Genomic DNA, 56,852 nt, shown 5'->3' with positions numbered 1-56,852 from the left:
CTGTACTCAGCCGTCCCACGCCGCGACGGTGCTTGGCGACGCGTGCTCGGATCTGGTCGGATCTGCAGTATGGGCCTCTACTCCGACCTGCAGCCGCGCCGCACCCGACAACTGCTCGGCGACGCCGCCGTCGTGCTCTGGATCTGCTTCTGGCTCTGGCAGGGCTGGAGCGTGCACCAGTCGATCGGCAGCGCGACGAAGGCGACGGAGCTCGCCGGCTCCGCGGCGGTCGCGCTCGACGACTACCTGGCCCTGGCTGCCGCTGCGTTCGGCAGCATCCCACTCCTCGGCGATGCGGCGGCGGAGCCGTTCCTGCGCGCTGCGGAGGCAGCAGGGCGCATGTCGACGGCGAGCGAGCTGGGCACTGACACCGTGAACGAGCTCGCGTGGAAGCTGGGCGTCGGCACGGCACTCGTCCCGACGATCCTGTTGCTGGCGGCCTGGCTGCCGCGTCGCCTCGACCAGGTCCGCCGGGGTGCCGCGCACTGGGCTGAAGAGCCGGAGCTGCTGGCACTGCGAGCGCTGAGCACGCAGTCGCCGGAAGTGCTCCGAGCCCTCACCCCGGATCCGGTCGGTGACTGGCGACGACGGGATCCCGCGGCGATCGCCGCGCTCGCCGGCTACCAGCGGGCTTACGACGGCGTGCCCTCCTCAAACGACCCGAGTGGCTCCCTCGTTGCCACGGCCCGCAGCGAGGGGAGTGGGCGCCCGCCAGCCCCGCCGACCGAAGGCACCGGCGAGCGCTGACCCCACCTGGCGCGCCGATCCAGTCGGCAGCAGCGCCACAGCCGATCCTCCGAAGCCGCCGCCGACCATGCGGGCGCCTACCGCACCGGAGCCCAGCAGCACCTCGACGGCCACGTCCAGCTCCGCGCAGCTGACCGCGAAGTCGTCGCGCAGGGAGCGATGCGAACGGGTGAGCAGGGTGCCGATCGTTGCCGCGTCACGAGCATCCAGCGCGGCCGTCATGGCTCGCACCCGGGCGTTCTCGGTGAGCACATGGCGTGCCCGGGCGGCAAGGGTCGCTTCACGGAGGGACAGCTCGGCGACCGCCGCTGGCGACGCCAGGGTGAGCGTCGGCACGCCCAGCGCCTCCGCGGCTGCGGTGCACTCGCGACGGCGGGCGGCGTACCCACCGTCGGCGAGGTCGTGGGCGACGTGGGTGTCGAAGATCCACCACTCGTGACCCGGCACGGCGGTCGGCGCCGTCCGCACCACGCGCTCGGACTCGGGACGGGAGAAGTCCAGGAGCAGCGCCGTACCTGCCCGGGCTCCCAGGACGACGGACTGGTCGAGGCCCCCGGTCGGCGCGCCGACATAGTCGTTCTCCGCGGTGATGGTGGCACGCAGCAGGGTCGTCAGGTCGGCCTCCGGGCTGCTGGCGACGGCGACCGCGCAGGTGAGGGCAGCCGAGCTGGAGAGGCCGGCGCCGACTGGCACGTCGGAGTGCACCAGGATGTCGAAACCCGTGCGGTGACCGAGTGCGGCCAGCGTCCCCACGACGTACGCCGCCCAGCCACGACAGGCTCTCGCTTCGCGAAGGTCCCACTCCAGGCTCTGGTCGCGGTGGGTGCTGTGCATGCGGACGATCTGGTCGGCACGGGGGCGCAAGGCCGCGAACGTGCGCTGCGGCAGCGCGAAGGGCAGGCAGAGCCCGCCGTTGTGGTCGGTGTGCTCGCCGATCAGGTTGACGCGTCCCGGTGCTCCCGCCAGCCGGGTCGGCGTACCACCGAAGTGCCGGGCGAAGGCGGCGAGGGCCTCGTCGACGCGTGGATCGTGGGGGCGCACAGCGACGAGGGTAGACGCCGGAACGCAGAGCGTGGGGCGCGTAGGGTGACGTCTCGTGCGATTCCTGAACGATGCGGTTGCGCCGCACGACCTGACCTATGACGACGTCTTCATGGTGCCGCGGCACTCGACCGTGTCGAGCCGGTACGACGTCGACCTGAGCACGGACGACGGAACGGGAGCGACGCTGCCACTGGTCGTGGCGAACATGACCGCGGTGGCGGGTCGCCGGATGGCGGAGACGATCGCGCGGCGGGGCGGCCTGACCGTCCTGCCCCAGGACATCCCGACGGATGTGGTCCGCGAGGTGACGGCCTGGGTGAAGGGGCGCGACCTCGTCGTCGACACCCCCATCACGCTGGCGCCGACCCAGACAGTGGCCGAGGCCCTCTCGCTGATGCCCAAGCGCGCGCACCGGGCAGCGATCGTGGTCGACGCCGAGGGGCGTCCCGTGGGCCTGCTCACCGAGAAGGGCTGCGCCGACGTCGACCGTTTCGCACAGGTGCGCGACGTGATGGTGCAGGATCCGGTCAGCGTGCCGGCGGAGATCGACCCACGCACCGGGTTCGACCTGCTCGACAGGGCGCGAGTCCCTCTGGCTCCCGCCGTCGATGCCGAGGGACGGTTGGTGGGCGTGCTGACCCGGCTGGGCGCTCTGCGCGCCACGGTCTATCGGCCCGCTGTCGATGTCCAGGGACGGCTCGCGGTAGCCGCCGCAGTAGGTGTCAACGGCGATGTCGCAGGCAAGGCGGCCGCGCTGTTGGAGGCGGGGGTCGACACGCTGGTGATCGACACCGCCCACGGTCACCAGGACCGGATGATCCAGGCGCTCCGGGCGGTCCGTGCCCTCGACCCGCGGGTGCCGGTCGTCGCCGGCAACATCGTCTCCGCCGAGGGGACCCGCGAGCTCATCGAGGCGGGTGCCGATGTGGTGAAGGTCGGGGTCGGCCCGGGCGCCATGTGCACCACCCGGATGATGACCGGGGTCGGCCGGCCGCAGTTCTCTGCGGTCCTGGAGTGCTCGCTCGCGGCTCGGGAGCTGGGGAAGACGGTCTGGGCGGACGGAGGCGTCCGGCACCCGCGTGACGTGGCGCTCGCCCTCGCTGCCGGCGCTTCGTCGGTGATGGTCGGCTCCTGGTTCGCCGGGACGCACGAGTCGCCCGGCGACCTGCTGCACGACAGTGAGGGGCGTGCCTACAAGTCCTCCTTCGGCATGGCGTCTGCGCGCGCGGTCGCGAATCGCACGTCCGGTGAGTCAGCCTTCGATCGGGCCCGCAAGGGCCTCTACGAGGAGGGGATCTCCTCGTCGCGGATGTATCTGGATCCGCAGCGCCCCGGCGTGGAGGACCTGATCGACCAGATCGCCGCTGGTGTGCGGTCGAGCTGCACGTACGCCGGAGCCGCCAACTTGACCGAGTTCCGGGAGCGTGCGGTCATCGGGATCCAGTCGGCCGCCGGCTACCACGAGGGCCGGCCCCTCTCCAGCTCGTGGTGAGCTACCTGGTGGTGGCTGCGGCCGCCAGCGAGGCGGCCTATGTGCCGGACGGCGTACCGGTCCTGGTGGCGGGCATCGGGAAGACCGCGGCGGCCGTCTCCGTCGCGCGGGCCCTGGCGCAGATGCCGGACCTCAGCGACCTGGTGCTGGTGAACATCGGGACCGCAGGTGCGCTGCGTCCGGGGTTGTCGGGGTTGCACGAGCCGGTCGCCGTGCTCAACCACGACATCAGCGCGGACGCGATCCGCGCACTCGGCCACGACCCGCGGGAGCGGTTGGAGCTGCGGTCCGGCGCTGGCCCGGTGCTGGCCACCGGCGACCTCTTCGTCGCAGACCCGGAGCTCCGCGACGCGCTGGCCCTACGCGCCGACCTCGTCGACATGGAGGGCTATGCGATCGCCTATGCCGCCGCGGAGTTCGGGGTGCCGGTCCGTCTTCTGAAGCACGTGTCGGACAACGCCGACGAAGGCGCACTCGAGTGGGTCAGCCTGGTCGATGCCAGTGCACGCGTTCTCGGCGAGGCGGTCACCCAACTCCTCGCTGGCAGGGAACCGGCGCTGACTGTGTGACGTTATTGCTCTCTTGTGTGCTGTAGCTACGCACACCAAGTACCAGTTTCCCCGCCCGGGCGGGGAAACTGGCGCAGCGGGGCCACCAGGTCAGCTGCGGGAGCTGCGGGCGGTGCGCCCGCGTACGACGCCGACGAGGCGCTGGGTCCAGTCGTCGTCGCGGTCGCGTAGCCAGACGAGGGCGACGGAGGAGACAGGGCCGTCGGTGACGGGGACGTAGGCGACGTCCTTGCGATGGTGCAGCCGAGCCAGCGACATGGGCACGATGACGATGCCGGTGCCCGAGGCCACCACCTCGATCGCCTCGGCGGTCGTCATGGGGGGCCAGGCGAGGCGGTCGGCCGTCGCGAGCTCGCTCCAGCCGGGAACGTCGGCAGGATCCTGCACCAGCTGTTCGTCGGCGAGGTCGGCGAGGGTGATCTCGTCGTAGGCCGTGGCGGGGTGCTCGCGAGGCACTACGACGACCGGCACCTCGTCGTAGAGGGCGATCACGTGGTGGCGGTCGCGGTCGACCGGCAGCCGCGCGACGCACATGTCGATCTCGCCCGCGGCGAGCGCCTGCTCCTGCGCATCGACGGGGATCGGCACCAGTTGCAGCGGTACTCGGGGGAACTGCTCCCGCCACCGGGCCGCCCATTTGTCGGGAGTGGCGCCGGGCACGAAACCGAGGCGCAGACCAGGATGAGGAGTGTTCACCTGTGCAAGGCTACGGGTACTGGTGATCACCAGCTGGGACCGCCGGGCACCCCCGGCCGGAGAGGGGCGCACGGTGCGGTGGAGGAGAGTCGTCGTACTGACGACGGCGATGGCGATCGGTGTGGCGGGAGCGTCCACGGCGACCTCCGGGTATGCCGCCCCCAGCGAGCGGTCCGCGGCCGCCCCCGCAGGGCTGGGCACCTGGCAGGTACGGACGCAGGGCGGTGACGAGCAGGTGATGCGCTGGACCTCGGAGCGCAGGTTGCCCGTGCGCTCGTCGCGACCCGAGATCGTCGATGCGGCGGGACGCCCGCTCGGCGTCACGAGCATCGTGGCGGACGGCCGAGCCGTCGAGGTGCGGATCACCGGACCGGTGCCGGACGTCGAGGAGCTGGATGTGCTTCTGGCGGGTGATCGGCTCGACGAGCCGGGCGTCGACCGGCCGGCGGCGGCTCGGCCCGGTACCAGCCCTTCCGCACCCCGGGCCCGCCTCGCCGACGACCCGGGAGCGGCTGGCGACGCGCCGGTGATCAGCTCGGACTACCAGCTCGATGCGCTTCCGCTGCGGGGGATGCCGGCGCCGATCGAGATGGTCGGTCATGTCGTCGAGCCCGCCCCCGGTGCCGTCAGCGGCGACAAGCCGCTCGTCCTGTTCCTGCACGGACGTCACGACTGGTGCTACACGCCCAAGGCCGAGGAGGACTTCTCCGACACGTGGCCGTGCGCGGGTGCGTCGCGCGAGGTTCCGAGTGAGCGTGGCTACGACTATCTCCAGCGTCTGCTCGCCAGTCAGGGCTACGTGACCGTCTCGATCCGCGCCAACGGGATCAACGCCCAGGACTGGCGCCTCCCCGACGGAGGCGCCGGTGCCCGCGCGGATCTGATCGCGGCCCATCTGCGGCACTGGGCGAGCCTGGCCGGCACCCACGAGGTGGATCTCTCCCGGGTGGTCCTGGTCGGCCACAGCCGTGGCGGTGAAGGAGTCGACCGGTTCTCCCTACGCCCGCCGGACGAGACGAACGTCGTCGGTCAGGTGCTCCTGGCGCCGACCAACTTCGGCGACCAGCGGAGCAGCTACGTGCCCACGGTGACGGTGCTGCCCTACTGCGACGGCGACGTGTCCGACCTGCAAGGCCAGCGGTACGTCGATGCAGCCCGCGAGCTCGAGCCGGACGACCCGGCACTGCGCAGCTCCGTGCTCCTGATGGGCGCGAACCACAACTACTTCAACACCGAGTGGACGCCGGGGATCTCCGCTGCGCCGTCCATGGACGATTGGGGTGGACGGGCGAAGCAGTACTGCGGCGCCAAGCACCCGCAGCGTCTGAGCGCGGCTCAGCAACGCGACGCGGCCGCGGTGCTGGTGGGTGGCGCCGTACGTCTGTTCGCGGAACGCGACGAGGCGAGCCTCCCGCTCTTCGACGGGTCGCCGGTCACCACGTCGACCCTGGCGCCGGCTCTCACCTGGTCCGCGGCGCTGGCCGGCGACCGCGACACCCGCTACCCGGGGCCGGCGCTGCGCGCCACCGCGGGCGAGGCGGGCACGGTGCGCACCTGCCGCGCAGTCATGGAGTCTGCGAAGACCGCCTGTGGCCGTGGGGCTCCCGAGTCCACGCCGAGCTGGCCTGCAGCAGAGCAGCTGCTTCCCGAGGTGGACGACCTCGAGATCGCCTGGCAGCACCCCGGCACCGCCGCCACCCTCGCGCTGGCCGAGCCCCTGGATCTCCGAGACCGGCGCCTGCAGCTCAGGGTGATCCAGGACCCACGCCGAGAGACGGCCCGCTTCTCGGTCCGCGCCACCGACGGGGCGGGGCGCACCGCCGACCTGGTCGGTGCTCCGGCTTCCCTCGCCACGCTGCCGGGCAGCCCGGAGAACGCCCGACGGTGGGCGCGCACCGTGACCTTCACGGCTCCGTCCGAGCTCGGCGACCTCGACCTGGCCGACGTCCGCTCGCTCGAGCTGGTGACCGGCAGCGGTAAGGCCCGGATCTGGCTGCGTGACGTCTCCTCGGTGGGTACGACGCTGCCTGCCGTTCCGACGCATCGCCCCGCGACGATCCAGGTGGGCAGCGTGCGGGTCCCCGAGGGTGATGGGCCTTCTCCCGGAGTGGCGCTGGTGCCCTGGACCGTGACGGGGGACGTCGGCGCCGGGGCGCGGTTCAGGGCCGTTGTGCAAGGCCCACGGCGCGCCACCAAGATCGACATCGACGTGCCACCGGGCACGACGTCGGGGACCATCCCGGTGCGCTTCCCCCGCAACACCACGCACGAGGACTACCGCGTCGCCTACGAGGTCGCCGCGCACACGATCAGCGGCGCCAACGTCGAGGCCTACCTGGGCCGCGCGATCATCATCGACGACGACCCGGCTCCCCGGGTCCGGGCACGGGTGAAGAAGGCCAGGGTGCGCGAGGGCGGATCGATCAAGGTCGTGCTGCGGCTCTCGACGCCGGTGACCGAGGCCCGCTACTACCAGTTCTCCTTCGTGAAGGCCCCCGGCCGCGGTGCCCAGGTGGGTGATCTGGGTGCAGCCTGGCGCAAGCGGGTCTATCTGAGCGGGCCGGAGACGGGGCTGCTCAGTGACGCGGAGTTCGTCGGGACGCTGAAGGTGCGCCGAGGCGCTGGCGTCGCTCGGTTGCGGATCCCCGTCGCTCGCGACGGTCGCCCGGAAGGCACAGAGAGCGTACGCATCCGAGTGCGTGGCAAGGGAGTGAAGAAGACACTGACGGTCCGCCTGTTGGATCGCTGAGGAGACGGGCACCCATGCGGCTCGAGATGGTGGTGGAGGCTCGCAAGGCGTTGCGCGCGACTCGATCGCGTGTCGCGAAGCGGGAGATCCTCGCTGACGTCCTGCGCGCAGCCGGGGAGGAGACCGGGTTGGTCGCTGCCTACCTTGCGGGTGAGCTGCCGCAGCGTCGTACCGGTGTCGGCTGGTCGAGCCTGAAGGAGCTGCCGCAAGCCGCGGTGACGCCGAGCTTGACGGTCGTCGAGACCGACCAGGCGCTGGAGGAGATCTCGGAGCTCTCGGGCGCCGGCAGTGCCACCCGTCGGCGCGAGCAGCTGCGCGCCCTCTTCTCCAGGGCGACCGGCGACGAGCAGCAGTTCCTGCGCGACCTGATCCTGGGCGAGCTGAGGCAGGGTGCCTCGGACGCTGCGGTCCTCGACGCGATCGCCGAGGCCCACCGGATCGACCCGAGACTGGTGCGCAGGGCCGCCATGCTGGGCGGGAGCACTCCCGAAGTCGCGGTCGCTGCCGTGCACGGTGGGGCGGCGGCCTTGGAGGCGTTCGATCTGGAGGTGCTCCGCGGCGTACGGCCGATGCTGGCGAGCTCCGCGCCCGACGTGGCTGCCGCGCTGGCCACGTTCGGCACAGAGCCGGTGCTGGTCGATGCGAAGCTGGACGGGATCCGAGCCCAGGTGCATCGCCGGGACACGGAGGTGCGGATCCTCACTCGCAGCCTCGACGACATCACCGCGCGCCTTCCGGAGGTCGCCGAGAGGGTCCTGCGCCTGCCGGGCCGTGAGTTCGTGCTCGACGCCGAGGTGCTCCTGATCGCCGAGGACGGCCGACCTCGTCCGTTCCAGGAGACGTCGGCGCGGACCGCGTCGGCCACGGATCAGGCCCGACTGCGACTCTTCGCGTTCGACCTCCTGGCCCACGATGGCGAGGTTCTTCTCGACGAGCCGCTCGCACGACGCCGAGCCGCGTTGGAGGGGCTGTTGCCGGCGGAGGAGCGGGTCCGGAGCCTCACCACCGACGACGCGTCCGAGGCCCAGCGCTTCTTCGACGAGGTCGTGGGCGCGGGCCTGGAGGGGGTCGTCGTCAAGGACCCTGCCGCGCCGTACGCCGCCGGCCGGCGAGGCGCAGCCTGGGTGAAGGTGAAACCCCGGCACACCTTCGATCTCGTGGTCGTAGCCGTCGAATGGGGGAGTGGGCGACGTCGAGGCCTGCTCTCCAACATCCACCTGGCCGCCCGGGGCGAGGGCGGAGACCTGGTGATGGTCGGCAAGACGTTCAAGGGAATGACCGACGAGATGCTGGCCTGGCAGACCGAGCGGTTCCTCGCGCTGGAGACTCATCGTGAGGGGCATGTGGTGTGGGTGCGCCCGGAGCAGGTGGTCGAGATCGCGATCGACGGGGTCCAACGCTCGACCCGCTATCCGGGTGGACTCGCCCTGCGCTTCGCTCGCGTGATCCGCTACCGAGACGACAAGAGACCGGACGAGGCCGACACGATCGCGGCGCTCCGGCACCTCGGATCCAGCTGATCGCGCGTGCCTCTATTGTCGGCTGCATGGAGGAGAAGAAGGTTCTCATCGTCATCGGCGCCGGTCCCGGATCTGGCCTGGCCGTCGCCCGCCGCTTCGCGAGCGAGGGGTTTCGGCCCGCGTTGCTCGGTCGTAGCCAGGAGTCGATGGACGAGCTGTGCGAGGCGCTTGCCGGCGAGGGTGTCGAGGCGTACGCCGCCCCGATCGACCTGCTCGATGCCGACGACGTGCGTCACTCGGTCGCCGCGGTCGGGGAGAGGTTCGGTCGCATCGACGTGCTGCACTTCAATCCGAGCGTGTGGCGCGACCGCGGGGTCCTTGAGCTGACGGTGCCCGAGCTCCTCGAGGACGTGACCTTCGGAGCAGGCGCACTGCTGCCCGCTGTCCAGGCTGCTCATCCCTTCCTGCGGCGGGGTAGCCGGATCCTGGTGACCGGCAGCATGGCCGCTGATGCGCCGGCCGTCGCCGCTCCCAGCCTCGGTATCCAAAAAGCGGCAGTGCGGACGCTCGCGACGGCGCTCGACAAGACGTTGGAGCCGGAGGGCATCCGGGCCGTCACCATGCAGGTGAACGGCGCCTTGGCGAAGGAGGGCCCGTTTGCGCCTGTCGCGGTTGCCGACGCGCTGTGGGCGGCCTCGGACCGCCCAGACGAGGAGTGGAGCTCCTACGTGCCCCTGAACGGCTGACGCGCGCTGCGTCGGCGGACGACAACGGCGCCGGACCGCTGGGGGTGGCCGGCGCCGTTGAGGCGATCTCTTCCGCTCAGCGCTTGCCGAGCAGGCCTCCGAGGAGGTTGTTGAGCAGGTCGAGCAGGCCGTCGAGGAGTCCGCCGGTCGAGCCGCCGTTACCGCCGAGCGAGCCGAGCAGGCCGTCGACGAGGTCGATGACCGGACCCAGCAGGCCGTCGCCGACCTTGAGGCCGAGCAGGTCGTCGAGCAGGCCCTCGAGCAGACCGGCGTCGCCCTGGGCGGCTGCCTCCGTGGCACGCTGGGCGATCACCACGAGCTTCTTCACATCGCCAGGACGCTGAGCCCGGATCTTGCCCCGCACGACCTTGGCGCGCTTGACGGTCTTGGCCTTGCTTGCCTTGATCGTGAGCTTGTCGAGGCGCTTCTCGCCGGTCCGGATCTGCTTGGACGCCGTGGCCAGGATCGGTGCCGGGATGCGCGCGGCGTTCTTGGTGAGGTGCGTCCGCACCTTGCGGTAGGCCTTGTGCTTCTTGACGGCGAGCCTGGTGGTGGAGCGCTTGACCTGGTGCAGCTTGCCGGGCGCCTTGCGGGCCGCGACCTGGACCGTCTGCTCCTCTGCGGCGACCGGAGCCGCCTGGACTGCGCTGGTGGCGCCGAGGACGAGGGCCGAAGAGACGACCGCCCCGGCCACTGCCTTGCGGGCACGCGAGAACAGCATGAGATTCCTCCCAGATGAAGAAAAGGCGGGCGCCTCCCTGACACCCGCTGGCAACGGCTCCTCCCAAGGGCCGATGCCTGACCGAACGTACAGACATTTGCGGGACCTAGGTCCTGATCCACGCTGACGATGTGAACTGGATCACACGCCTGGTCTGGACAGATTTGCTTGTATGCAACAGGTGTGGGAAGGGTGCCGGGAGGGTGATCCGGGAACGAAGAAGCCCCATGGTCATCGTCTACCGACGATCTCCATGGGGCTGTCTGTCTTGGTGTCCGAGGGGGGACTTGAACCCCCACGCCCGATAAAGGGCACTAGCACCTCAAGCTAGCGCGTCTGCCTATTCCGCCACCCGGACGAGTGCTGGGAAACCATAACAACATCGAGCCCCGATACGCACATCGGGGCTCGGTGACAGGATGGAGACATGGCGACATCGGGTGAGCCGGCCTATCAGCCGGAGGCAGAGGTCGTGGAGCTGTGCCGGGAGTTGATCCGGATCGACACCTCCAACTACGGCGACGAGGAGGGACCTGGCGAGCGGATCGCGGCCGAGCGCGTCGCGGGCTGGCTCGATGAAGTGGGGATCGAGAGCACGCTGATCGAGTCCGAGCCGCGACGTACCTCACTGGTCGCCAGGTGGGGTGACGGTCCGGGTGAGCCGCTGCTGATCCACGGTCACCTCGACGTCGTGCCGGCCGCGGCCGGCGACTGGCAAGTGGATCCGTTCGCCGGCGAGATCGTGGACGGCCACCTGTGGGGCCGGGGCACCGTCGACATGAAGGACTTCGACGCGATGGTCCTCTCCGTCGTCCGCGCGCGTGCCAAGGCAGGTGCCCTCCCGAATCGGCCGATGGTGCTCTGCTTCACGGCCGACGAGGAGGCCGGCGGCCGCAAGGGAGCGGAGTACCTGATCGAGCGGCACCCCGACCTGATCGCGGACTGCGGCGTCGCGATCGGCGAGGTCGGCGGCTTCAGCACGACGGTCCGCGGCCAGCGCCTCTACCTGATCGAGGCCGCTGAGAAGGGCATGGCATGGCTCCGGCTGAGGGCCAGCGGCCGGGCGGGCCACGGCTCGATGATCAACCACGAGAACGCGGTGACGGCGCTGGCGGGCGCGGTGGCACGGATCGGCACCCACGACTGGCCGGTGCGGCTCACCCCCACGATGCAGGTGCTTCTGGCGTCGGTGGCCGAGCTTGCTGGGACGACGGCGACTCCGGAGAACGCCGAGACGCTGGTCGAGGAGTTCGGAGACGCGGCACGAATGCTCGGGGCCGTGTTGCGCAACACCGTCAACCCGACCATGCTCGAGGCCGGCTACAAGGTCAACGTCATCCCCACAGAAGCGATCGCGCACGTCGACGGGCGCTTCCTCCCCGGCTACGAGGACGAGTTCTTCGACACCCTGGCCCAGCTGTGCGGACCTGAGATCCAGATCGAGCCGGTCTCGCACCAGCAACCCTGGAGCTCTCCGTTCGAGGGCGACACGGTCGACGCCATGACCCGCTCCCTGCTCGCCCACGACCCGCAGGCACGCGTGGCGCCCTACTTGATGAGCGGCGGCACCGACGCCAAGCACTTCCGCAAGCTCGGCATGGAGAGCTACGGGTTCGCACCGCTGAGGCTCCCTGAGGAGCTGGACTTCACCGCGCTCTTCCACGGCGTCGACGAGCGGGTGCCTGTCGACGCACTCGAGTTCGGGGCGCGGGTCTTCGACACCTTCCTCGACCTGGCCTGAGCGGGGATCGTGCTCCCGCCAGGCTGGTCGTCACGCCTGGCGGTGGCTCGACCTGCGCAACCCTAGGGAAGCGCTGATCAACCTCGCCTGCTGCGCGCCACCGATATTGATCATCACATCCCTAGAAGGGCATCGTGATGTAGGTGGGTCGCACCTGCCGGATGATCTTGCGGCGCAGGACCACGCGGCGTACGCCGTCATGACCGATCCGGACCCGGGCGAGCTCCCAGCCTCCTTGCTCGGCATGCTCGACGAGGATGCGGGTGACCGCGTTGCGACTGAAGTCGCGCGGCAGCGTCAAGTTCTGGAACTCCCACTCGACACCAGGGCGGTGTGCCGGCCGGACCCGTGCCATCTGCTCAGTCCGCTCCGGAGACGTCGTCGAGGGCGTCCACGATCTCGCGTGGCAGGGTGAGCTCCTCTGTCGCGAGGGATGCCTTGAGCTGGGCTGCGGTGCGGGCGCCGACGACAGGCGCCGTGACGCCGGGCCGGTCGCGGATCCAGGTCAGCGCGACCTCGATCGGCGTCCAGCCGAGGCCGTCGGCCGCCGCGACGGTCGCCTCGACGATCCGCTGGCTGCGCGGATTCAGGTAGCTCCCGACGAAGCCGGCGAAGTGCGGAGAGGCCGCCCTCGAGTCGGCCGGCGTCCCGGAGCGGTACTTGCCGGTCAGCACCCCGCGTCCCAACGGCGACCAGGGCAGCACTCCCATCCCCATCGCCTCCGCCGCGGGAAGCACTTCGTGCTCCACGTGCCGGGAGAGCAACGAGTACTCGACCTGGGTGGAGACGAGCGTCGTACGGCCCGGCACCGCACGCTGCCAGGTGGCCGCCTGCGCGGTCTGCCAGCCGTTGTAGTTGGAGACCCCGACGTGAGCGACACGGCCACTGCTGACGGCGATGTCGACCGCGCTCAGCGTCTCCTCGAGCGGTACGTGATCGACCCACGTATGCACCTGCCACAGGTCGATGTGGTCGACGCCGAGCCGGCGCAGCGACTGGTCGAGGGAGCGAAGCAGGAAGCCGCGCGACGTGTTGGACTCGCGGACCCCGCGCCGGCGGGAGATGCCGGCCTTCGTGGCGAGGACGACGTCGTCTCGCTGCACGACGTCGCCCACCAGCGAGCCGATCAACGTCTCGGAGGCGCCGTCGCCGTAACCGGCGGCCGTGTCGAGCAGGGTGCCGCCCGCCTCGACGAAGGCGATGAGCTGGTCTCGGGCCTCGTGCTCGTCGGTGTCACGGCCCCAGGTCAGGGTGCCGAGTCCCAGCCGGGAGACGGTCAGTCCGCTGGCGCCCAGCGCGCGTTGCTGCATGGTGAGAACGTTAGGCCACGGTCCCTGCGGCCGGCGCGACGGCTCGCCGGGCCGTTGCGGCCCCGCCCGCCCCGCCCTGGGTAGCCTTCTCGTTCGTGACGGACCTCCTGAAGGCGGTCGTCCTGGGCGTGCTCCAGGGCGTGACCGAGTTCCTGCCCATCTCCAGCAGCGCCCACCTGCGGATCTTCCCCGAGCTCTTCGGCTGGGGAGACCCGGGAGCGGCGTTCACCGCCGTGGTCCAGATCGGCACCGAGCTCGCCGTGCTCCTCTACTTCCGCAAGGACATCTGGCGGATCGCCACCGCTTGGCTGCGCTCACTGGCGAAGCCGGAGTATCGCGGTGACGCCGATGCCCGGATGGGTTGGTACGTCATCATCGGGTCACTGCCGATCGTCGTCCTCGGCGTCCTGCTCAAGGACGTGATCGAGAAGGACTTCCGCAACCTCTGGGTGATCGCCACGACGCTCGTCGTCCTCGGCGTCGTCCTTGGGATCGCCGATCGCGTGGGAGCCAGCTCGCGGACCATGAAGGATGTCGGCATCCGCGAGGCGGTTCTTCTCGGCCTCGCCCAGGCTGCCGCACTCATCCCGGGCGTCTCCCGCTCCGGCGCGACCATCTCCATGGGCCGCTTCCTCGGCTTCGACCGGGAGGCAGCGACTCGCTTCGCCTTCCTGCTCGCCATCCCGGCGGTGGTGGGCGCGGGGCTCTTCGAGCTCAAGGAGATCCCGCACGGTCACAACGACTTCGGCTGGGGGCCGACGCTCGTCGGCACCGTCGTCTCGTTCGTCGTCGGGTACGCCGCGATCGCCTGGCTACTCCGCTACGTCACGACGAAGTCGTACACGCCGTTCGTGCTCTACCGGATCGGGCTGGGCATCGCCGTCTTCGCGCTCCTCGGCGACGGCGTGCTCAACGCCTGAGCATCCGTCGAGCTAGAGCCAGCCGGAGCGCTTGAAGTACGCCCACAGCGCGCACGAGGAGAGGATCATGAGGCCGACCGCCATCGGATAGCCCAGGGTCCAGTGCAGCTCCGGCATCACGCGGAAGTTCATGCCGTAGATGCCGGCGATCAGCGTCGGTACGGCGACCAGCGCGACTCCGGCCGAGATCTTGCGCATGTCGTCGTTCTGCTGGGCGGCGATGCGCGTCTGCTGCGCGCTGAAGGCGCTGGAGAGCAGCCCGTCGAGCTCGTCCACAGTCTCGGCGACCCGATGGAGGTGGTCGGCGACATCGCGGAAGAAGGGGGCGGCGTCGGGCGACATCCCGGGCACCGAACCCAGGGCTGCGCGCTGCATAGGGTCGCGCAGTGGCAGGACGGCGCGGCGTACCTCGGCGATCTCCCGCTTGAGCACGTAGATGCGAGGTGAGTCGTCGGTGCGCTCGGAGGAGAAGACCGAGGTCTCGACCTCGTCGACGTCCTCCTGCAGCGCAGCACTGACGCGCTGATAGGCATCGACCGCCTGGTCGCAGATGGCCTAGGCGACCGCGGTCGGCCCGTGCACCAGCAGCTCGGGATGCTGCTCGAGTCGGCTCCGTGTCTGCGAGAGCGAACCGCCCTGCCCGTGCCGCACGGTGATCACGAAGTCCGGCCCAGCGAAGATGTTGATCTCGCCGGTCTCCACAGCATCTTGCTCGTCGACGTACCAGAGCGTCTTCAACACCAGGAAGAGGGAGTCGCCGTACCGCTCGAGCTTGGGGCGCTGGTGGGCGTTGACGGCGTCTTCGACCGCCAGGCGATGCAGGTGGAAGACCTCGGCGCAGGCCTCCAGCTCTTCGCTCGTCGGCTCGTAGAGCCCGACCCAGACGAAGCTCCCCGGTGTGTCGCACCGCTCGCGCAGCTCGGCCAGATCGGTCAGGTCCGGAGACAGGGGCACCCGCACCCCGCCCCGATAGAGCGCGCTGTCCACGATCACGCGAGGAGCCTACGACGTAGTCTCCTCCGCATGGCGACGTTGATCCTCGTCCGGCACGGCCGGAGCACGGCGAACACCTCCGGGCTCCTGGCCGGCCGCACCCCGGGTGTGCACCTCGACGAGGTCGGGCGCGCGCAGGCGCAGACGGTCGCGGACCGGCTGGCGGGGATCACCGTGAGCCGGATGGTCAGCAGTCCGCTCGAGCGCTGTCTGGAGACCGCGGAGCCGCTGGCGGCGAGGACGGGCCTTCCGGTGCAGCCGGAAGCGGGTCTTGCCGAGTGTGACTACGGCGCCTGGTCGGGCCGAGCGATCAAGGAGCTGCTGAAGGAGCCGCTGTGGCGCGTGGTGCAGCGCAACCCCAGCGCTGCCCACTTCCCGGAGGGGGAGTCGCTCCAGCAGATGAGTGCTCGCGCGGCGGCCGCCGTACGCCGCCACGACCGCGAGGTCGGCGAGCAGCAGGCAGACGCCGTCTGGGTCGCCTTCAGCCATGGCGACCTGATCAAGAGCATCGTGGCCGACGCACTGGGTCTCCACCTGGACCTCTTCCAACGGGTGCACGTCGATCCAGGGTCGATCAGCGTGGTCCGCTACGGCGAGCACCGGCCGACCGTGCTCACGGTCAACTCTCACGAGGGGGCGCTGGACTGGGTCGCGCCCCGGCCCGAGACGGCGGAGGCGCCGGCAGGCGACGCCGTGGTCGGCGGCGGCAGTGGTCCCACCGCATAGGCTGACCACATGGCCCCGATCGTGCACTCCTTCGACCCGCCGGACCGGTTCGTCGCCGGCACCGTAGGCCAGCCCGGGCAGCGGGAGTTCTTCCTGCAGGCACGAGAGGGGCGGCGCGTGGCCAGCGTCTCGCTGGAGAAGCAGCAGGTCGCCGTGCTCGCATCCCGGATCGACGACCTGCTCGACGACCTGATGGGCTCCGCCGAGACGGCTACCGTCATCCCGGCGCTCGCACCCCGGGACCTGCTCGACAGCGACCCGCTGGAGCAGCCGATCGCCGCGGAGTTCCGCGGTGGCACGATGACCCTCTCCTGGGACGCTGCGGACGAGCGGATCGTCATCGAGGTCTTCCCGTTCGACGAGGCGGAGCTTGAGGGTCTGGAGGAGCAGGAGCCTGCCGAGGTCTTCCTGGTGCGGATGAGTGCCGGCATGGCTCGCGCATTCGTGAAGCGGGCCGAGACCGTGGTCAGCTCCGGGCGGCCTCCGTGTCCGTTCTGTGGTGGTCCGATCGACCCCGACGGCCACCTGTGCGTGCGCGCCAACGGCTTCCGGCGCAGGAACCCGTGACCCTCCCGGTCGATGCCACGGAGATCTCCGTCGGCGAGTTGGAGCTCCACGGGCGCGTGATGCCCGCCTCGAACGCGACCTTCCTCGCCACCGTCGGACCGACCAGGGTGGTCTACAAACCGGTCCGAGGCGAGCGGCCGCTGTGGGACTTCCCCAACGGCACCCTCGCCGAGCGTGAGCGCGCGGCGTACCTGGTCTCCGAGGCACTCGGGTGGTCGGTCGTGCCCACCACGATCCTGCGCGAGGGCCCGCACGGCTCCGGCATGGTGCAGCGCTGGCAGGAGCCCGACGAGGAGCAGCGACCCGTCGACGTCGTCGCCCGGGGCGCGACGCGGCCGGGGCAGCTTCACGTGTTGGACGCCTGGGATGAGGAGGATCGCGAGGTCGCACTCGTCCATGAGGACTCCGCCCCTCTGCGCCGGATGGCGGTCTTCGACGTCCTGATCAACAACGGCGACCGGAAGGGCGGTCACGTCCTCGCGATGCCCTCCGGCCATCGCTACGGCGTCGATCACGGGGTGAGCTTCCATGTCGACCACAAGCTGCGCACGGTCCTGTGGGGCTGGGCGGGTGAGCCGCTCGGCAGCGACGAGTTGGCCGGCGTACGCGCCGTCCAGTCCGACGAGGGCCTCCATGACGCCCTGACGGAGCTCCTCACGCTCGACGAGGTCGAGGCGTTCCGGGAGCGCGCGGCCCGCCTCGCGGCTCACGGCACGTTCCCGTACCCGAGCCGGGAGTGGCCGGCGATCCCGTGGCCCGCCTTCTGACACAGGCGGTGAGGGTGCCGGACGACGGGCGGTTGCAACAGATCCTCTAGGCTTCCCGACATGCGTACCTGGTCTGCCCCGGATGTCCCGTCACTGTCGGTTCGCGGACCCCAGGTGCGGCTCCACGACACGGCCACGGGGGAGAAGCAGGCGACGCAGCCCGAAGGGCCTGCGCGGCTCTACGTCTGCGGCATCACTCCGTACGACGCCACGCACATGGGACACGCAGCGACCTATCTGGCGTTCGACCTGCTCAACCGCGCCTGGCGCAACGCCGGGCACGAGGTGGTCTACGTGCAGAACGTGACCGACGTGGACGACCCGCTGCTTGAGCGGGCCGACAAGGTCAACATCGATTGGCAGGCGCTCGCAGAGCGGGAGACCCAGCTCTTCCGCGAAGACATGGAGGCCCTGCGGGTGCTGCCTCCGCAGCACTACATCGGTGCGGTCGAGTCGATCCCGCTGGTGATCGACCTGATCCAGCGGCTGCAGGAGCAGGGCCAGATCTACACCGTCGAGACCGACCTCTACTTCCGGGTGCGCAGCGACAAGCGGTTCGGATCGGTCTCCGGGCTGGACACGGCCACGATGACCGCGCTCTTCGGTGCGCGGGGAGGCGACCCCGACCGGCCCGGCAAGGAGGACCCGCTCGACTGCGTCGTCTGGCGCGGCGAGCGCCCCGGCGAGCCGAGCTGGCCGAGCCCGTTCGGCCCGGGGCGTCCCGGATGGCACATCGAGTGCGCCGGCATCGCCCAGCAGCACCTGGGACTCGCCTTCGACGTCCAGGGGGGTGGCAGCGACCTGGTCTTCCCGCACCACGAGATGTCGGCAGGCGAGGTACAGGTCGCCTGGCCCGGTGAGACCTTCGCGAAGCTCTACGCCCACGCCGGCATGGTCGCCTACGACGGCGAGAAGATGTCGAAGTCCCTCGGAAACCTGGTGTTCGTCTCGGCCCTGCGACTCAGTGACGTGGACCCGATGGGCATCCGGCTCGCGCTGCTCCAGCACCACTATCGCGACGACTGGGAGTGGACCGATCAAGGTCTGTGGGATGCCGTCGACCGTGCCGACCGCTGGCGCCTCGGCCTCGCCCGGGCGGGCGGCGCGCCCGCTGCGCCCGTGGTGGAGGGCGTGCTCGCTGCCTTGGCCGACGATCTCGATGCACCTCGAGCGGTGGAGCTGGTCGACGCCTGGGTGGAGGCCACCCTCGCGGGGGACCTCGCGGAGGAGAGTGCGCCCGGTGCGGTGCGACGACTCCTCGACGCGGCTCTCGGCCTCGCGCTCTGACGGGTACGCCGCGGGCTTCTGGTCGAACCGTCAGCCGTCGCCGTCGCGCCGCTTCAGGTAGCGCATGAACTCCCGGGCGATCGCCTCCCCGGAGGCCTCGGGCAGGTCGCTGGTGTCGCGAGCCTCCTCGAGGGCCCGCACGTACGCGCCGATCTCCTCCTCCTCGGAGGCGAGCTCGTCGACGCCGCGCTCCCAGGCCCGGGCCTCGTCCGGCAGCTCGCCGAGCGGGATGCTCACGTCGAGCAGCTCCTCCATCGGGCCGACGAGCGCCAGCGTCGCCTTCGGGCACGGTGGCTGCGCCACGTAGTGGGGGACCGTCGCCCACAGCGAGGCGACGGGGATGTCGAGCAGCCCGCAGGCGTGCGTGAGGACGCCGACGATTCCGGTCGGCCCCTCGTAGGCGGACTCCTCCAGGTCGATCCGATCGCGCAGCTCGGGCTCACTGACCATCCCGGTGACGGGCAACGGGCGGCTGTGAGGCGCATCGGCCAGCATCGCACCCAGGGTGACGACGAGCTGCGCGCCGAGGTCGTCGCACATCGCGAGGAGCTCGGCGCAGAACTGACGCCAGCGCAGGTTGGGCTCGAGACCGCGCACCAGGATGACGTCGTGGTCGAGGCCCGGTGGCGAGGCGATGGCGATCCGGGTCCCGGGCCAGGTGATCTGGCTGTGGCCGGCGTCGTCGGTGGCGACGATCGGGCGGTTGACCTGGAAGTCGTAGTAGTCGTCGGGGTCGACGCCGCCGACGAAACGCGCGTCCCACACGGAGATCAGGTGGTCGACCAGCCCCGAGGCGGCGTCCGCGGCGTCGTTCCAGCCCTCGAAGGAGGCGATGACCACCGGCGCGGTCAGCTCGGGAACGTCCTCGATCTCGATCACCCCTCCAACAGTAGACGGTGGACCAGCCTCGCTCCGCGCCCCCACGCCCGCACCGCGGGCGCTCGACCGTCCGGCGTGTCACCCTGCGGATCGTCACTAGGAGAACCGGTCGGGAACCGTAGGATGGAGCGCAACCGAGAGGCGTTGCAACGGACGACGAGTCCGCCACGCTCGGTCGAGCAACAAGGACGCCTTCCATCAGGGAAGGTAGCTGTATGTCTGTGAGCTCTGAAGCCAATCTGCGTCCCGACGCGACCGAGGCGCTCACCGCCCAGTTGCGGGAGCGCATCCTCGTCATCGACGGCGCGATGGGGACCGCGATCCAGCGCGACCGGCCCGATGAGGCCGGCTACCGTGGCGAACGCTTCAAGGACTGGCCGCAGGATGTCCAGGGCAACAACGACCTGCTCACGCTGACCCAGCCGCAGATCATCGAGTCGATCCACCGCGAGTACCTGGAGGCAGGCGCGGACATCCTCGAGACCAATACCTTCAATGCCAATGCGATCTCCCTGGCCGACTACGGCATGCAGGAGCTCGCCTACGAGCTCAACCGGGCCTCGGCCGAGCTCGCACGCCGGGCCTGCGACCAGGTCGCGACGCCCGAGAAGCCGCGGTACGTCGCCGGTGCGTTCGGGCCGACGACCCGGACGGCCTCGATCTCGCCGGACGTCAACGATCCCGCCGCGCGCAACGTCAGCTACGACCAGCTGGTCGCCGCCTACCTCGATGCCGGCCGCGGTCTCCTCGACGGCGGCGCCGACATCCTCCTGATCGAGACGATCTTCGACACCCTCAACGCCAAGGCGGCGATCTTCGCGGTCGAGACCCTCTTCGAGGAGTACGGCCGTCGGTGGCCGGTGATGATCTCGGGCACGATCACCGACGCCTCCGGTCGCACGCTCTCGGGCCAGACCACCGAGGCGTTCTGGCATTCGGTGCGGCACGCACGCCCGCTGGCCGTGGGCCTCAACTGTGCGCTGGGCGCCAAGGAGATGCGGCCCTACCTCGCGGAGCTGTCGCGGTTGGCGGACACCCATGTGTCGGCGTACCCGAACGCCGGGTTGCCGAACGCCTTCGGTGAGTACGACGAGGCTGCCGCGGAGACGGCGGAGGTCGTGGGCGAGTTCGCCCGGAGCGGCCTGGTCAACATCGTCGGCGGTTGCTGTGGCACGACGCCTGCCCACATCGCCGCGATCGCCGCCGCGGTTGCGGGGGAGGAGCGCCGCGCTGTGCCGACGGTGCGACCGGCGATGCGTCTCTCCGGCCTCGAGCCGGTCACGATCGATGACGACTCGCTCTTCGTCAACGTCGGCGAGCGGACCAACATCACCGGCTCCGCCCGGTTCCGCAACCTGATCAAGGACGGCGACTACGCGACCGCGCTGAGTGTGGCCGCCCAGCAGGTGGAGAACGGCGCGCAGGTCATCGACGTCAACATGGACGAAGGCATGATCGACGGGGTCGCGGCGATGGACCGCTTCCTCAAGCTGGTCGCCAGCGAGCCAGACATCTCGCGGGTGCCGATCATGGTCGACTCCTCGAAGTGGCAGGTCATCGAAGCCGGCCTGAAGTGCATCCAGGGCAAGCCGATCGTCAACTCGATCTCGTTGAAGGCGGGCGTCGAGGAGTTCGTCGAGCAGGCTCAGCTCTGTCGCAAGTACGGCGCCGCAGCCGTCGTGATGGCGTTCGACGAGGAGGGGCAGGCCGACAACCTCCAGCGCCGGATCGAGATCTGCCAGCGTGCCTACCGGATCCTGGTCGACGAGGTCGGCTTCCCGGCCGAGGACATCATCTTCGACCCGAACTGCTTCGCGCTCGCGACCGGAATCGAGGAGCACGCCAACTATGGCGTCGACTTCATCGAGGCGGCGCGGTGGATCAAGCAGAACCTGCCGGGCGCTCAGATCTCGGGTGGCATCTCGAACGTCTCCTTCTCCTTCCGCGGCAACAACCCGGTGCGTGAGGCGATCCACGCCGTCTTCCTCTTCCACGCGATCAAGGCGGGCCTCACGATGGGCATCGTCAATGCGGGTGCGCTGGTCGTCTATGACGAGATCGACGCCGAGCTTCGCGAGCGGATCGAGGACGTCGTCCTCAACCGGCGCCCGGACGCTGGCGAGCGGCTGCTGGAGGTCGCCGAGGCGCACCGAGGCGGTGGCGAGCAGGCCGAGGCGAAGACCGAGGAGTGGCGCGGCCTGCCGGTGGAGGAGCGGATCACACACGCCCTGGTGAAGGGACTCGACGCGCATGTCGAGTCGGACACCGAGGAGCTGAGGCAGCTGATCTCCGAGCGGGGTGGTCGGCCCATCGAGGTGATCGAGGGCCCGCTGATGGCGGGGATGAATGTTGTCGGAGACCTCTTCGGCGCCGGCAAGATGTTCCTGCCCCAGGTGGTCAAGAGCGCGCGCGTCATGAAGAAGGCGGTCGCCTACCTGATTCCCTTCATCGAGGCGGAGAAGCAGCCCGGCGACGAAGACCGGACGAACGGCACCATCGTGATGGCGACCGTGAAGGGCGACGTCCACGACATCGGCAAGAACATCGTCGGCGTCGTGCTGCAGTGCAACAACTACGAGGTCATCGACCTCGGCGTGATGGTGCCTGCCCAGAAGATCCTGGACACGGCCCGCGAGGTCGGTGCCGACATGATCGGCCTCTCCGGCCTGATCACCCCGTCCCTTGACGAGATGGTGAACGTCGCCGCCGAGATGCAGCGCCAGGAGTTCGACATCCCGCTGCTCATCGGCGGTGCCACCACCTCGCGCGCCCACACCGCGGTCAAGGTCGACAAGCAGTACGGCGGCCCGGTCGTCTGGGTCAAGGACGCCTCGCGGTCGGTGCCCACCGCTGCAGCCCTGCTGAGCGCCGAGCAGCGTCCAGCGCTGTTGGCAGACCTCAAGGAGGACTACGACGCACTGCGAGCGCGGCACGCGCAGAAGCACGAGCGCCCGATGATCACCCTGGAGAAGGCACGCGCCAATCGCTTCCCGATCGAGTGGGAGGGCTATGTCCCGCCGCTGCCGGCACAGCCCGGTGTCCACCTGCTCTCCGACTACGACATCGGCGAGCTCCGGGAGTTCATCGACTGGCAGCCGTTCTTCAACGCCTGGGAGATGAAGGGCAAGTTCCCCGACATCCTCAACAACCCCACGACCGGCGAAGAGGCGCGCAAGCTCTTCAAGGACGCTCAGGAGATGCTCGACCGTGTGATCGCGGAGAAGTGGCTGACCGCCAACGCGGTCTTCGGCCTCTTCCCGGCGAACGCGGTCGGCGACGACATCGAGGTCTACGCCGATGACTCCCGCACCGAGGTACGTGCGGTGCTGTGCAACCTGCGCCAGCAGGGCGAGCACCGTGCCGGCGTACCCAACAAGTCGCTGGGCGACTTCGTGGCTCCGAAGGAGACCGGGCTTGCGGACCACGTCGGTGCCTTCGCGGTCACCGCGGGGCTGGGCGCCACCGAGAGGATCATGAAGTTCAAGGAGGAGCTCGACGACTACTCCGCGATCATGCTGGAGGCGGTCGCCGACCGACTCGCGGAGGCGTTCGCGGAGCGGCTTCATCAGCGGGTGCGCACGGAGTTCTGGGGCTATGAGCCCGAGGAGCAGTGGACGAACGACGACCTCATCGCGGAGCGCTACCGGGGGATCCGCCCTGCACCCGGCTACCCGGCGTGCCCCGAGCACACCGAGAAGCGGACGCTGTGGGAGCTGCTCGACGTCACCCGGAACACCGGGATCGAGCTGACCGAGGGGATGGCGATGTGGCCGGGGGCCGCGGTGTCGGGCTGGTACTTCTCCCACCCTGACTCCCAGTACTTCGTGGTCGGCCGGATGCAGCGCGACCAGGTCGCCGACTATGCACGTCGCAAGGGGTGGACCCAGGCCGAGGCCGAGCGCTGGCTCTCCTCCAACCTCGCCTACGAGCCGGAGGACTGAGTGGTCGCACGCGAGCTGCCTCGCGCCGTCCTCTGGGACATGGACGGCACCCTGGTCGACACCGAGCCCTACTGGATCGAGGCCGAGTACGAGCTGGCCGAGCGCTGGGGCGGTACGTGGTCGGAGGCGGACGCCCTCGCGCTGGTCGGCAACGACCTGCTCGAGTCGGGACGCTACATCCGGGAGCGGATGGGGATCGATCGGACGCCGGAGCAGATCGTCGATGCCCTGTTGGACGGTGTGGTGGCTCGGGTCAGCGAGCGGGTGCCGTGGCGGCCCGGGGCGCGCCGCCTCCTGGCGGAGCTCCGTGTCGCCGGCGTCGCCAATGCCCTGGTGACGATGAGCTACCAGCGGTTCGTCACGCCGATCCTCGCCGAGCTGCCGGCCGGCTCCTTCGACCTGGTCATCACCGGCGACCAGGTCGTGAACGGCAAGCCGCATCCGGAGCCCTACCTCACCGCGGTGGCCAAGCTCGGGCTCGACCCGTCGGAGGTGCTGGTGATCGAGGACTCGAACACGGGCGCCCGCAGCGCGGTCGCCGCAGGCTGCCCGTTGCTGGTCGTTCCCTGCCATGTGCAGGTGCCTGCTGGCCCCGGACGGAACTTCCGGGACAGCCTCGAGGAGTTCGGTCCTGCCGAGCTGCGCGAGCTGTGGGCACAGATTGCCTCGGCCACTCAGGACAGGGTCGGCTGATCCGTCCCGGCGGGCGCAGCGGCCGCCGACTGGAGCGTGAGCTCGGGTGGGAGCGGGAGGATCTCGCCGCCGAACTCGGGGCAGTGCGCCTGGTAGCTGCACCAGGCGCAGAGCCTGCTGCGGCTGGGACGCCAGTCACCGGAGAGCTGGGCCTGGCGGATGGCGCGCCAGACGGCTTCGACCTTGCGCTCGGTGGCTCGCAGGTCTGCCTCGTCGGGCGCGTATCGGAGGATCTCACCGCTGCCGAGATAGATGAGCTGCAGCATCGCCGGTACGACTCCACGCGCCCGCCACAGCACCAGGGCGTAGAACTTCATCTGGAAGAGAGCCTTGGCCTCGAACATCTCGCCCGGCGCCTTCCCGCTCTTGTAGTCCACCACCCGGACCATGCCGTTGGGGGCGATGTCGAGGCGGTCGATGAAGCCACGCAGCAGCAGTTTGGAGTCGAGCAGGGTCTCGACATACAGCTCACGCTCGGCCGGCTCCAGTCGCGTCGGGTCCTCCAGGTCGAAGTAGCGCTCCAGCACGGCGTGGCAGCTCGCCAACCAGGTCGCGAACTCCTCGCCGTCGTCGTCGAACAGTGCCGCGAGCTCTTCGTCGGCCTCCCGCATCATCGCCCAGCGCGGTGCCAGCATCTCCCGGGCGGCGGTTACGGTGCGCTCGACCGCAGGCAGGTCGAAGATGTCCTCCAGCACCTTGTGCACCAGGGTGCCGCGCAGGGCGTCGGCCGACGGCTCCTCCGGCAGACGGTCGATGGTGCGATAGCGATAGAGCAGCGGACAGGTCATGAAGTCGCCGGCGCGGCTGGGGGAGAGGGCACCGACCACCTCGACCCCGTCGACCGGGGTGGAGTGCGCATCGGCGGGCGAGTTGCTCATCGGTGCCAGCCTATCCAGTGCCGGAGCCCGTTCCAGGGGGTGGATCCGGTAGATTCCGGGTGTGCCAGCCGATCCCGCCACCGAGACCGGACCGCGCCGTCCGCGCCCACCCGGGACGTTCCGGATCGGCCAGTTCGCCGGTGTCGACGTGCTCGTCACCTCCTCCTGGTTCCTGATCGCCGCACTGATCGCGTTCGTGCTGGCGCCCGTGGTCGAGGAGACGCAGCCCGGCCTCGGCGCTTGGAAGTACCTCGCCGGCGTGGCGTTCGCAGTGCTGCTCTACCTCTCGGTCCTCTTGCACGAGGCCTCGCACGCGATCGCCGCGCAGCGCTATGGCCATGTCGTGGACTCGATCACCCTGCACTTCCTGGGGGGCGCCACCGCCATCGAGGGCGAGGCCCGCTCGGCGCGGGAGGAGTTCTGGATCTCGGTCGTCGGACCGCTCACCTCGCTCCTGGTCGGCCTGGTGGTTCTTCCCCTCTGGTGGATCACGCCTGACGGGCTCCTCGCGCTGGCCCTGCAGGGCCTCATCTGGGCCAACGTGGTCGTCGGCGTGCTCAACCTCATCCCCGGCCTTCCGCTCGACGGCGGCCGAGTGCTGAAGTCCGCCGTCTGGGGACTGACCGGCAACCCCCATCGAGGCACCATCGCCGCGGGCTGGGGCGGCCGCCTCGCCGCTCTCGCCGTCGTCGGCTGGCCCTGGGTGATGGACCCGGTGATCGGCGTACGGCCGACCGTCTTCGACACCATGCTCGCTGTCGTCATCGCCCTCTTCCTCTGGACCGGTGCCACCGCCGCGATGCGCGGTGCCCGGATCCGCCGGCGCCTCGTCTCGATCGTCGCCAAGGACCTCGCCCGGCGCACCCTCACGGTCCGGATGGACCTGCCGGTGGCTGAAGCGGTGCGTCGGGCGCAGGAGGCGGATGCCGGCGGGATCGTCACCACCGACGCCGAGGGGCGTCCGATCGGCATCGTCAACGAGGCGGCACTCGTCGCCGTACCCGACGAGCGCCGGCCGTGGCTTCCGGTCTCGGACGTGACCCGGACCCTGGAGGACGGCCTCTCCCTTCCTGTTGAGATCGCGGGGGAGGAGCTCATCAAGGCCATCACCCGCCATCCCGCCCACGAGTATCTCCTGTTGGAGCCGGACGGCCGGATCTACGGCGTACTCGCGACCTCCGACGTCGACGCCGCGTTCAGCGCCTGAGCCGCGTCCACCCCAGCCCGCCCGACCGAGCGAAAGAGAACCATGAGCGACCCCGTGAACCCCGTGCCCGACGTACCTGAGGAGGCCTGGTCCGGGGTCCACCGCGGGCCGCTGCGCGAGGGTGAGTGGATCCGGCTCACCGACCAGAAGGGCCGTCGTCACAACTTCGAGCTCGTCGCTGGCAAGCGGTTCTTCAGCAACCGTGGCCACATCGAGCACGACGAGCTGATCGGACGCGAGGAGGGCTTCACCATCGCCTCCTCGGCCGGTGGGGAGTACCTGGTGTTCCGCCCGCTGCTCTCGGAGTTCGTGGTCTCGATGCCGCGCGGTGCCGCGGTCGTCTATCCCAAGGACGCAGCCCAGATCGTGGCCATGGCCGACATCTTCCCCGGCGCGCGCGTCGTCGAGGCGGGCGTCGGCTCCGGCGCCCTCACCTGCTCGCTGCTGCGTGCGGTCGGCCCGCACGGCACCGTGATGTCCTGGGAACGGCGCGAGGAGTTCGCCGACGTCGCACGGCGCAACGTCACGCAGTTCTTCGGCGGCGAGCACCCCGCCTGGCGGCTGGCGCTCGGCGACCTCCAGGAGGCTCTGCCGGCGTCGGGCGAGCGCGTGGATCGCGTCATCCTCGACATGCTCGCACCGTGGGAGTGCGTCGACGCCGTTGCCGACGCCCTGCTTCCCGGCGGCATCGTGGTGGCCTACGTCGCGACGACGACCCAGCTCTCGCGCTATGTCGAGACTGTCCGCGCCCACGGCGGCTTCACCGAGCCGCAGCCCTGGGAGTCGCTGGTCCGCGACTGGCACGTCGAGGGCCTGGCGGTCCGCCCCGGCCACAAGATGATCGGTCACACCGCCTTCCTCGTCACCTCACGGCGGATGGCTCCGGGGGAGGCCGCTCCGCGCAAGAAGCGACGTCCCGCTCCGGGTGCCTACGGCAAGGACTACACCGGCCCGCGTCCCGCGGACCTCCCGGCAGCCGTCGCCGAGGAGCTGTTCGACGACTAGCGCCACCGTCGCAACCACCACGTCGCCGGCGGACGGCATCTCCCCACGGCGTACGGCGCGAGCTCTGCCAGTCCCACCCGTCACACCGTGTCGCGAAATTGATCGCTTGGTGTGCGTAGCTACGGCCGACAGGTACCAGTTTCCCCGCCCGGGCGGGGAAACTGGCAGAAGCCGGGCGACTCGCGGGGGCGAATAGCGCGAAGTGCTTCCATTCGTGGAGCGCGTGGGTAAGGTCGCGAGTACGAGGAGGTGGCGCACATGTCGGCATCGGAAAGCCAGCGGAGCCCCGAGGAGCTCGTCCAGCAGGTCAGGTTCCTCGAAGCGGAGGTGGCGGACCTGCGCCAACGGCTCTCTGAGTCACCAGCGCGCGGGACCCTCCTGGAGCAGCGACTGGCGGAGACCCAGCGCAATCTTGCCGGGGTCACGGCGCAGAACGAGCGGCTCGCGCAGACACTGCGGGAGGCGCGCGACCAGTTGGTGAGCCTCAAGGAGGAGATCGACCGGTTGGCTCAGCCGCCGGCCGGGTTCGGCACCTTCTTGAACCGCAATGACGACGACTCGATCGACGTCATCGCCAGTGGCCGCAAGCTGCGGGTGACCGTGAGCCCGGAGGTCGACCGCGACACTCTGGTGCGCGGGCAGGAGGTCCTCCTCAACGAGGCGATGAACGTGGTCGCCGCACTCGCCTTCGAGAAGGTCGGCGAGGTCGTGATGCTCAAGGAGATCCTTGAGGACCGGGAGCGAGTGCTCGTGATCGCCGGGGGCGCCGACGAGGAGCGCGTCGTGACGCTGGCGGAGCCGCTGCGCAACGAGAAGCTGCGGGTCGGCGACTCGCTGCTGCTCGACAGTCGCACCGGCCATGTCTACGAGAAGGTGCCGAAGTCCGAGGTCGAGGAGCTCGTCCTCGAAGAGGTGCCCGACATCGACTACGAGAGCATCGGCGGCCTCATCGCCCAGATCGACCAGATCCGCGACGCCGTCGAGCTGCCCTACCTGCATCCCGACCTCTTCAAGCAGCACCAGCTCAAGCCGCCGAAGGGCGTGCTGCTCTACGGGCCTCCGGGCTGCGGCAAGACGCTGATCGCGAAGGCGGTTGCCAACTCGCTGGCGAAGAAGGTCGCCGCCAAGACCGGGCACGAGGGCAAGTCCTACTTCCTCAACATCAAGGGCCCCGAGCTGCTCAACAAGTACGTCGGCGAGACCGAGCGGCACATCCGGCTCGTCTTCCAGCGGGCCCGGGAGAAGGCCAGCGAAGGCACCCCGGTCATCGTCTTCTTCGACGAGATGGACTCGTTGTTCCGCACTCGCGGCTCGGGGGTCTCCTCCGACGTGGAGAACACGATCGTGCCGCAGCTGCTCAGCGAGATCGACGGCGTGGAGCTGCTGGAGAACGTGCTGGTCATCGGTGCCTCCAACCGCGAGGACATGATCGACCCCGCGATCCTGCGTCCGGGACGGCTGGACGTGAAGATCAAGATCGAGCGCCCGGATGCGGAGTCGGCGCGTGACATCTTCAGCAAGTACCTGACCCCCGACCTTCCCCTCCACGCCGACGACCTGGCGGAGTTCGGCAACGACCGCAAGGCCTGCGCCGACGGCATGATCCGGGCCGCGGTGGAGCGGATGTACTCCGAGACCGACGAGAACCGCTTCCTGGAGGTCACCTACGCCAACGGTGACAAGGAGGTCCTCTACTTCAAGGACTTCAACTCGGGAGCGATGATCCAGAACATCGTCGACCGGGCCAAGAAGATGGCGATCAAGGACTACCTCGACCACGACCAGCTCGGGCTGCGCGTGCAGCACCTGTTGCAGGCGTGCGTCGACGAATTCAAGGAGAACGAGGACCTGCCCAACACCACCAACCCCGACGACTGGGCGCGGATCTCGGGCAAGAAGGGCGAGCGGATCGTCTTCATCCGCACGCTCGTCACCGGCAAGCAGGGCACCGAGCCGGGGCGCTCGATCGACACCGTGCCCAACACCGGGCAGTACCTCTGAGAAGGCAGCGTCAGGGGCGGGTGGCGGTCGCCAGGTAGCCGTAGGTCAACGGCGCCGCCACCTTGCCGCGGAGCAGGTACGCAGTGCGCGCAGACGTCACCTCGAGGCCGCTCGCCTGCGCGAGCGCCACCGGGTCGCGCGTCAGGTGGCATCCCCCCGCGACCCGCCGCTGCACCGGCTCGAGTCGCTGCTGCCAGCGCCGGACGCCGGGGTCGGCGGCACGACCGTGCTCGAGGATGTGCACGGTGCCGCCCGGACGCACGGCGCGCCGCATCTCGGCGAGCGCAAGCGCGGGATCCGGGATCGTGCACAGGCTGAACGTGCAGAGCACGGCGTCGTAGGCTCCGTCCGCTACGTCGATCCGCTGGCCGTCGAGTCCGACCCGTTCGATCGGCACCGCGGTGCGGGACCGGCGGCGTTCGGAGAGAGCCCAGCCCCGGTCGGAGGGCTCCACCGCGTGCACCTCGCTGACCTCCGGCGGGTAGAAGCGGATGTTGAGGCCACCGCCGAAGCCGATCTCCAGGACCCTGCCGGAGAGCCCGGCGCAGCACTCCTCGCGCCAGGCGCCGATCTCACGACCCTTCAACGCCCGGTCGACGATGTGCGGAACCACGCGTTCTTCCCACCAGCCCATGACACCAGTCAATCGGTTGGGTGGGTAGGGTCGCAAGCATGAGCGTGCGACGGGTGATGGGCACGGAGGTGGAGTACGGCATCTCCGTGCAGGGCCAGCCCCAGGCGAACCCGATGACGGCATCGAGCCAGGTCGTCAACGCCTACGCGAACGCCGCCGTGCGGGCGCGGCGGGCACGCTGGGACTTCGAGGAGGAGGCGCCGCTGCGGGACGCGCGCGGCTTCGACCTCTCCCGCGACCAGGCTGACCCGACGCAGCTCACGGACGAGGACCTGGGTCTCGCCAACGTCATCCTCACGAACGGCGCCAGGCTCTACGTCGACCATGCGCACCCGGAGTACTCGACGCCCGAGTGCACGAACCCGCTCGACATCGTCCGCTGGGACAAGGCGGGGGAGAAGGTGATGCTGGAGGCGTCCCGGCAGGCGGCGCAGGTCCCCGGCGCCGCGCCGATCCTGCTCTACAAGAACAACACCGACAACAAGGGCGTCTCCTACGGCGCCCATGAGAACTACCTGATGCGCCGCTCGACCCCGTTCGCCGACATCGTGCGGCATCTGACGCCGTTCTTCGTCTCGCGCCAGGTCGTCTGCGGCGCTGGACGACTCGGCGTCGGCCAGGACGGCCGGGTACACGCCTACCAGATCAGCCAGCGTGCCGACTTCTTCGAGGTCGAGGTCGGCTTGGAGACCACCCTCAAGCGGCCCATCATCAACACCCGGGACGAACCACACGCCGACCCTGAGAAGTACCGGCGACTGCATGTCATCATCGGCGACGCGAACCTCTCCGAGGTCTCCACCTACCTCAAGGTCGGCACGACGTCGCTGGTCCTCGCCATGATCGAGGACGGCTTCATCACCCGGGAGCTCGCTGTGGCGACCCCCGTGGCCTCACTGCGCGCGCTCTCCCACGACCCGACCTGTCGCCGTACGATCCGGCTGGCCAACGGCCGCGAGCTGACCGGCGTGCAGCTGCAGTGGGAGTACCTGGAGCTCGCGCAGAAGTACGTGCAGGAGAAGTGGGGCAACGACATCGATCGACAGACCGTCGACGTGCTGGCGCGGTGGGAGTCCGTGCTGACCCGGCTGGAGCGGGATCCGATGGAGTGCGCGCGCGAGCTGGACTGGGTGGCGAAGCTGGGCCTGCTGGAACAGTACCGCGACCGGGACGGTCTGGAGTGGAGCGATCCGAAGCTGCACCTGATCGACCTGCAGTACGCCGACATCCGACCTGAGCGCGGCCTCTACCAGCGTCTGGTCCAGCGCGGCCGGATGGAGCGACTGATCCCCGAGGAGCAGGTCGATGCGGCGGTCGACACGCCCCCTGAGGACACGCGTGCCTACTTCCGGGGCCGAGTCTTGGAGAAGTTCGCCGACAGCGTCGCCGCCGCGTCGTGGGACTCGGTGATCTTCGACCTGCCCGGCAAGGAGGCGCTGCAGCGTGTGCCGACGATGGATCCGCTCCGCGGCAGCCGCGCGCATGTCGGCGCGTTGATCGACCGATGCGACACGGCGGAGCAGCTGTTCCGCGCCCTGACGCAACGCACCAGTGGATAGGGTGGAGACATGGCCCAGGAGCACAAGCAACCGAAGCGATCCTCGGAGGAGACGACCACCGAGGAGGTCGAGGAGAGCGCAACCCTCGCCGAGCGCAAGGAGCAGCTCGACGAGGACATCGACGCGCTGCTCGACGAGATCGACGACGTCCTCGAGACCAACGCCGAGGACTTCGTGAAGTCGTTCATCCAGAAGGGTGGCGAATGAGCGGGCCGCAGGCCGGTGCCGGGCGGCTTCCTGACGCCTACCTGGCTGCCGGTTCGTCCTCCTTCGCCGACTTCCTGGGCACCACCGCGCCCGAGCTGCTTCCCGCGCATCGGTCGCTGCCCGCCGGATCCGCTGCCGACCTGGCGCCGCACGGCACCACGATCGTCGCGGCGACGTTCCCCGGCGGCGTCGTGATGGCGGGCGATCGACGCGCCACGATGGGCAACGTGATCGCGCAGCGCGACATCCAGAAGGTCTTCCCGACCGACGAGTTCAGCTGCGCCGGCATCGCCGGCACCGCAGGGCTCGCCGTGGAGATGGTCCGGCTCTTCCAGACCGAGCTCGAGCACTACGAGAAGATCGAGGGCAGCACGCTCTCAGTCGATGGGAAGGCCAACCGACTCGCGACACTGATCCGGGGCAACCTGGGCATGGCCATGCAGGGCCTGGCCGTGGTGCCGCTCTTCGCGGGCTGGGACGAGCGCGCCGGCATCGGTCGGATCTTCTCCTACGACGTCACCGGAGGCCGCTACGAGGAGACCGCCTTCCATGCGGTCGGCTCCGGCTCGCTCTTCGCCCGTGGCTCGTTGAAGAAGCTCTATCGAGAGGATCTCGACGAGGACGGGTGCGTCACCGCACTGGTGCAGGCGCTGTACGACGCCGCGGACGACGATTCCGCGACGGGCGGCCCCGATCTGGCTCGACGGATCTTCCCGGTGGTGCATGTGATCACCGCGGCCGGCGGACGGCGGCTGAGCGAGGCCGAGGTGGCCGAGGTGGCCGACCGCGTCGTCGCCGGACGGATGCAACGCCCCGACGGCCCCGCCGCCTCCCTGAGCTAGAAGGAGAGTTTGGAACGATGAGCACCCCCTTCTACGTCTCGCCCGAGCAGCTGATGAAGGACCGGGCGGACTTCGCCCGCAAGGGCGTCACCCGTGGTCGCCCGCTGGTCGCCCTGCAGTACGCCGACGGCGTGCTGCTCGCCTCGGAGAACCCATCGCAGGCGCTCCACAAGATCTCCGAGCTCTACGACAGAATCGCCTTCGCCGCGGTCGGTCGCTACAACGAGTTCGAGAACCTGCGGATCGCCGGGGTCCGGCTGGCCGACATGCGCGGCTATGCCTACGACCGCCGCGACGTCACCGGTCAGGGCCTGGCCGGCGCCTATGCCCAGACGCTGGGGACGATCTTCTCCAGCGCCGGGGAGAAGCCGTACGAGGTGGAGCTGTTCGTTGCCGAGATCGGTGACGAGGCATCCGACGACAAGATCTTCCGGCTCACCTACGAGGGCATGGTGGCCGACGAGCACGGCTTTGCCGTGATGGGCGGCAACGCCGAGTCGGTCGGTCGCTACCTCAAGGAGCAGTATGCGGCCGGCGGCGACCTGGCTGCCGCGGTGCGCGTCGCGGTGGCCGCTCTGGGGCAGAGCGAGGGGGAGACGCGGGTCATTCCCGCCGATGACCTCGAGGTCGCGGTGCTCGACCGCACGCGCGTCCAGCCCCGCAAGTTCCGCCGGATCTCGACGGGGACGCTGCGCGAGCTGCTCGGCGACCGGGGCACGGAGACCCCGGATGGGGATCGACCCGAGGACGGCGAGGCTGCGGGCGTCTCGATGCCCTCCTCGGTGGACCGACCGGAGGATCCCACCGATCTGGTCAGCGGCGGCACGCCGCCGCTCGAGGATCCGCTCACCGGCGAACCGCCCATCGCACCGCCCCCGGAACCGGGCCAGTAGCGACTAGTGTTGTGACATGGAGCGCCGGATCTTCGGAATCGAGAACGAGTACGGCGTCACGTGCACGTTCAAGGGGCAGCGCCGGCTGAGTCCCGACGAGGTCGCGCGGTACCTCTTCCGCAAGGTCGTGTCATGGGGGCGTAGCAGCAACGTCTTCATGCGCAACGGCGCCCGGCTCTATCTCGACGTCGGCAGTCATCCCGAGTACGCGACGCCCGAGTGCGACGACGTGCGGGAGCTGGTCGCCCACGACAAGGCCGGGGAGCGGATCCTGGAAGGCCTGCTGGTGGACGCCGAGGAGAGGCTGCACGGCGAGGGCGTCTCGGGAGACATCTACCTCTTCAAGAACAACACGGACTCGGCGGGCAACTCCTATGGCTGCCATGAGAACTACCTGGTCGGCCGCGCGGGCGAGTTCAGCCGACTCGCCGATGTGCTGATCCCGTTCCTGGTGACCCGCCAGCTGCTCGTCGGAGCCGGCAAGATCGTCCAGACTCCGCGCGGCGCGTCGTACTCGATCAGCCAGCGCGCGGAGCACATCTGGGAGGGCGTCTCCAGCGCCACCACTCGCAGCCGGCCGATCATCAACACCCGCGACGAGCCACATGCCGATGCCGAGCTCTACCGGCGGCTCCATGTGATCGTCGGCGACTCGAACATGTCGGAGACGACGACCCTGCTCAAGGTGGCCAGCTGCCACCTGGTGCTGCGGATGATCGAGGAGGGCGTGGTGATGCGGGACCTCACGCTGGAGAACCCGATCCGGGCGATCCGTGAGATCTCGCACGACGTCTCCGGCCGCAAGCCGGTCCGTCTCGCCAACGGCCGTGAGGCGAGCGCGTTGGAGATCCAGGGCGAGTACCTACAGCGTGCTCGGGACTTCGCCGACCGGCGCGAGCTCCACGACCCCACGACCCTGCAGGCCCTGGATCTCTGGGAGCGTGGTCTGAAGGCGATCGAGTCAGGCGACCTCTCCTTGGTGGAGCGGGAGATCGACTGGGTGATCAAGTGGCGGCTCATCGAGCGCTATCGGGCCAAGCACGGCCTCACCCTGGGAGACGCCCGGATCGCCCAGGTCGATCTCGCCTACCACGACATCCGTCGCGACCGGGGCCTCTTCTACCTCCTGCAGCGGGCAGGCGCGGTCAACCGCGTCACCGACGACCTCACCGTCTTCCGGGCCAAGTCGGTTCCGCCGCAGACCACGCGGGCCCGTCTGCGAGGTGACTTCATCCGCAAGGCGCAGGAGCGTCGTCGGGACTTCACGGTGGACTGGGTGCATCTGAAGCTCAACGACCAGGCCCAGCGGACGGTGCTCTGCAAGGACCCGTTCCGGGCGACCGACGAGCGCGTCCAGCGCCTGATCGACGGGATGTGACCGGAGCGCTGGGGGCTTTCGTCTAGGATTTCCCCTGCTGTTCTGCCCCCTCGACTGAACGGGTGAGTTCTCTTGCGTCGTCTCTCCACCGGTGTGGCCCTGCTGTGCCTGCTCGTCCCGGCCCTTGCGGGCTGCGGCTCCGACGACAACGGCGGGAGCGAGGAGACCGGCTCGGTCTCCGTCTCCGGTGCGTTCGGGGAGGCGCCGAAGGTCACCTACGACGCGCCGTACACGGTGACGAAGGTGAGCAGCGAGGTGCTGGAGAAGGGCGACGGCGAGACTGTCGAGGACGGCGACTTCGCCTTCATCAACCTCTACATCGGCAACGGCTTCACCGGCAAGGAGGCGTCGTCCTCCTGGACGGCCCCGGACCCCGAGCCGACGGCGACTGAGACCCCGGACCCGAGCGAGTCGCCGAGTGCCGACGACGGCAAGCAGAAGAAGGGCGACAACAAGAAGGGGAAGAAGGGGAAGAAGGAGGGCGACACCGAGGGAGCGCTCTCCGCCCCGATCGAGGACCCGACCCCGGAGATGGTCCAGATCAGCAAGGAGACCACCCTCAAGCCGATCTACGACGCGATCGCCGGTCACCAGGTCGGTTCCCGGGTGCTCGTGAGCGCTCCGGGCGAGGACGCGTTCGGCCTCGGTGGCGCGGACTACAACATCGGCAACGCCGACACGACCGTCTTCGTCGTCGACATCGTCGCGCGGGCCGCCGCCACGGTCGACTCCAGCGGTGCCGTGCAGCCGAAGAACGCTCCGAGCGTCATCGAGTCCGACGGCAAGGTCACCGGCCTCGACTTCGCCGACGCGCCCAAGAAGGCGGGCGACAAGCTTCGGGTCGAGACACTGGTGCAGGGCGACGGCACGGCCATCGCCAAGGGCGATCAGGTCGCGCTGCGCTACCTGGGCCAGGTCTGGGGCAAGAAGAAGGTCTTCGACACCAACTGGGACGCCGACGTACCGGGTGTGGGTGGCCGGCCCGCGACGATCGCTGACGGCGGCCTGATCGAGGGCTGGGTGAAGGGGCTGGTCGGGGTCAAGGCCGGCAGCAGGGTCATGCTGATCATCCCCTCCGACCTCGGCTACGGCGACAAGGGGAGTGGCAAGGACATCAAGCCCGGCGATGACCTCGTCTTCGTCATCGACGTGCTCGGCGTGGCCTGACCCCTGGTCCACGACCGCGCTGCGCGTAGACTGAACGACATCACCACCCACGACATGAGGACGTCATGACTGCACCGCTCATCGGAAGCCTCGGCACGCCGGAACTGCTGATCATCCTCGCCGTGGTGGTGCTGCTCTTCGGAGCCTCCAAGCTCCCGGAGTTGGCCCGCGGCAGTGGCCGGGCGCTGCGGATCTTCAAGGCCGAGACCAAGGGCCTGGGCGACGACGACGAGTCGACCGAGTCGCGAGGTGAGCTGGGCGCCGCAGAGCGGGTTGACCCGGTGATCGACCCGGAGACCCGTCGCGACACCAACTCCTGACGCACTCAGCGTCCTCCCAGGAGAGCACTGGTGAACCTCGCCAGCTTCCTCGACGTGGTGCGAGGTCGGCCCAAGCACCCCATCGGTGCCGACGGCCAGATGGTCCTCTCTGACCACCTCCGCGAGTTCCGCGCCCGGTTGGTCCGGTCGTTCCTCGTGCTCGTCGTCTTCTTCGGCGTCGGTCTCTACTTCTACAACGAACTCTTCGACCTGATCATGGGCCCCTACAACCAGGCTCGGGAACAGCTCGGGGGCAAGGTGGAGACCGAGGCCTACATCAAGGGCGCGACCGGGCCGCTGATGCTGCAGCTCAAGCTCGCCGGCATGGCTGCCATCGTGGCCAGCAGCCCGTACTGGCTCTACCAGCTGTGGGCGTTCCTGCTGCCGGGCCTGCACCCGCGTGAGAAGAAGTGGTCTCGGATCTTCGTGGCTGTGGCCGGACCGCTCTTCCTCGGCGGCGTGCTGCTGGGCTACTACGTGCTGCCCCGCGGCCTGGAGGTCCTGATCGACTTCACCCCGGGTGGCACGAAGAACCTGGTGGAGTTCGAGGAGTACTTCTCCTTCTTCACCAGGATGATGCTGGTCTTCGGCATCGCCATGGAGATACCCCTCTTCGTCGTGCTCCTGAACTTGGCGGGGGTGCTCTCCGGCAAGACGCTCGCGAAGCACCGCCCGTGGATCGTCGTGGGCACCTTCGTCTTCGCCGCCGTCGCCACCCCCTCCACCGATCCGTTCGCGATGTCGGCGCTCGCGATCACGATGACCCTGTTGTTCCTGCTCTCCGAGCTGATCACTCGCGGTGTCGATCGCTGGCGCGCCAAGCGGCGTACGGGCACCGACCGCTGGGCCGACGACGAGGTCTCGCCGCTATGACGCCGGTCGACCCGTTCGAGCTGCCGGAGTGGCTCGGCACCAGTGAGGTGACCTGGCGAGCGCTGCGCACCGAGCGGGGCGGCCATCTCATCCACGGCCGTCTCAACGGTGCCGACCAGGAGATCGGCTGCAACCTGCTCGCCGTCGACCAGGCCTGGCCCGTCGCGGTCGCGCCGGACACCGTGCGTGAGCGCGTTCACCTGGCCTGGCGCAACGGCGAGGTGGACCTCGTCGAGGATGCGGGGGTGCTGACGCTGCTGGTTCCCGGTGCGAACTTCAGCCCGATCCGGGTGATGACGGCGCTGGAGCGGCTCGCGCGCTCGGTCGGGGCCAGGGCGGAGCACTTCGTCGCCGCGATACGTCTGGGTGCGCTCTCCCCGGAGGAGTGATCGACTACCCTCGTCAGGTGTCCGCAGCTGCCTCCTCCGATCCTCTTGAGACGGTGGTGCTGGTCAATCCCAGTGCGGGCAAGGGGCGAGGCGCTCGGGCTGCAGCCGCGGCCCTCCCGGTGCTGGAGGCAGGCGGGCACCGAGTGCGGGTGGTCGTCGGTCGCGACGGGGCTGACGCCGAGGCGCGTGCCCGTAGGGCCGTCCAGTCCGGTTGCCGCGCGCTGGTGGCGGTCGGCGGGGACGGGCTGGCTCACATCGCTGTCCAGGCGGTGGCTGGCACGGGTGTTCCGCTGGGCCTCGTCCCGGCCGGTACCGGCAACGATCTCGCCCGCTACCTCGGGCTGCCCCGCGCTGACGCAGTGGCAGCGGCGCGGGTGATCCTCGCCGGGCGGAGCAGGACGATCGACCTTGCTCGGATCGGTGACCGCTCGTTCAGCACCGTCCTGGCGGCGGGATTCGACGCGATCGTCAACGAGCGGGCCAACACCATGACCTGGCCGCGCGGGCAGATGCGCTACAACCTCGCGACGTTGGCCGAGCTGCGCACCTTCCGCGCCCTGCCCTACCAACTTCAGCTCGACGACCGGCGTCTGTCCACGGAGGCGATGCTGGTCGCCGTGGGCAACGGCCCGTCCTTCGGTGGCGGTCTGCAGATCTGCGCTGGCGCGGAGCTGGACGACGGCCTGCTCGACGTCGTACTCATCAAGCCGATGTCGCGGATCGAGCTGGTCCGCACCTATCCGATGCTCTTCAAGGGGACCCACGTGACGCATCCGCTCTACGAACGCCACCGGGTACGCCGGGTGACCGTCGCCGCGCCGGGAATCGTCGGGTATGCCGACGGCGAGCGGATCGGCCGGCTGCCGCTGACGGTGACCTCCATGCCGCGGGCGCTGACGGTGCTCGCATGAACGAGCAGCGGCCCAGTCCCGCCGAGGGCTACGCGCGGTTCCGGGCTACCCAAGCACACCCTGTCTTCGCCGAGTTCGCGGACCAGTACGACTTCACCCTCGATGACTTCCAGGTGCGTGCGTGCCAGGAGGTCGAGGACGGCCGCGGCGTGCTGGTCGCCGCCCCGACCGGCTCCGGCAAGACGGTGGTCGGCGAGTTCGCGGTGCACCTGGCGCTGGCCACGGGCCGCAAGGCGTTCTACACGACTCCCATCAAGGCGCTCAGCAACCAGAAGTACCACGACCTCGTCGAGCGGTACGGGGCCGAGCGGGTCGGCCTGTTGACCGGTGACAACACCGTCAACGCCGGTGCCCCGGTCGTGGTGATGACCACCGAGGTGCTGCGCAACATGCTCTATGCGGGTTCGAGCGCCCTGACTGGGCTTGGCTTCGTGGTGATGGACGAGGTGCACTACCTCGCTGATCGTCTGCGGGGTGCGGTCTGGGAGGAGGTGATCATCCACCTGCCGGAGAGCGTGAGCGTGATCTCCCTGAGCGCGACCGTCTCCAACGCCGAGGAGTTCGGCGAATGGCTGGCGACGGTGCGCGGGGAGACTGCGACGATCGTCGAGGAGCGGCGTCCGGTCCCGCTCTTCCAGCACGTGATGGTCGGCCGCCGGATCCACGACCTCTTCGCCTCCTCGGAGCGTGCGACCAAGGCCGGATTCGTCCACGAGGGTGCGAAGGTCAACCCCCAGCTGCTCAAGGTGGCCCGCGACGACTGGGCCAGCACCCGCATGAACGACCGGCGGGACAAGCGCTCCAACCGCGGCCGTGGCTCGCGACCCCAGGGCCGCCGGATCCCGCATCCGTTGCGGCACGAGATGGTGACCCGCCTCGATGCACAGGGCCTGCTGCCTGCGATCGTGTTCATCTTCAGCCGCGTCGGATGCGATGCGGCCGTCACCCAGTGCCTGGACGCGAACATCCGCCTCACGAACGCAGAGGAGCGGGACACCATCGTCCGACTCGTTCGTGAGCACTGTGCGCACCTGCCCGAGGAGGACCTGGCGGTGCTCGGCTTCGCCGAGTTCCTCGAAGGACTGAGTCGAGGCGTGGCCGCGCACCACGCCGGCATGCTGCCCACCTTCAAGGAGTGCGTCGAAGATCTCTTCGTCCGCGGGCTGTGCAAGGTGGTCTTCGCTACCGAGACGCTCGCGCTGGGCATCAACATGCCCGCACGCACGGTGGTGATCGAGAAGCTGGTCAAGTGGAACGGCGAGCAGCACGTGATGCTGACGCCGGGGGAGTACACCCAGCTCACCGGCCGCGCCGGCCGGCGCGGACTCGACGTCGAGGGCCACGGCGTGGTGCTCTGGCAGCAGGGGATGAACCCCAAGGAGTTGGCCGGTCTCGCCTCGACCCGCACCTACCCGCTCCGCTCCTCCTTCCGTCCGAGCTACAACATGGCCGTCAACCTGGTACACCAGTTCGGCCGCGCACGCTCGCGGGAGCTGTTGGAGTCATCCTTCGCCCAGTTCCAGGCCGACCGGGCCGTCGTCGGACTCGCCCGCCAGCTGCGCAAGAGCGAGGAGGCCCTGGACGGCTACGCGGAGGCGGCCGCGTGCGACCGCGGCGACTTCCTGGAGTACGCCGCCCTGCGCACTCGGATCGGCGAGCTGGAGAAGGAAGGCGCCCGGCAGCGCCGTCAGGGCCAGTGGGCCGACGCGGCCGCGTCGTTGCGCCGGCTTCAGGTAGGCGACGTGATCCGCGTGCCGGCGGGCAAGTACGCCGGATTGGCCGTGGTGCTCGATCCCGGACAGGGCGACGAGGTGCGACCGCAGGTGCTCACCGCGGATCGGCACGCAAAGCGGCTCAGCGCGCACGACTTCCCGACACCGGTCGAGGCACTGACCCGGATGCGTATCCCGAAGTCGTTCAGTCCGCGCAATCCTCAGAGCCGCCGCGACCTGGCCGAGGCGCTGCGAGCGAAGGCCGCCGGATTCGAAGATCGTCGTATCCGCGGGCCACGGAAGGGATCCGACCCTGCGTCCGCGGAGATCGCCGAGCTCCGCGCCCAGTTGCGCGCGCATCCCTGTCACGACTGCCCCGACCGCGAGGACCATGCCCGCTGGGCCGAGCGATGGTTCCGTCTGGAGCGTGATGCGCGCACGCTGCGCCGACGGGTGGAGAACCGGAGCAACTCCATCGCTCGCCAGTTCGACCGGGTCTGCGAGGTGCTCGACACCCTGGGCTACCTCGACGGCGACAAGGTGACCGCCACCGGCGCGCCGCTGCGACGGATCCACTCCGATCTCGATCTGGTCGCCGCGGAAGCCATCCGACGAGACCTCTGGGCTGACCTGAGTGCACCAGAACTGGCCGCCGTGCTCTCGGCCCTCGTCTTCGAGTCACGCCGCCCTGACGACGCACGAGCCCCCAGGATGCCGGGGGAGAAGGTCCGTGAAGCGCTCACCGACGTCGTCCGGCTGTGGAGCGAGCTCGAGCAGCTGGAGAGGTCACATCGGCTCGACTTCCTCCGGGAACCGGATCCGGGGTTCGCCTGGGCGGCCTACCGCTGGGCGGCCGGGGACGAGCTGGACGATGTCCTGAGCGTCGTGGACCTTGCGGCCGGCGACTTCGTCCGGTGGATCAAGCAACTGGTCGACCTCGGCCTGCAGGTCGCCAGCGCGGCGGGCGACGGTCCGTTGCGCACCAGCGCACGTGACATGGTCGACGCGGTTCGGCGGGGGGTCGTCGCCTACTCGGCGATCAACGACTGACGCCGGCACCCGCGAGCGTGGCGAGGATCCGCTCGGCCGAGCTGCCCAGGCCCCAGCGCTCGGTGAGCTCGGCGAACCGCTCCGGCTGAGCGGGCACCGACGGTAGGGCGAGGTCGGGGCTGCCGAGTTCGAGGTCGCGGCGTACTGCCACCACCTCGGGTGCCACGGCCAGGTACGGGAGTGCAGCGTTCACCTTCATGCGCACCCCGGCAGCCATGGCCGATGCGGGATCGGCCGCCGCGGCGACGATCCCGGTCAGGTCGCCGTAGGTGAGGAGCAGACCGGCTGCGGTCTTCTCACCGACGCCCTTGACGCCCGGCAGGCCGTCGGAGGTGTCGCCGCGCAGGGTGGCGAAGTCGGCGTACTGGACCGGGAGGACGCCGTACTTGGCAACGACCTCGGTCGCCGTCAGCCGCTCGTGACGACCGACGCCGCGTGCGGTGTAGAGCACCCGCACCTCGGCCTCGTCGTCGATGAGTTGGAAGAGGTCGCGATCACCCGTGACGACGTCCACCGGCATGCCCGCGCCGGTGGCGAGGGTGCCGATCACATCGTCTGCCTCCATCTCGCGGTGGCCGACGACCGCCAGGCCGAGCGCCTCCAGCACCTCCAGGATCACGGGGACCTGGACCTGGAGGGGATCCGGCACCTCCTCCACGTCGGGAGCCGGGCCGGGCACCTCGGCGACCACGCGATGGGCCTTGTAGGAGGGGATCAGGTCGACCCGCCACTGCGGTCGCCAGTCGTCGTCCCAGGCGCAGGCGAGATGGGTCGGCTGGTACTCGTCGACGAGTCGGGAGATGAAGTCGAGAAGGCCGCGTACCGCGTTGACCGGTGTGCCGTCGGGAGCACGCATCGAGTCGGGTACGCCGAAGAAGGCACGGAAGTAGAGACTGGCGGTGTCGAGGAGCATCAGCCGGGAGGAGGTCACCGGGCCAGTCTGTCAGGCTAGGCTGAGGCTCGTGGAGAGCACCGACCGCCTCATCCTGACTCTGCTGGCGACCGATGGCCGGATGTCCTACACGGATCTCGGCAAGGCGACCGGCCTGTCCACCTCGGCGGTGCATCAGCGCGTCAAGCGCCTGGAGTCCCGTGGCCTGATCAAGGGCTACGGTGCCACCATCGATCATGAGCAGATCGGGCTGCCGCTCACCGCGTTCATCTCGATCACACCGATCGATCCCTCCCAGCCTGATGACTATCCGCAGCGCCTGCAGGGAATCCACGAGATCGAGGCATGCTGGTCGGTGGCAGGCGAGGAGTCTTACATTCTCAAGGTCCGGGTGGCGATGCCCAGCGATCTCGAAGAGCTGCTCGGCAGGATCCGGGGGGTGGCCAACGTGGCGACCCGGACCACGATCGTGCTCTCGACACCTTTCGAGAACCGCCCCGTGACGACCTCGTCCGCTGCGGACACGGAGGAGTAGCGGGACTGCGCACCGCGGCCGTCAGCGAGCACGCACCTGCGCCGGCCCTCGCCCGGCCTGGGTCGCCCACCATCGGCGGCCCTGCGCATCGAGGCTGTGGATCGGGTCGTAGTAGGGGTGCAGCCGGTGAAGGTCAGCCGGATCGTCACTGTCGAGAGAGGTCCGGTAGTTCTTGGACCACCACGAGATTCCGCGCTGCGTGTCGTAGTCGGTGACCTGGTGCACCCAGCGCTTGCCGACGAAGGGCACGTCGCAGACGATGCGCGGCGTCGCGAAGCCGGGCAGATAGCCCATGACCTCGTGCTGGAGCCGCTGCGCCTGAGCGACGGAGACCCGCCAGTGCTCGGCGAAGGGGATCATGTCGCACATGTAGAAGTAGTAGGGCGTGATGGACGCGCCGTCGAGCAGGCCGAAGCTCAGGTCGAGCAGCGCGTGCGAGTCGGCGTTGACGCCGTCCAGGAGCACGCCCTGGTTGCGAATGTCGCGGATGCCGGCCGCGAGCAGCGCACGAGCCGCCTCGGCGACCGCCGGCGTCAGTGACTGCACGTGGTTGGTGTGCGTGTGCACGGCTAGCGCCACGCCGCGGCTGCGCGCGAGCGTGGCGACCCGCGCCACCCCTTCCACGACCTCGGGCTGGCTCCAGTGCTGCGGTAGGCCGATCAGCGCCTTCGTGGCGAGTCGCACGTCGCGGATGTTGTCGATGGCCAGGAGCTCGACCAGGAACTCCTCCAGGCGCGGCCACGGCATGTTTGCGACGTCTCCGCCGGAGACGACGACGTCGCGGACCTGCGGCGTACGACGCAGGTAGTCGAGGATTCCGGCGATCCGGTCTGCCGGCCGACCGGCAAGCCGCAGCTTGGTGACGGTATCGGTCGAGTTTCCGACGAGGTCCATGCGCGTGCAATGGCCGCAGTACTGGGGGCAGGTGGTCAGCAGCTCCGCCAGCACCTTGGTGGGGTAGCGGTGTGTCAGCCCTTCCGCGACCCACATGTCGTGCTCGTGCAGCGAGTCGCGGGTCGCATGCGGGTGCGATGACCAGTCAGTGCGCCGGTCGCTGAAGAGAGGGATCATGTAGCGCCGGATCGGATCGGTGCGGAAGGCCTCGTCCCATCCGCCCCTCTTGCCCGGTCGGGCGCCGGGCATCATCGTGTTGACCATCTGGGGCGGCACCAGCATCGACATGGTCGCGCGCTCCCGCTGATCCCGGCGCAGGTCGTCGAGCAGCGCGTCGCTCAGCTGGTCGCCGACAACCTGGCGGAGCTGCGCCAGGGACTTGACGCAGTGGGCCCGCTGCCACTGGGGCGACGCCCACTCGGCGGTGCTCACGGAGCGCCAGCCGGGGAAGCGCGTCCAGTCCGGCTCGACCAGCTCGCGACGCTGATAGCGGTAGGGCTGGGCGAGCGGGGGAGCAGGCAGTCGGGCGACGCTCATCGTGGATCTCCTCGTCAACTTCGCCGGCTCGGTGGTTGTGGTCCACCTCACACATCTGCCACAGTAGAGAAAGAATCTGCTGTCTGTCCATCAACAGGCCACAAGATTTATGGCGAAAGGATCTCGATGACCCAGGACGTATCGCTGCCGACGCGGTTCGCCGCTGATCCGACCGGCCGACACCGGGTGCTGGATCCACGTCCCGTCCTGCCTCAGGGAGCCGATCGGCTCGACACCGACCCGGCTCTCGGCGACGACGAGGTGCTGGTGAGAGTGGAGCGCCTCAACCTCGACGCCGCCTCTTACCGCAACCTCGCCGAGGAGGCGATGGTTGACGGCCGTGTCGACGGAGCGCAGGTGCGTAGGAGGGTCCTCGACATCATCGCTGCCCGCGGCAAGATGCAGAACCCGGTCACCGGGTCGGGTGGGATGCTGATCGGCACCGTTGCCGAAGTCGGGCCGAGGTCGCCGCTGGGGCTGCGTGTGGGCGACCGGGTGGCGACCCTGGTCTCTCTCACCCTGACCCCGCTGCACATCGACGACGGGCTCACTCGCTGGGATGGCTTGGGGGAGCAGGTGCCGACTGGTGGCCACGCGGTGCTCTTCGGACGCAGCATCGCTGCGCGTCTGCCGGACGACCTGCCCGACGAGCTCGCCCTCAGCATCCTCGACGTGTGCGGTGCACCCGCACTGACCGCTCGCGTGGTCCGAGAGCGGTCCGCCACCCGCGTGCTCGTCGTGGGAGCCGGCGGCAAGTCCGGCTCGCTGAGCCTCTGCGCCGCACGGGCGGCGGGCGCGACCGAGGTGATCGGCATCGTGCCGGACCAGGGTGAGCACGACGCCCTCGTCGCGAGCGGGCTCGCTGATCGGGTGGTGATCGCCGACGCGACCTCGCCCTTGGCGTTGCGTGACGCGGTCGCGAGGACCGGCGACGCAGCCGAGGTGACGGTGGTCTGCGTCGACGTCCCCGGCTGCGAGCCGGGCGCGATCCTGGCGACCAGACCGGGTGGCACGATCATCTTCTTCTCGATGGCCACCTCGTTCTCCGCCGCGGCCCTCGGAGCCGAGGGCCTCGCGGCCGACGTGACGATGCTGATCGGCAACGGCTACGTGCCCGGCCATGCGGAGCTCGCGTTGGATCTCTTCCGCAGGCATCCCGAGCTGGCCGCGCTGTTTGCAAGGAGGATCCGATGATCACGCTGGACCAGGAGCTGGCGCGCCGTGCCCGGGAGCTCGCGGCGCACGTCGGCCGGCCGGTCGTACAGCTCGCTCGCAGCCACACCACGACCTCCGTCGAGCGGGCGCTGCTGCGACTGGCAGGGCTGAGCGGAGCAGACGCCGACGGTGTTCCCTGGGCCAACCATCTGGTCGGCCAGGTCGTCGATCAGGTCGGGCTCGAGCACGGCGTGGCGCTGCCGGTCTGGGACGCGCTGTGCCGGCATGAGGCAGGCGACCTGCACGAGCTCGCGGCGAAGAGCGCCATCGGATCCGTCCGCTTCCGACTTCCCGATGCCGACGCGGTCGCACCCGTGCGCCGGGCTGCGCGCGAAGCGGTCACGCGGGGCATCGCGCGGATCGACGCCCGGCGTCGGGAGCGGGAGCGGATGGTCGCCGGGATCGGCGATGCTCCGCGCAAGCCCTGGATCTACCTCATCGTCGCCACCGGCGACATCCACGAGGACATCCCGCAGGCGCAGGCAGCCGCTCGAGCGGGAGCAGACGTGATCGCGGTGATCCGGTCGACCGGCCAGTCGCTGCTCGACTACGTCCCGGAGGGCGCCACGCGGGAGGGGTTCGCCGGCACCTACGCGACACAGGAGAACTTCCGGCTGATGAGGGCCGCGCTCGACGAGACGAGCAGGGAGCTGGGGCGGTACGTGCGCCTGACCAACTATGCGTCCGGCCTCTGCATGCCGGAGATCGCGGTCCTGGCAGGTCTCGAGCGACTCGACATGATGCTCAACGACTCGATGTACGGCATCCTCTTCCGCGACATCAACCCGCTGCGCACCTTCGTCGACCAGCGCTTCAGCCGACAGGTCCATGCTCGCGCCGGGATCATCATCAACACCGGCGAGGACAACTACCTCACCACCAGTGACGCCGTCGCCGAGGCGCACACGGTCACCACGAGCCAACTGCTCAACGAGTACTTCGCCAAGGAGGCCGGCCTCGCCGACTGGCAGCTGGGCCTCGGGCACGCCTTCGAGATCGACCCGGCGATCCCGGACTCCTTCCGACTCGAGCTTGCGCACGCGCTGCTGGCCCGCACCCTCTTCCCGGACGCCCCGCTCAAGTGGATGCCGCCCACGCGTCACATGACCGGCGACGTCTTCCACGGCTACCTGCTGGACGGCTTCTTCAATCTCGCGGGCGTCCTCACCGGCCAGAGCATCCTCCTGGTGGGCATGATGACCGAGGCCGTGGTGACACCGTGGCTCAGCGACCGCGACCTCGCACTGCGCAACGTGCGCTACGTGCTCGACGCGACCGGGAGCCTGGGCGAGGACTTCCGGCCCGTCCCAGGCGGCTTCATCGCCTCGCGAGCCCACCGTGTGCTGGAGGAGGCCGTGCACCTGCTCGAGCGTATCGACGGCAACGCGGCCGGACTGCTCGGAGCCATCGGCGACGGCACCTTCGGGCAGATGCGACGACCCCCATCCGGCGGTCGGGGCGGCGACGGCGTCGCACCCCGCTCCGAGCTGCACTACAACCCGGCGGAGGAACTGCTCGAGCCGAGCCGCCCGGCCGCGCATGGCCACGAGGAGGAGCGATGACTCTGATCCGCCCGTACGGCGACACGACCGGCGACGGCATGGTGCAGCTGAGCTTCACCCTGCCGTTGCCCCACGACCGGGTCGCCGAGGGCGCCGCCCTGCAGCTCGCCCGGAGGATGGGGATGGAACCGGCGATGCTCGCGCACGCTCGACCCGTCGGGCCGGCGCACACCTTCTGCGTCGTCTACGGCTCGGTCACCCACCTGGTCGACACGGAGTCGGTCACCGTGGTGGCGCGCGACCATCCGCTCCTGGCGCCCGCCGAGGTGAACGCCGAGATCAAGCGCCTGCTCCGGCGCCGCCTGGTGGTCGTCGGCGCCTGCATCGGCACGGACGCGCACACCGTGGGCATCGATGCCATTCTCAACATCAAGGGGTGCGCGGGGGAGAAGGGTCTGGAGTACTACCGCGAGATCAAGGTCGTCAACCTCGGCGCCCAGGTCGCGGTGGACCAGCTCGTTGACCGGGCTCGTGCCGAGGAGGCTGACGCGGTGCTGGTGAGTCAGGTCGTGACGCAGCGAGACGCTCACCTGATCAACACCCGGGCCCTGGCTGCAGCTTTCGAGGCGGCGTACCCCCCGGGGCGGCGGCCGGCGCTCGTCGTGGGCGGGCCCCGCTTCGACGAGGCCATGGCGGCAGAGCTCGGAGTGGACCGGATCTTCGCCCGCGGCACCACGCCCGGCGACGTGGCCAGCTACCTGGTGCACAGGATCGCGACGGCGCGAGGCGACATCCGGGCGTCGGCATGACCGTCGGGACCCGCGTGGTCCACCGCAGCTACGTCTCCTTCGACCATGCCCACTACGCCGGCAACCTCGTCGACGGTGCCTTCTCCCTGGCCCGCTTCGGTGACGCCGCAACCGACCTGTGCATCCTGACGGACGGCGATGAGGGGCTCTTCGCCGGCTACGACGAGGTCCGGTTCCTCGCTCCCGTCCAGGCCGGTGACGTCCTGGAGATCGAGGCAGAGCTGGTCGGCGCCGGCACCCGCTCCCGCCGGATGCGGTTCACGGCAACGGTGGTCGCTCGCGGCCGGCCCCGTGCGGGGAGACCGGGTGCCGCCGAGCCGCTGCAACCACCGATCCTGGCCACCACCGCCACCGGCACGGTCGTCGTGCCCGCCGTGCCCGACACCCCCGAGTCAGGGCCTTAGCAACTCGCGTCGGCGTGTCGCGGGGGGACACGCCGACAGCGAGGCGACAGGCGGAGAATTCTTTGGCCTGGCATGGCGCCCTCTGACCTGCAGGAATGCGCATGTGCCCAGGTCAGCGCGCGGTTGACAGCAGGAGCCCGCGCGGGTCAAGGTGCCGGGGTCCGTTCGGGCAGTACGGCGGTTGGGAGCCGCTCGGGGGCAACGTTCGGGGTGGATCCGCACCAGATCCGACCCGGGACCGCGTTGCCGGCGCCGCACCCACCAGTTGTAGACGGACCCGGGGGCGCGCGGGCGCCTTAGACAACGGCACGGCCGTGGCAGCCAGTCACTGTCGAGTCGGTCCGAAGCGCATGCAGTGCCCCCGGGCCTGCGCCGAGCGGCACGCCGCCTGGCCGCGGGATGCCGTGGGTCGTTGCGTACCCTGTGCCGGTGCCTCCCCGTCTCGACTCGCCGTCACTCCGACTCCTCGTGGCGGCCGGCGCGGGACTGCTGCTGAGCACGGCGTTCGAGCCGATCGCCTTCTTCTGGTCGGCGCTGCCCGCCGTCGCTCTGCTGCTCTGGGCGGTCCGGGACCAGAGTGCTCGACGGGGCGCGCTCCTCGGCCTCGCCTTCGGTGTCTGCTTCATGTACCCCAACATCTACTGGATGCGCGCGGTCGCGGACGCGGCTTGGCTTGCCCTCGCGGGTGTCGAGGCTCTCTTCCTCTCCCTGGGCGGCGCCTGCCTGGCGGTGGTCTCGCGCTGGCGTGCCTGGCCGCTGTGGTCGACCTTGGTCTGGGTCGGCATCGAGGTGGCGCGGGGGAGTTGGCCCTTCAGCGGCTTCACCTGGGGTCGGCTCTCCTTCGCGGTGGTCGACACCCCGTTCGCAGCGCCGTTGCCGTGGATCGGTAGCAACGGCGTGAGCCTGCTGGTGGCCGGCACTGCCGCGCTGCTCGCCTGGTGGGCGCTCGCTCCGCGTCCCCGGGTCCGGCCGGCGCTCATCGGCCTGGGTGCGCTGATCGTCGCCTTGGCCGTGCCGGCGGTGCTCGGGCCCCGGTGGACGACGGAGCGGACCGCCACCCTCGCTCTGGTGCAGGGGGACGTACCAGGTGACGGCACCGAGCTGGTGGAGAACCATCGCGAGGTGACCCGCAGCCACGTGACGTTGACCGAGCAGCTGGGGGAGGCGGTACGCCGCGGCGAGGAGTCGCGGCCGGATCTCGTGGTCTGGCCGGAGAACTCCACCGCCGTCGACCCCTTCCAGGACGCGGCCACCCGCGAGGGGATCGACCGCGCTGTGGCCGCGATCGACGCCCCGGTCCTGGTCGGTGCGATGGTGGATCACGAGGACCCCGACAAGATCCTCAACGAAGGCATCGTCGAGGACCCGATCCACGGCAATGCGGAGCGCTACGCGAAGCGTCATCCGGTGCCGTTCGGCGAGTACATCCCATTCCGGCACCTGCTCCCCAAGGACAGCAACATCGGTCGTTTGGCGGAGGTCCCCCGAGACATGGTGGCCGGTGATCGCCGGACGCCACTCCAGGTCCGCGGGCTGCGGGTCGCCGACGCGATCTGCTTCGACGTCTCCTACGACGACGTCTTCGTCGACCAGGTCCGCCGTGGTGCTCAGGTGGTGGTCGTGCAGACCTCGAACGCCATGTTCATCAAGACCGCACAGATCGACCAGCAGTTCGCCATCACCCGCCTCCGGGCGCTCGAGACCGGGCGGACCGTGGCGGTGGCCGCGGTGAACGGCCGCACCGGCGTCATCGGTCCCGATGGCCAGGTGGTGGCGGACCTCCCGCCCCGGACCAAGGGCGTGGTCACAGCGGAGGTGAAGCTGGCCGCCGGGACGCCGCCCGCCCTCTGGATCGGTCCATGGCTCGGCCGAGCGAGTGTGATCGTGAGCGCCGCGGCGCTGGCGCTTGCCGGTCTCGCGTATCGTCGTCGCAGGGAGCAGGGCGGCGAGGGGAGCAGTACGTGACGGCGGCCGATCACGGGCGCGTGGTGATGGTGGTCCCCACCTACAACGAGGCTGAGAACATCGCCTGGATCGTCGGTCGGCTCCGCGCGTCGCAGCCGGAGGTCGACGTGCTGATCGTGGACGACGACTCGCCCGACGGCACGGGCCGGATCGCCGACCAGCTCGCCGCCGCCGACCACGCGGTGCGCGTCGTCCACCGCACCAGCAAGGACGGTCTCGGCGCCGCGTACCTGGAGGGATTCCGGGTCGCGCTCGGGCTCGGCTACGACGTGATCGGCGAGATGGACGCCGACGGATCGCACCAGCCTGAGCAGCTCCAGTCACTTCTCGATGCGCTGCACGACGCGGACCTGGTGCTGGGCTCCCGTTGGGTACCCGGCGGTTCGGTGGTCAACTGGCCCGCCAGCCGGCAGGCGCTCTCCCGCGGTGGCAACCTCTATGTCCGGCTGCTGCTCGGCATCGACGTGCGCGACGCCACCGGCGGCTACCGTCTCTTCCGGCGCTCGGCCCTCGAGTCGATCGACCTCGACACCGTCGAGTCGACCGGCTACGTCTTCCAGACCGACCTGGTATGGCGGGTGCTGCGTCAGGGGCTCCGGATCCGGGAGGTGCCGATCGAGTTCGTCGAGCGCGTCCGTGGCGACTCGAAGATGAGCGGACCGGTGGCACGTGAATCGCTGCGTCGGGTCACCGGCTGGGGTATCCGCTCGCGGCTTCAGCGCGGACGCGACGCCTTGGTGCGCCGATGAGGGCGCGTCGGCGCGTCCCGCTCTGGCTGGTCGCGCTGCTGTTCCTGGTGATCCCACTCGTCGAGCTGTATGTGCTGATCCAGGTCGGCAAGGTGATCGGCGTCGGATGGACCATCCTGCTGCTGATCGCCGACAGCGTGCTCGGCGGCTGGCTGATCAAGCGCGAGGGCGGCCGCGCCTTCCGGAACCTGGCCGCCGCGCTCTCGGAGGGACGGATGCCGTCGCGCGAGATCGCCGACGGCATCCTGATCCTGGCCGGCGGCATCCTCATGCTCTCGCCGGGCTTCGTGCTCGACATCCTCGGTCTGGTGCTGGTCCTCCCCGTGACGCGACCGCTGGCACGCGGGCTGATGACCCGCTTCGTGGAGGCCCGGATGATGCCGTCGGCGTTCGGGGCCGGCGCCTTCGGGCCGGGAGCCGCCACACCACCCGGATACGACGAACCTCGCCCCCGAAGCCAGGGGACGGGTCCCGTGGTCGAGGGCGAGGTCGTGGACGGCGACGAGGGGCGTTCCTGAGCCCACCTGGACCCAGGAGCGCCGACTGCGTCAGGCGTTGGACTTCTTGCGCGACTTGGTCGGGCGGTGCAGATGCGCCGGGCCGATCTCGCCACCGCGGAGCAGTTCGAGCCGCTCGGTGAGGATCACCTCAAGTTCGTCCACAGAGCGACGCTCGAGCAGCATGTCCCAGTGGGTACGAGCCGGCTTCTCGACCTTCTCCTCCGGCTGGATGCCGTCGACGCTCAACGACTCGGCGCCGCAACGCGGGCACTCCCAGGTCGCTGGGATCTCGGCCTCGACCGACATCGTGATCTCGAACGTGTGCCCGCGAGGGCACGCGTATCCGACCTGTTGCCGCGCCGCGAACTCGATGCCGCGCTCGTCCTCGAAGCTCTGGCCGCCAAGCCGTGCTCCGCGCAATGTGCGCTCCGCCATGAGCCACCTCCGATGTCGAAGAAAATCCTGTGCCGGGAACCTGTTTTCCCGTCAAGGGGACGGCCCTTCCCCTCCATCATGACGCAGAAGGGGTGGGCCGGTCACCTTATGGTTCAACGGACGACGGGCAGGAAGGATTCCGGGGCGGCGCTGTGGCGGTCGCCACGTGGCCCGGTGGCGCCCTTCTGCACCTCCCCGGACGGGCTCGCTCAGGCGCTCAGGGGAGCGTTTCCGGCCTCCCGCATACCTCGCGCGGTGTCGACACGGGAGAGCAGCAGCAGGCCCAGGATGAAGAAGACGATCAGCGCGAAGATGGCCGGTCGGTAGGAGCCGGTCAACTGGTACACGACGCCGAACGTGAGCGTGCCGAACCAGGAGGTGCCGCGGTCCATCGCGTGGTAGAAGCTGAAGAACTCGCCCTCGCGGCCGCGGGGGATCAGCAGCGAGAAGTAGGAGCGCGCCAACGCCTGGGTACCGCCGAGCACGATGCCGATGGCGACACCCATCAGCAGGAACGGCAAGACCTGCTTCTCCGGGAGCAGCAGCGCCACGACGACGATGCCCATCCAGACCCCGAGGCCGATCATGATGACCGGCTTCGCGCCCCATCGTGACGCCGCCGCTCCGAAGATCAACGCCCCGAAGAAGGCGACGAACTGCACCATCAAGATGGTGCCGATCAGCACGGAGGTGCCGAACCCGAGCTGCTTCTCGCCGTACGTCGAGGAGGAGGCGATGACGGTCTGGATGCCGTCGTTGAAGAAGAGGTAGGCGACCAGGAAGGTGAGAGCCATCGGGTAGTTGCGCAGGTCCTTGAGCGTCGCCCAGAGCTGCCCGAAGCTCTGGGCGACGACTCCGCCGCTCGCCTCCACGACATGCTCCGGCGGATGGTTGCGCAGGCGCAGGTAGGGGATGACGGTGAACGCAGCCCACCAGACAGCGGCTGAGAGCATGGAGATGCGGACCGCCAGGGCCTTGTCCATGCCGAAACTGTCGTGCATGAGCACCATCACCAGGTTGATGGCAAGCAGCAGGCCACCGCCGAGATAGCCGAACGCCCATCCTCGGGAGCTCACCCGGTCCCGCTCGTCCTCATCGGAGATCAGCGGCAGGATGGAGTCGTTGAAGACGGTGGAGGCGCCCAGGCAGAGGTTGGCGCCGATCACCGCGACCGCGCCGATCTCCCAGTTGCCGTCCCGGCAGAACCAGAGCAGCGCGGCGAAGGCCGCGCCCGTCCAGGCGAAGCCGGCCAGCAGGCCCTTCTTGTTCTCCGTCCGGTCGGCGATCGCGCCGAGCAGCGGAAGCAGGATCGCCGAGAGGATCGTGGAGAACGTGACGATGTAGGACGGGAGCGCACCGGGGGCGATGCTCAGGCCGAGGACGGCGAGGTTCGACTGGCAGTCGAGTCCCTTGTCGCTGTCGGAGACGTAGCCGCAGGCCGCCTGCTCGGCGACGGTGATCAGGTAGGGAGCGAAGAGCACCGTCGCCACGGTGGTGACATAGGCGGAGTTCGCCCAGTCGTACCAGTACCAGGCGCGTTGCTCCCGGCGCCGCTCGAGCGGACGCAGGTCCGCGAACCCCTCAGACTTCCGGCTCACCGCGGTCTCCCTCCCACGCGCCCATCTCCATCAGGACCGCCTTGAGTATGTCTGTCCGGTCGGTCATCACGCCGTCGACACCTCGACGGACCAGCTGCCGGATCTCGTCGGCGTCGTCGATCGTCCAGACGTGCACGTGCTTTCCTGCCGCGTGCGCCTTGCGGACCAGCCAGCGCGACGCGACGGTCACGCCACGCTGGCGGTGCGGGATCTGCAGGGCACTCACCTGGCGCCGGGTGAGCAGATCGGCCAGCCTGCCGGAGGGGCTGAGCAACCAGACGAGCACCTCGCCGGGATGCGCGGAGGTCGCCACACGGCCGCCGGTGAGCCGCCGGAACCGGTTCAGGCTGCCACGGGAGAAGGACCCCACCAGCAGGCGATCGTGGGCATCGCGCTCCTCGATGAAGCGGGCCAGCGGCTCGACGGCACCCGCAGCCTTGATGTCGACGTTGAAGCGTGCCTCCGGGAAGGCGTCGAACAGGTCGGCGAAGGCCGGCACCGGCTCGGAACCGCCCACCGTCGCCTCGGCGACCTGCGTCCAGGTGAGGTCGGCGAGAGCGCCTACCTGGTCGCTCACCCTGTCCAGAACGTCGTCATGGAAGGCGACGAGGTGGCCGTCGCTGGTCGCGTGCACGTCGGTCTCGAGGTAGCGGTAGCCGAGCCGGACCGCGTGCCGGAACGCCGTGATCGTGTTCTCCAGGCCCAGGATGTCCGGGTGCGTCGCTCCGCCGCGATGCGCAAAGGGGATGGGACGACGTGGTTCGTCGAGATAGCGGAAGCCGGTCGGGTTCACGGGAGCATTCAACCCGATGGACGGCGCGCCGCTCGGCAACTCGGACCGTCGGCGAGCGTCACATCTCCACCTGCTCGGAGATGCCCGTTTCGAGGAGTACCGTCGTAGGCATGGAGACGCTGACCTGCCCGCGCTGCGGAACGCCGATGGAGGAACGAGGAGCCGGACACGGACGGGTCCAGCGCTGCCCGGAGGGCCACGGCGTCTTCCTCGAGCGCGCTTCTCTCGGCGATCTCATCGACGCAGAGGTCGCCTGGCACCGGCACGCCGACGCCTACCACACCGCTCCACTGCCGAGGATCACCGCGGACATGACGGCTCCGCCGTCGAGTGGGCCGACCAGGGCACCTGCCTGGGTGGCGTCGCTCTTCGACTGAGCCCGGCGCCCTCGGCTCTCAGATGTCGCGGAAGGTGACGATGTTGGCGCCGAGCTCGTTGAGACGCTCGGCGAGGTCCTCGTAGCCACGGTGGATGACATAGGTCGAGCGCAGCACCGAGGTGCCCTTCGCCGCCAGCATCGCCAGGAGGATCACGACCGCCGGCCGTAGCGCAGGCGGACAGACGATCTCGGTGCCGGAGAACCGGGTCGGCCCGTCGACCAGGACCCGGTGCGGATCGAGCAGCTTGACCTGGCCGCCGAGCTTGTTGAGCTCGGTCAGGTAGATCGCCCGGTTCTCGTAGACCCAGTCGTGAAGCAGGGTCTGGCCCTCCGCCACGGCGGCGATCACTGCGAAGAACGGCAGGTTGTCGATGTTGAGGCCGGGGAACGGCATCGGGTGGATCTTGTCCATCGGTGCACGCAACTGGGAGGGCCGGGTGGTCACGTCGACCAACCGGGTGTAGCCGTTCTCGGCCGGGTACTCCTCGGAGCGGGAGTAGTCGAATCCCATCTCTTCGAGCGTTGCGAGCTCGATCTCCAGGAACTCGATGGGAACGCGACGGATGGTGATCTCGGACTGCGTCACGATCGCCGCCGCCAGCAGCGACATGGCCTCGATCGGGTCCTCGCTGGGTGCGTAGTCGACCTCCACGTCGATGTCGGCCAGGCCGGTCACGGTCAGGGTGGTGGTGCCGATGCCTTCGACGGTGACGCCGAGTCGCTGCAGGAAGAAGCAGAGGTCCTGGACCATGTAGTTCGACGAGGCGTTGCGGATCACCGTGGTGGTGGGCTGCAGCGCGGCGGCCATCAGCGCGTTCTCGGTCACGGTGTCGCCGCGTTCGGTGAGCACGATGGGACGCGTCGGTCCCGTGTTGGCGCTCACGGTGGCGTGGTAGCTGCCCTCGGTCGCCTTCACCTCGAGGCCGAAGGGGCGCAGTGCCGACATGTGCGGCTCGACCGTGCGGGTGCCGAGGTTGCAGCCACCGGCGTACGGCAGGTCGAAGGTCGTCTCGCGGTGCATCAGCGGCCCGAGGAACATGATGACCGAGCGGGTGCGCCGGGCCGCCTCCTCGTCGATGTTGGCGAGGTCGAGCGTGGTCGGCGGCACGATCTCCAGATCGTTGTCGTCGTTGAGCCAGCGCGTCTGGACGCCCAGGCTGTCGAGGACCTCGAGAAGCCGGTTGACCTCCTCGATTCGCGCGACCTTGCGCAGGGTGGTGCGGCCCTTGTTGAGCAGCGAGGCGCAGAGCAGTGCCACGCCCGCGTTCTTCGACGACTTCACGTCGATCGTGCCCGAGAGAGTGGTCGGTCCGGTGACCCGCAGGTGCGTAGGCCCGCCGGCGCCGAGTGCCACGATCTCGGAGTCGAGCGCGCTGCCGATCCGGGCCAGCATCTCCAGGGAGAGGTTCTGATGCCCCTTCTCGATCCGGGTCACCGCCGACTGGCTGGTGCCGAGCAGATCCGCCAGCTGCTGCTGGGTGAGGCCCCGGTGCTTGCGGGCGTCGCGGATCAGGTTGCCGATGCGGCCGAGATAGTCCTGGCTCATGGCGACGAAGGTAACTCAGATATGAGATAACCCCCAAGTGGGCGCGCGGGGACAGCCGGTGCCAGACTCGGAGACATGCGCGCGACGACCCTGCACGGCACCCGCGACATCCGGCTCTCCGAGCTACCCGACCCGACGCTCGTCCAGCCCACGGATGCGATCGTGCAGGTCGTGGCGGGGTGCATCTGCGGCTCGGACCTGTGGCCCTACCGTGGGGAGAACCCGATCACTCCCGGGCAGACGATCGGCCACGAGTGCATCGGCGAGGTCGTCGACGTAGGCGCCGCGGTGCGCCACGTCCGACCGGGGGACTTCGTGGTCGTTCCCTTCGACCATTGCGACAACACCTGCGACCACTGCCGAGCGGGCGTGCACTCGGCCTGCGTGGAGCTGGGCTTCACCGTCAGCGGCCAGAGCGAACTGGCCCGCGTGACGCAGGCCGACGGGAGCCTGGTGCGCGTGCCGGAGGCGCCGGCAGCCGAGGACCACGCCGCACTCCTCGCGCTCTCCGACGTGATGCCGACCGGCTGGCACGCGGCGGTGAGTGCCGGCGTACGGCCGGGCGCGACCGCGGTGGTCGTCGGCGACGGAGCGGTCGGGCTGTGCGGCGTGCTCGCCGCAGCCACCCTCGGTGCAGAGCGGATCATCGCCATGTCGCGCCACGAGAGCAGGCAAGCCGTCGCACGACGTTTCGGCGCCACCGAGATCGTCGCCGAGCGTGGCCGCGAGGGCGTCGCGCGGGTCATGGAGCTCACCGCCGGTGTGGGCGCCGACGCCGTGCTCGAGTGCGTCGGCACCGACCAGTCCATGACCACCGCCGTGCGGGTGGCGCGCCCCGGCGCCACCGTCGGCCACGTCGGTGCGCCCCATGGTGTCCAGGTGCCGATCCGCCGGATGTTCGAGCGCAACATCGGGTTGCGCGGCGGCATGGCGCCCGTCCGCGCCTACCTCCCGGACCTGCTCGACCGGGTGCTCTCCGGCCGGCTGGACCCGAGCCCCGTCTTCGACCTGAGCCTGCCCTTGGC

Annotated in this window: 52 protein-coding genes, 1 tRNA gene, 1 pseudogene and 1 riboswitch (1 of these 55 cut by a window edge); of the genes and pseudogenes, 38 read left to right on the top strand and 16 right to left on the bottom strand. The window is 69.6% G+C overall.

All coding sequences use genetic code 11. The features are described from left to right. Nucleotides 1-69 precede the first annotated feature (69 nt). Nucleotides 70-747: a hypothetical protein gene (locus DNK54_RS03765; RefSeq protein ID WP_110205570.1), complete on the top strand. Its 678-nt coding sequence runs from the start codon at nt 70-72 to the stop codon at nt 745-747. Here DNK54_RS03765 and DNK54_RS03760 read toward each other — a convergent pair. Then, nucleotides 652-1,788 carry a galactokinase gene (locus DNK54_RS03760; protein WP_110205569.1) on the bottom strand — a complete coding sequence of 379 codons (1,137 nt, stop codon included), beginning with the start codon at nt 1,786-1,788 and terminating at the stop codon, nt 652-654. The genes DNK54_RS03765 and DNK54_RS03760 overlap by 96 nt on opposite strands. Nucleotides 1,789-1,843: 55 nt before the next feature. Between DNK54_RS03760 and DNK54_RS03755 the strand changes: the two genes are divergently transcribed. Next, nucleotides 1,844-3,283 (top strand): GuaB1 family IMP dehydrogenase-related protein, encoded by a 1,440-nt coding sequence (locus DNK54_RS03755; protein ID WP_110205568.1) that lies wholly within the window; start codon nt 1,844-1,846, stop codon nt 3,281-3,283. Then, the gene (locus DNK54_RS03750) at nt 3,277-3,852 is read left to right on the top strand and encodes a nucleosidase (protein WP_204164399.1); all 576 of its coding nucleotides are present in this window, start codon (nt 3,277-3,279) and stop codon (nt 3,850-3,852) included. Before DNK54_RS03755 ends, DNK54_RS03750 begins: the two co-directional genes overlap by 7 nt. Nucleotides 3,853-3,942: 90 nt before the next feature. On the opposite strand, the gene DNK54_RS21405 is transcribed toward DNK54_RS03750, so the two are convergent. Next, complete coding sequence (locus DNK54_RS21405) at nt 3,943-4,548, bottom strand: LysR family substrate-binding domain-containing protein (RefSeq protein ID WP_239459892.1); 606 nt, start codon at nt 4,546-4,548, stop codon at nt 3,943-3,945. Between the two features lie 22 nt (nt 4,549-4,570). Between DNK54_RS21405 and DNK54_RS03740 the strand changes: the two genes are divergently transcribed. From DNK54_RS03740 to DNK54_RS03730, 3 genes are read left to right on the top strand one after another with little or no spacing between them, the layout of a single operon-like run. Continuing rightward, nucleotides 4,571-7,297, top strand: coding sequence for an alpha/beta hydrolase (locus DNK54_RS03740; protein ID WP_239459891.1), 2,727 nt, complete (start codon nt 4,571-4,573; stop codon nt 7,295-7,297). Between the two features lie 14 nt (nt 7,298-7,311). After that, entirely contained in the window at nt 7,312-8,817 is a 1,506-nt protein-coding gene (locus DNK54_RS03735; protein ID WP_110205565.1) for an ATP-dependent DNA ligase, read from the top strand. A 26-nt stretch (nt 8,818-8,843) separates the two neighbouring features. After that, nucleotides 8,844-9,503 (top strand): SDR family oxidoreductase, encoded by a 660-nt coding sequence (locus DNK54_RS03730; protein ID WP_110205564.1) that lies wholly within the window; start codon nt 8,844-8,846, stop codon nt 9,501-9,503. 76 nt (nt 9,504-9,579) lie between these two features. Here DNK54_RS03730 and DNK54_RS03725 read toward each other — a convergent pair whose 3' ends face one another. Both DNK54_RS03725 and DNK54_RS03720 read right to left on the bottom strand, forming a co-directional pair. Beyond that, the gene (locus DNK54_RS03725) at nt 9,580-10,224 is read right to left on the bottom strand and encodes a hypothetical protein (RefSeq protein ID WP_110205563.1); all 645 of its coding nucleotides are present in this window, start codon (nt 10,222-10,224) and stop codon (nt 9,580-9,582) included. A gap of 269 nt (nt 10,225-10,493) precedes the next feature. Then, nucleotides 10,494-10,582: transfer RNA gene (locus DNK54_RS03720), tRNA-Leu, on the bottom strand. Between the two features lie 69 nt (nt 10,583-10,651). On the opposite strand from DNK54_RS03720, the gene DNK54_RS03715 reads away from it, so the two are divergent. Beyond that, nucleotides 10,652-11,965, top strand: coding sequence for a M20/M25/M40 family metallo-hydrolase (locus DNK54_RS03715; protein WP_110205562.1), 1,314 nt, complete (start codon nt 10,652-10,654; stop codon nt 11,963-11,965). A gap of 121 nt (nt 11,966-12,086) precedes the next feature. On the opposite strand, the gene DNK54_RS03710 is transcribed toward DNK54_RS03715, so the two are convergent. Further along, the gene (locus tag DNK54_RS03710; RefSeq protein ID WP_110205561.1) at nt 12,087-12,320 is read right to left on the bottom strand and encodes a DUF5703 family protein; all 234 of its coding nucleotides are present in this window, start codon (nt 12,318-12,320) and stop codon (nt 12,087-12,089) included. 4 nt (nt 12,321-12,324) lie between these two features. After that, nucleotides 12,325-13,275, bottom strand: coding sequence for an aldo/keto reductase (locus tag DNK54_RS03705; RefSeq protein WP_110205560.1), 951 nt, complete (start codon nt 13,273-13,275; stop codon nt 12,325-12,327). A 95-nt stretch (nt 13,276-13,370) separates the two neighbouring features. On the opposite strand from DNK54_RS03705, the gene DNK54_RS03700 reads away from it, so the two are divergent. Beyond that, nucleotides 13,371-14,195 carry an undecaprenyl-diphosphate phosphatase gene (locus tag DNK54_RS03700; RefSeq protein WP_110205559.1) on the top strand — a complete coding sequence of 275 codons (825 nt, stop codon included), beginning with the start codon at nt 13,371-13,373 and terminating at the stop codon, nt 14,193-14,195. Between the two features lie 12 nt (nt 14,196-14,207). Here DNK54_RS03700 and DNK54_RS03695 read toward each other — a convergent pair. Further along, nucleotides 14,208-15,149: pseudogene (locus DNK54_RS03695) on the bottom strand (magnesium and cobalt transport protein CorA). A gap of 69 nt (nt 15,150-15,218) precedes the next feature. On the opposite strand from DNK54_RS03695, the gene DNK54_RS03690 reads away from it, so the two are divergent. The 4 genes from DNK54_RS03690 to mshC are packed head-to-tail and all read left to right on the top strand — an operon-like array spanning nt 15,219 to nt 18,535. Then, a complete protein-coding gene (locus tag DNK54_RS03690) occupies nt 15,219-15,914 on the top strand; it encodes an MSMEG_4193 family putative phosphomutase (RefSeq protein ID WP_110205558.1) in 696 nt (231 codons plus the stop codon). 9 nt (nt 15,915-15,923) lie between these two features. Beyond that, nucleotides 15,924-16,481, top strand: a complete 558-nt coding sequence (locus tag DNK54_RS03685; RefSeq protein ID WP_110205557.1) for a DUF3090 domain-containing protein — start codon at nt 15,924-15,926, stop codon at nt 16,479-16,481. After that, a complete protein-coding gene (locus DNK54_RS03680) occupies nt 16,478-17,248 on the top strand; it encodes an SCO1664 family protein (protein WP_239459890.1) in 771 nt (256 codons plus the stop codon). The genes DNK54_RS03685 and DNK54_RS03680 overlap by 4 nt, the downstream gene beginning before the upstream one ends. A 60-nt stretch (nt 17,249-17,308) precedes the next feature. Continuing rightward, nucleotides 17,309-18,535, top strand: coding sequence for a cysteine--1-D-myo-inosityl 2-amino-2-deoxy-alpha-D-glucopyranoside ligase (gene mshC, locus DNK54_RS03675; RefSeq protein ID WP_110205556.1), 1,227 nt, complete (start codon nt 17,309-17,311; stop codon nt 18,533-18,535). Between the two features lie 30 nt (nt 18,536-18,565). Here mshC and DNK54_RS03670 read toward each other — a convergent pair whose 3' ends face one another. Further along, the gene (locus DNK54_RS03670) at nt 18,566-19,414 is read right to left on the bottom strand and encodes a PAC2 family protein (RefSeq protein WP_110205555.1); all 849 of its coding nucleotides are present in this window, start codon (nt 19,412-19,414) and stop codon (nt 18,566-18,568) included. Between the two features lie 130 nt (nt 19,415-19,544). Beyond that, nucleotides 19,545-19,615: riboswitch (S-adenosyl-L-homocysteine riboswitch) on the top strand. Nucleotides 19,616-19,629: 14 nt separating this feature from the next. On the opposite strand from DNK54_RS03670, the gene metH reads away from it, so the two are divergent. Then, a complete protein-coding gene (metH, locus tag DNK54_RS03665) occupies nt 19,630-23,355 on the top strand; it encodes a methionine synthase (RefSeq protein WP_110205554.1) in 3,726 nt (1,241 codons plus the stop codon). After that, entirely contained in the window at nt 23,356-24,048 is a 693-nt protein-coding gene (locus DNK54_RS03660) for an HAD family hydrolase (RefSeq protein ID WP_239459889.1), read from the top strand. Here DNK54_RS03660 and DNK54_RS03655 read toward each other — a convergent pair. After that, on the bottom strand, nt 24,030-24,926 hold the full coding sequence (locus DNK54_RS03655) for a RecB family exonuclease (RefSeq protein ID WP_110205553.1): 897 nt from the start codon (nt 24,924-24,926) through the stop codon (nt 24,030-24,032). The genes DNK54_RS03660 and DNK54_RS03655 overlap by 19 nt on opposite strands. Nucleotides 24,927-24,987: 61 nt before the next feature. On the opposite strand from DNK54_RS03655, the gene DNK54_RS03650 reads away from it, so the two are divergent. The 3 genes from DNK54_RS03650 (at nt 24,988) to arc (ending at nt 29,139) form a co-directional block, all read left to right on the top strand. Beyond that, the gene (locus tag DNK54_RS03650; RefSeq protein WP_110205552.1) at nt 24,988-26,133 is read left to right on the top strand and encodes a site-2 protease family protein; all 1,146 of its coding nucleotides are present in this window, start codon (nt 24,988-24,990) and stop codon (nt 26,131-26,133) included. Between the two features lie 42 nt (nt 26,134-26,175). Further along, the gene (locus DNK54_RS03645; RefSeq protein WP_110205551.1) at nt 26,176-27,138 is read left to right on the top strand and encodes a tRNA (adenine-N1)-methyltransferase; all 963 of its coding nucleotides are present in this window, start codon (nt 26,176-26,178) and stop codon (nt 27,136-27,138) included. A gap of 258 nt (nt 27,139-27,396) precedes the next feature. After that, the gene (gene arc / locus DNK54_RS03640; protein WP_110205550.1) at nt 27,397-29,139 is read left to right on the top strand and encodes a proteasome ATPase; all 1,743 of its coding nucleotides are present in this window, start codon (nt 27,397-27,399) and stop codon (nt 29,137-29,139) included. Between the two features lie 10 nt (nt 29,140-29,149). Here arc and DNK54_RS03635 read toward each other — a convergent pair whose 3' ends face one another. Further along, nucleotides 29,150-29,773, bottom strand: coding sequence for a class I SAM-dependent methyltransferase (locus DNK54_RS03635; protein WP_110205549.1), 624 nt, complete (start codon nt 29,771-29,773; stop codon nt 29,150-29,152). A 38-nt stretch (nt 29,774-29,811) separates the two neighbouring features. Between DNK54_RS03635 and dop the strand changes: the two genes are divergently transcribed. The 11 genes from dop (at nt 29,812) to DNK54_RS03580 (ending at nt 41,074) form a co-directional block, all read left to right on the top strand. Beyond that, on the top strand, nt 29,812-31,332 hold the full coding sequence (gene dop / locus DNK54_RS03630; RefSeq protein WP_110205548.1) for a depupylase/deamidase Dop: 1,521 nt from the start codon (nt 29,812-29,814) through the stop codon (nt 31,330-31,332). A gap of 9 nt (nt 31,333-31,341) precedes the next feature. Continuing rightward, the gene (locus DNK54_RS03625) at nt 31,342-31,539 is read left to right on the top strand and encodes a ubiquitin-like protein Pup (RefSeq protein WP_110205547.1); all 198 of its coding nucleotides are present in this window, start codon (nt 31,342-31,344) and stop codon (nt 31,537-31,539) included. Continuing rightward, nucleotides 31,536-32,381, top strand: coding sequence for a proteasome subunit beta (prcB, locus tag DNK54_RS03620; RefSeq protein WP_110205546.1), 846 nt, complete (start codon nt 31,536-31,538; stop codon nt 32,379-32,381). Before DNK54_RS03625 ends, prcB begins: the two co-directional genes overlap by 4 nt. A gap of 17 nt (nt 32,382-32,398) precedes the next feature. Continuing rightward, nucleotides 32,399-33,274, top strand: a complete 876-nt coding sequence (gene prcA / locus DNK54_RS03615; RefSeq protein ID WP_110205545.1) for a proteasome subunit alpha — start codon at nt 32,399-32,401, stop codon at nt 33,272-33,274. Between the two features lie 16 nt (nt 33,275-33,290). Continuing rightward, a complete protein-coding gene (pafA, locus tag DNK54_RS03610) occupies nt 33,291-34,652 on the top strand; it encodes a Pup--protein ligase (protein WP_110205544.1) in 1,362 nt (453 codons plus the stop codon). 72 nt (nt 34,653-34,724) lie between these two features. Beyond that, on the top strand, nt 34,725-35,819 hold the full coding sequence (locus DNK54_RS03605; RefSeq protein WP_110205543.1) for an FKBP-type peptidyl-prolyl cis-trans isomerase: 1,095 nt from the start codon (nt 34,725-34,727) through the stop codon (nt 35,817-35,819). A gap of 65 nt (nt 35,820-35,884) precedes the next feature. Then, complete coding sequence (locus DNK54_RS21645) at nt 35,885-36,139, top strand: Sec-independent protein translocase subunit TatA (protein WP_110205542.1); 255 nt, start codon at nt 35,885-35,887, stop codon at nt 36,137-36,139. Nucleotides 36,140-36,169: 30 nt separating this feature from the next. Then, entirely contained in the window at nt 36,170-37,012 is an 843-nt protein-coding gene (gene tatC, locus DNK54_RS03595; RefSeq protein ID WP_239459888.1) for a twin-arginine translocase subunit TatC, read from the top strand. After that, entirely contained in the window at nt 37,009-37,401 is a 393-nt protein-coding gene (locus tag DNK54_RS03590; protein WP_110205541.1) for a hypothetical protein, read from the top strand. The genes tatC and DNK54_RS03590 overlap by 4 nt, the downstream gene beginning before the upstream one ends. A gap of 17 nt (nt 37,402-37,418) precedes the next feature. Further along, nucleotides 37,419-38,312: a diacylglycerol kinase gene (locus DNK54_RS03585; RefSeq protein WP_110205807.1), complete on the top strand. Its 894-nt coding sequence runs from the start codon at nt 37,419-37,421 to the stop codon at nt 38,310-38,312. After that, nucleotides 38,309-41,074, top strand: coding sequence for a DEAD/DEAH box helicase (locus tag DNK54_RS03580; protein WP_110205540.1), 2,766 nt, complete (start codon nt 38,309-38,311; stop codon nt 41,072-41,074). The genes DNK54_RS03585 and DNK54_RS03580 overlap by 4 nt, the downstream gene beginning before the upstream one ends. Here DNK54_RS03580 and DNK54_RS03575 read toward each other — a convergent pair. Further along, on the bottom strand, nt 41,064-41,987 hold the full coding sequence (locus DNK54_RS03575) for a 5'-3' exonuclease (protein WP_110205806.1): 924 nt from the start codon (nt 41,985-41,987) through the stop codon (nt 41,064-41,066). The genes DNK54_RS03580 and DNK54_RS03575 overlap by 11 nt on opposite strands. Before the next feature lie 49 nt (nt 41,988-42,036). Between DNK54_RS03575 and DNK54_RS03570 the strand changes: the two genes are divergently transcribed. Next, the gene (locus tag DNK54_RS03570) at nt 42,037-42,501 is read left to right on the top strand and encodes an Lrp/AsnC family transcriptional regulator (protein ID WP_110205539.1); all 465 of its coding nucleotides are present in this window, start codon (nt 42,037-42,039) and stop codon (nt 42,499-42,501) included. 21 nt (nt 42,502-42,522) lie between these two features. Here the strand turns inward: DNK54_RS03570 and DNK54_RS03565 are convergent, their stop codons facing one another. Continuing rightward, nucleotides 42,523-43,932, bottom strand: a complete 1,410-nt coding sequence (locus DNK54_RS03565) for a KamA family radical SAM protein (protein ID WP_110205538.1) — start codon at nt 43,930-43,932, stop codon at nt 42,523-42,525. Nucleotides 43,933-44,058: 126 nt separating this feature from the next. Between DNK54_RS03565 and kdd the strand changes: the two genes are divergently transcribed. The 7 genes from kdd (at nt 44,059) to DNK54_RS03530 (ending at nt 51,094) form a co-directional block, all read left to right on the top strand. Then, nucleotides 44,059-45,126 (top strand): L-erythro-3,5-diaminohexanoate dehydrogenase, encoded by a 1,068-nt coding sequence (gene kdd / locus DNK54_RS03560; RefSeq protein ID WP_110205537.1) that lies wholly within the window; start codon nt 44,059-44,061, stop codon nt 45,124-45,126. Continuing rightward, on the top strand, nt 45,123-46,709 hold the full coding sequence (kamD, locus tag DNK54_RS03555; RefSeq protein ID WP_110205536.1) for a lysine 5,6-aminomutase subunit alpha: 1,587 nt from the start codon (nt 45,123-45,125) through the stop codon (nt 46,707-46,709). Before kdd ends, kamD begins: the two co-directional genes overlap by 4 nt. Continuing rightward, a complete protein-coding gene (gene kamE / locus DNK54_RS03550; protein ID WP_110205535.1) occupies nt 46,706-47,458 on the top strand; it encodes a lysine 5,6-aminomutase subunit beta in 753 nt (250 codons plus the stop codon). Before kamD ends, kamE begins: the two co-directional genes overlap by 4 nt. After that, complete coding sequence (kal, locus tag DNK54_RS03545) at nt 47,455-47,862, top strand: 3-aminobutyryl-CoA ammonia lyase (protein WP_110205534.1); 408 nt, start codon at nt 47,455-47,457, stop codon at nt 47,860-47,862. The genes kamE and kal overlap by 4 nt, the downstream gene beginning before the upstream one ends. 429 nt (nt 47,863-48,291) lie before the next feature. Beyond that, a complete protein-coding gene (gene lnt / locus DNK54_RS03540) occupies nt 48,292-49,827 on the top strand; it encodes an apolipoprotein N-acyltransferase (protein WP_162602292.1) in 1,536 nt (511 codons plus the stop codon). Then, nucleotides 49,824-50,576 carry a polyprenol monophosphomannose synthase gene (locus DNK54_RS03535; protein ID WP_239459887.1) on the top strand — a complete coding sequence of 251 codons (753 nt, stop codon included), beginning with the start codon at nt 49,824-49,826 and terminating at the stop codon, nt 50,574-50,576. Before lnt ends, DNK54_RS03535 begins: the two co-directional genes overlap by 4 nt. Then, complete coding sequence (locus DNK54_RS03530; protein WP_110205531.1) at nt 50,573-51,094, top strand: FxsA family protein; 522 nt, start codon at nt 50,573-50,575, stop codon at nt 51,092-51,094. Before DNK54_RS03535 ends, DNK54_RS03530 begins: the two co-directional genes overlap by 4 nt. Nucleotides 51,095-51,124: 30 nt before the next feature. Here DNK54_RS03530 and DNK54_RS03525 read toward each other — a convergent pair whose 3' ends face one another. The 3 genes from DNK54_RS03525 to DNK54_RS03515 all read right to left on the bottom strand — a co-directional run bounded on the left by DNK54_RS03525 (nt 51,125) and on the right by DNK54_RS03515 (nt 53,902). Continuing rightward, a complete protein-coding gene (locus DNK54_RS03525) occupies nt 51,125-51,511 on the bottom strand; it encodes an RNA polymerase-binding protein RbpA (protein ID WP_110205530.1) in 387 nt (128 codons plus the stop codon). A 209-nt stretch (nt 51,512-51,720) separates the two neighbouring features. After that, entirely contained in the window at nt 51,721-53,109 is a 1,389-nt protein-coding gene (locus tag DNK54_RS03520; protein ID WP_110205529.1) for an MFS transporter, read from the bottom strand. Next, a complete protein-coding gene (locus DNK54_RS03515) occupies nt 53,093-53,902 on the bottom strand; it encodes a glycerophosphodiester phosphodiesterase family protein (protein ID WP_110205528.1) in 810 nt (269 codons plus the stop codon). Before DNK54_RS03515 ends, DNK54_RS03520 begins: the two co-directional genes overlap by 17 nt. A gap of 110 nt (nt 53,903-54,012) precedes the next feature. On the opposite strand from DNK54_RS03515, the gene DNK54_RS03510 reads away from it, so the two are divergent. Further along, a complete protein-coding gene (locus DNK54_RS03510; protein ID WP_162602291.1) occupies nt 54,013-54,279 on the top strand; it encodes a TFIIB-type zinc ribbon-containing protein in 267 nt (88 codons plus the stop codon). An 18-nt stretch (nt 54,280-54,297) separates the two neighbouring features. On the opposite strand, the gene DNK54_RS03505 is transcribed toward DNK54_RS03510, so the two are convergent. Beyond that, nucleotides 54,298-55,827, bottom strand: a complete 1,530-nt coding sequence (locus DNK54_RS03505) for a helix-turn-helix domain-containing protein (protein WP_110205526.1) — start codon at nt 55,825-55,827, stop codon at nt 54,298-54,300. Nucleotides 55,828-55,902: 75 nt separating this feature from the next. Between DNK54_RS03505 and DNK54_RS03500 the strand changes: the two genes are divergently transcribed. Then, on the top strand, nt 55,903-56,852 hold the 5' portion of the coding sequence (locus DNK54_RS03500) for a zinc-dependent alcohol dehydrogenase family protein (protein ID WP_110205525.1). The gene runs 67 nt beyond the window's last position; 950 of the gene's 1,017 nt are visible here — the first part of the coding sequence; its start codon is at nt 55,903-55,905; its stop codon lies off the right edge, out of view.

The organism is Nocardioides daejeonensis, assembly GCF_003194585.1.
Taxonomy (GTDB): Bacteria; Actinomycetota; Actinomycetes; order Propionibacteriales; family Nocardioidaceae; genus Nocardioides; species Nocardioides daejeonensis.
Note: the sequence above shows the minus strand (reverse complement) of the source record. Positions and strands in the feature narration are given on the sequence as shown.

Coding starts and splice junctions, on each gene's coding strand:
- dop (WP_110205548.1), top strand. CDS start 29,812: ATGAGCGTGCGACGGGTGATGGGCACGGAGGTGGAGTACGGCATCTCC.
- metH (WP_110205554.1), top strand. CDS start 19,630: ATGTCTGTGAGCTCTGAAGCCAATCTGCGTCCCGACGCGACCGAGGCG.
- prcB (WP_110205546.1), top strand. CDS start 31,536: ATGAGCGGGCCGCAGGCCGGTGCCGGGCGGCTTCCTGACGCCTACCTG.
- DNK54_RS03590 (WP_110205541.1), top strand. CDS start 37,009: ATGACGCCGGTCGACCCGTTCGAGCTGCCGGAGTGGCTCGGCACCAGT.
- DNK54_RS03765 (WP_110205570.1), top strand. CDS start 70: ATGGGCCTCTACTCCGACCTGCAGCCGCGCCGCACCCGACAACTGCTC.
- DNK54_RS03530 (WP_110205531.1), top strand. CDS start 50,573: ATGAGGGCGCGTCGGCGCGTCCCGCTCTGGCTGGTCGCGCTGCTGTTC.
- DNK54_RS03575 (WP_110205806.1), bottom strand. CDS start 41,987: ATGCTCCTCGACACCGCCAGTCTCTACTTCCGTGCCTTCTTCGGCGTA.
- DNK54_RS03690 (WP_110205558.1), top strand. CDS start 15,219: ATGGCGACGTTGATCCTCGTCCGGCACGGCCGGAGCACGGCGAACACC.
- DNK54_RS03625 (WP_110205547.1), top strand. CDS start 31,342: ATGGCCCAGGAGCACAAGCAACCGAAGCGATCCTCGGAGGAGACGACC.
- DNK54_RS03725 (WP_110205563.1), bottom strand. CDS start 10,224: ATGCTGTTCTCGCGTGCCCGCAAGGCAGTGGCCGGGGCGGTCGTCTCT.
- DNK54_RS03580 (WP_110205540.1), top strand. CDS start 38,309: ATGAACGAGCAGCGGCCCAGTCCCGCCGAGGGCTACGCGCGGTTCCGG.
- kamE (WP_110205535.1), top strand. CDS start 46,706: ATGACTCTGATCCGCCCGTACGGCGACACGACCGGCGACGGCATGGTG.
- DNK54_RS03705 (WP_110205560.1), bottom strand. CDS start 13,275: ATGCAGCAACGCGCGCTGGGCGCCAGCGGACTGACCGTCTCCCGGCTG.
- DNK54_RS21645 (WP_110205542.1), top strand. CDS start 35,885: ATGACTGCACCGCTCATCGGAAGCCTCGGCACGCCGGAACTGCTGATC.
- DNK54_RS03635 (WP_110205549.1), bottom strand. CDS start 29,773: ATGGGCTGGTGGGAAGAACGCGTGGTTCCGCACATCGTCGACCGGGCG.
- kal (WP_110205534.1), top strand. CDS start 47,455: ATGACCGTCGGGACCCGCGTGGTCCACCGCAGCTACGTCTCCTTCGAC.
- kdd (WP_110205537.1), top strand. CDS start 44,059: ATGACCCAGGACGTATCGCTGCCGACGCGGTTCGCCGCTGATCCGACC.
- DNK54_RS03735 (WP_110205565.1), top strand. CDS start 7,312: ATGCGGCTCGAGATGGTGGTGGAGGCTCGCAAGGCGTTGCGCGCGACT.
- pafA (WP_110205544.1), top strand. CDS start 33,291: ATGGAGCGCCGGATCTTCGGAATCGAGAACGAGTACGGCGTCACGTGC.
- DNK54_RS03655 (WP_110205553.1), bottom strand. CDS start 24,926: ATGAGCAACTCGCCCGCCGATGCGCACTCCACCCCGGTCGACGGGGTC.
- mshC (WP_110205556.1), top strand. CDS start 17,309: ATGCGTACCTGGTCTGCCCCGGATGTCCCGTCACTGTCGGTTCGCGGA.
- DNK54_RS03730 (WP_110205564.1), top strand. CDS start 8,844: ATGGAGGAGAAGAAGGTTCTCATCGTCATCGGCGCCGGTCCCGGATCT.
- prcA (WP_110205545.1), top strand. CDS start 32,399: ATGAGCACCCCCTTCTACGTCTCGCCCGAGCAGCTGATGAAGGACCGG.
- DNK54_RS03645 (WP_110205551.1), top strand. CDS start 26,176: ATGAGCGACCCCGTGAACCCCGTGCCCGACGTACCTGAGGAGGCCTGG.
- arc (WP_110205550.1), top strand. CDS start 27,397: ATGTCGGCATCGGAAAGCCAGCGGAGCCCCGAGGAGCTCGTCCAGCAG.
- DNK54_RS03505 (WP_110205526.1), bottom strand. CDS start 55,827: ATGAGCCAGGACTATCTCGGCCGCATCGGCAACCTGATCCGCGACGCC.
- DNK54_RS03715 (WP_110205562.1), top strand. CDS start 10,652: ATGGCGACATCGGGTGAGCCGGCCTATCAGCCGGAGGCAGAGGTCGTG.
- DNK54_RS03525 (WP_110205530.1), bottom strand. CDS start 51,511: ATGGCGGAGCGCACATTGCGCGGAGCACGGCTTGGCGGCCAGAGCTTC.
- DNK54_RS03685 (WP_110205557.1), top strand. CDS start 15,924: ATGGCCCCGATCGTGCACTCCTTCGACCCGCCGGACCGGTTCGTCGCC.
- DNK54_RS03710 (WP_110205561.1), bottom strand. CDS start 12,320: ATGGCACGGGTCCGGCCGGCACACCGCCCTGGTGTCGAGTGGGAGTTC.
- DNK54_RS03510 (WP_162602291.1), top strand. CDS start 54,013: ATGGAGACGCTGACCTGCCCGCGCTGCGGAACGCCGATGGAGGAACGA.
- kamD (WP_110205536.1), top strand. CDS start 45,123: ATGATCACGCTGGACCAGGAGCTGGCGCGCCGTGCCCGGGAGCTCGCG.
- DNK54_RS03565 (WP_110205538.1), bottom strand. CDS start 43,932: ATGAGCGTCGCCCGACTGCCTGCTCCCCCGCTCGCCCAGCCCTACCGC.